The 56,017-nt window shown below is 33.3% G+C and carries 43 protein-coding genes; 30 read left to right on the top strand and 13 right to left on the bottom strand.

What is annotated here, in order from left to right; genetic code table 11:
• Positions 1 to 260: Holliday junction resolvase RuvX (gene ruvX / locus ACTG3Y_RS05820; RefSeq protein WP_439151981.1), on the bottom strand; the 260-nt coding region annotated here is incomplete at its 3' end.
• A 227-nt stretch (positions 261 to 487) separates the two neighbouring features.
• Here ruvX and ACTG3Y_RS05815 point away from each other — a divergent pair.
• On the top strand, positions 488 to 1,303 hold the full coding sequence (locus tag ACTG3Y_RS05815; protein WP_439151980.1) for a 2,3,4,5-tetrahydropyridine-2,6-dicarboxylate N-succinyltransferase: 816 nt from the start codon (positions 488 to 490) through the stop codon (positions 1,301 to 1,303).
• 21 nt (positions 1,304 to 1,324) lie between these two features.
• Positions 1,325 to 2,389 (top strand): glycosyltransferase family 9 protein, encoded by a 1,065-nt coding sequence (locus ACTG3Y_RS05810; RefSeq protein ID WP_439151979.1) that lies wholly within the window; start codon positions 1,325 to 1,327, stop codon positions 2,387 to 2,389.
• A 38-nt stretch (positions 2,390 to 2,427) separates the two neighbouring features.
• Here ACTG3Y_RS05810 and ACTG3Y_RS05805 read toward each other — a convergent pair whose 3' ends face one another.
• Entirely contained in the window at positions 2,428 to 3,249 is an 822-nt protein-coding gene (locus tag ACTG3Y_RS05805; protein ID WP_439151978.1) for a glycosyltransferase family 2 protein, read from the bottom strand.
• Positions 3,250 to 3,258: 9 nt separating this feature from the next.
• Positions 3,259 to 4,077: a glycosyltransferase family 2 protein gene (locus tag ACTG3Y_RS05800; RefSeq protein ID WP_439151977.1), complete on the bottom strand. Its 819-nt coding sequence runs from the start codon at positions 4,075 to 4,077 to the stop codon at positions 3,259 to 3,261.
• 42 nt (positions 4,078 to 4,119) lie between these two features.
• On the opposite strand from ACTG3Y_RS05800, the gene ACTG3Y_RS05795 reads away from it, so the two are divergent.
• Complete coding sequence (locus ACTG3Y_RS05795) at positions 4,120 to 4,878, top strand: glycosyltransferase family 2 protein (protein WP_439151976.1); 759 nt, start codon at positions 4,120 to 4,122, stop codon at positions 4,876 to 4,878.
• Here ACTG3Y_RS05795 and ACTG3Y_RS05790 read toward each other — a convergent pair.
• Together ACTG3Y_RS05790 and ACTG3Y_RS05785 are read right to left on the bottom strand one after the other, a co-directional pair.
• On the bottom strand, positions 4,875 to 5,645 hold the full coding sequence (locus tag ACTG3Y_RS05790) for a lipopolysaccharide kinase InaA family protein (RefSeq protein ID WP_439151975.1): 771 nt from the start codon (positions 5,643 to 5,645) through the stop codon (positions 4,875 to 4,877). The two genes, ACTG3Y_RS05795 and ACTG3Y_RS05790, sit on opposite strands and share 4 nt — an antisense overlap.
• Positions 5,638 to 6,525: a glycosyltransferase family 2 protein gene (locus tag ACTG3Y_RS05785; protein ID WP_439151974.1), complete on the bottom strand. Its 888-nt coding sequence runs from the start codon at positions 6,523 to 6,525 to the stop codon at positions 5,638 to 5,640. Before ACTG3Y_RS05785 ends, ACTG3Y_RS05790 begins: the two co-directional genes overlap by 8 nt.
• Between ACTG3Y_RS05785 and ACTG3Y_RS05780 the strand changes: the two genes are divergently transcribed.
• The 12 genes from ACTG3Y_RS05780 to ACTG3Y_RS05725 all read left to right on the top strand — a co-directional run bounded on the left by ACTG3Y_RS05780 (position 6,500) and on the right by ACTG3Y_RS05725 (position 17,965).
• A complete protein-coding gene (locus ACTG3Y_RS05780; RefSeq protein WP_439151973.1) occupies positions 6,500 to 7,501 on the top strand; it encodes a glycosyltransferase family 52 in 1,002 nt (333 codons plus the stop codon). The genes ACTG3Y_RS05785 and ACTG3Y_RS05780 overlap by 26 nt on opposite strands.
• A gap of 44 nt (positions 7,502 to 7,545) precedes the next feature.
• On the top strand, positions 7,546 to 8,736 hold the full coding sequence (locus ACTG3Y_RS05775; protein WP_439151972.1) for a UDP-N-acetylglucosamine 4,6-dehydratase: 1,191 nt from the start codon (positions 7,546 to 7,548) through the stop codon (positions 8,734 to 8,736).
• Between the two features lie 3 nt (positions 8,737 to 8,739).
• A complete protein-coding gene (locus tag ACTG3Y_RS05770; RefSeq protein WP_439151971.1) occupies positions 8,740 to 9,879 on the top strand; it encodes a LegC family aminotransferase in 1,140 nt (379 codons plus the stop codon).
• Between the two features lie 10 nt (positions 9,880 to 9,889).
• Positions 9,890 to 10,537, top strand: a complete 648-nt coding sequence (locus tag ACTG3Y_RS05765; protein WP_439151970.1) for an acetyltransferase — start codon at positions 9,890 to 9,892, stop codon at positions 10,535 to 10,537.
• The gene (gene neuB / locus ACTG3Y_RS05760) at positions 10,534 to 11,535 is read left to right on the top strand and encodes an N-acetylneuraminate synthase (protein ID WP_439151969.1); all 1,002 of its coding nucleotides are present in this window, start codon (positions 10,534 to 10,536) and stop codon (positions 11,533 to 11,535) included. The genes ACTG3Y_RS05765 and neuB overlap by 4 nt, the downstream gene beginning before the upstream one ends.
• Positions 11,532 to 12,689: a UDP-N-acetylglucosamine 2-epimerase gene (neuC, locus tag ACTG3Y_RS05755; protein WP_439151968.1), complete on the top strand. Its 1,158-nt coding sequence runs from the start codon at positions 11,532 to 11,534 to the stop codon at positions 12,687 to 12,689. The genes neuB and neuC overlap by 4 nt, the downstream gene beginning before the upstream one ends.
• A gap of 5 nt (positions 12,690 to 12,694) precedes the next feature.
• Positions 12,695 to 13,732, top strand: a complete 1,038-nt coding sequence (locus ACTG3Y_RS05750) for a nucleotidyltransferase family protein (RefSeq protein ID WP_439151967.1) — start codon at positions 12,695 to 12,697, stop codon at positions 13,730 to 13,732.
• 1 nt (position 13,733) lies between these two features.
• Positions 13,734 to 14,417 carry an acylneuraminate cytidylyltransferase family protein gene (locus ACTG3Y_RS05745; protein WP_439151966.1) on the top strand — a complete coding sequence of 228 codons (684 nt, stop codon included), beginning with the start codon at positions 13,734 to 13,736 and terminating at the stop codon, positions 14,415 to 14,417.
• A 122-nt stretch (positions 14,418 to 14,539) separates the two neighbouring features.
• Entirely contained in the window at positions 14,540 to 15,955 is a 1,416-nt protein-coding gene (locus tag ACTG3Y_RS05740) for a CCA tRNA nucleotidyltransferase (RefSeq protein WP_439151965.1), read from the top strand.
• On the top strand, positions 15,955 to 16,419 hold the full coding sequence (locus tag ACTG3Y_RS05735) for a GNAT family N-acetyltransferase (protein ID WP_439151964.1): 465 nt from the start codon (positions 15,955 to 15,957) through the stop codon (positions 16,417 to 16,419). Before ACTG3Y_RS05740 ends, ACTG3Y_RS05735 begins: the two co-directional genes overlap by 1 nt.
• The gene (locus ACTG3Y_RS05730) at positions 16,406 to 17,422 is read left to right on the top strand and encodes a COX15/CtaA family protein (protein ID WP_439151963.1); all 1,017 of its coding nucleotides are present in this window, start codon (positions 16,406 to 16,408) and stop codon (positions 17,420 to 17,422) included. Before ACTG3Y_RS05735 ends, ACTG3Y_RS05730 begins: the two co-directional genes overlap by 14 nt.
• 27 nt (positions 17,423 to 17,449) lie before the next feature.
• Positions 17,450 to 17,965: an IS1096 element passenger TnpR family protein gene (locus ACTG3Y_RS05725; protein WP_439151962.1), complete on the top strand. Its 516-nt coding sequence runs from the start codon at positions 17,450 to 17,452 to the stop codon at positions 17,963 to 17,965.
• A 6-nt stretch (positions 17,966 to 17,971) separates the two neighbouring features.
• On the opposite strand, the gene ACTG3Y_RS05720 is transcribed toward ACTG3Y_RS05725, so the two are convergent.
• Positions 17,972 to 19,030, bottom strand: a complete 1,059-nt coding sequence (locus ACTG3Y_RS05720; protein WP_439151961.1) for a hypothetical protein — start codon at positions 19,028 to 19,030, stop codon at positions 17,972 to 17,974.
• Positions 19,031 to 19,143: 113 nt separating this feature from the next.
• On the opposite strand from ACTG3Y_RS05720, the gene ACTG3Y_RS05715 reads away from it, so the two are divergent.
• From ACTG3Y_RS05715 to uvrB, 9 genes are all read left to right on the top strand, one after another.
• Positions 19,144 to 20,061: an ABC transporter ATP-binding protein gene (locus ACTG3Y_RS05715; RefSeq protein WP_439151960.1), complete on the top strand. Its 918-nt coding sequence runs from the start codon at positions 19,144 to 19,146 to the stop codon at positions 20,059 to 20,061.
• Positions 20,062 to 20,094: 33 nt separating this feature from the next.
• Complete coding sequence (locus ACTG3Y_RS05710; RefSeq protein ID WP_439151959.1) at positions 20,095 to 20,919, top strand: ABC transporter permease; 825 nt, start codon at positions 20,095 to 20,097, stop codon at positions 20,917 to 20,919.
• A gap of 106 nt (positions 20,920 to 21,025) precedes the next feature.
• Positions 21,026 to 24,412: a T9SS type B sorting domain-containing protein gene (locus ACTG3Y_RS05705; RefSeq protein ID WP_439151958.1), complete on the top strand. Its 3,387-nt coding sequence runs from the start codon at positions 21,026 to 21,028 to the stop codon at positions 24,410 to 24,412.
• Positions 24,413 to 24,450: 38 nt separating this feature from the next.
• Complete coding sequence (locus tag ACTG3Y_RS05700) at positions 24,451 to 26,232, top strand: gliding motility-associated C-terminal domain-containing protein (RefSeq protein WP_439151957.1); 1,782 nt, start codon at positions 24,451 to 24,453, stop codon at positions 26,230 to 26,232.
• 441 nt (positions 26,233 to 26,673) lie between these two features.
• Positions 26,674 to 31,512 (top strand): choice-of-anchor L domain-containing protein, encoded by a 4,839-nt coding sequence (locus ACTG3Y_RS05695; RefSeq protein WP_439151956.1) that lies wholly within the window; start codon positions 26,674 to 26,676, stop codon positions 31,510 to 31,512.
• Positions 31,513 to 31,600: 88 nt separating this feature from the next.
• Positions 31,601 to 36,454, top strand: a complete 4,854-nt coding sequence (locus ACTG3Y_RS05690) for a choice-of-anchor L domain-containing protein (RefSeq protein ID WP_439151955.1) — start codon at positions 31,601 to 31,603, stop codon at positions 36,452 to 36,454.
• Positions 36,455 to 36,579: 125 nt separating this feature from the next.
• Positions 36,580 to 41,436 (top strand): choice-of-anchor L domain-containing protein, encoded by a 4,857-nt coding sequence (locus ACTG3Y_RS05685; protein ID WP_439151954.1) that lies wholly within the window; start codon positions 36,580 to 36,582, stop codon positions 41,434 to 41,436.
• Positions 41,437 to 41,519: 83 nt separating this feature from the next.
• A complete protein-coding gene (locus tag ACTG3Y_RS05680) occupies positions 41,520 to 43,871 on the top strand; it encodes a choice-of-anchor L domain-containing protein (RefSeq protein WP_439151953.1) in 2,352 nt (783 codons plus the stop codon).
• 35 nt (positions 43,872 to 43,906) lie between these two features.
• Entirely contained in the window at positions 43,907 to 45,913 is a 2,007-nt protein-coding gene (uvrB, locus tag ACTG3Y_RS05675) for an excinuclease ABC subunit UvrB (protein ID WP_439151952.1), read from the top strand.
• Positions 45,914 to 45,986: 73 nt separating this feature from the next.
• On the opposite strand, the gene ACTG3Y_RS05670 is transcribed toward uvrB, so the two are convergent.
• Positions 45,987 to 46,388: a TerB family tellurite resistance protein gene (locus ACTG3Y_RS05670; protein ID WP_439151951.1), complete on the bottom strand. Its 402-nt coding sequence runs from the start codon at positions 46,386 to 46,388 to the stop codon at positions 45,987 to 45,989.
• A 141-nt stretch (positions 46,389 to 46,529) separates the two neighbouring features.
• Between ACTG3Y_RS05670 and ACTG3Y_RS05665 the strand changes: the two genes are divergently transcribed.
• Both ACTG3Y_RS05665 and ACTG3Y_RS05660 read left to right on the top strand, forming a co-directional pair.
• A complete protein-coding gene (locus tag ACTG3Y_RS05665) occupies positions 46,530 to 47,333 on the top strand; it encodes an alpha/beta hydrolase (protein ID WP_439151950.1) in 804 nt (267 codons plus the stop codon).
• An 11-nt stretch (positions 47,334 to 47,344) separates the two neighbouring features.
• Complete coding sequence (locus ACTG3Y_RS05660) at positions 47,345 to 47,605, top strand: DUF1456 family protein (protein ID WP_439151949.1); 261 nt, start codon at positions 47,345 to 47,347, stop codon at positions 47,603 to 47,605.
• A 32-nt stretch (positions 47,606 to 47,637) separates the two neighbouring features.
• On the opposite strand, the gene ACTG3Y_RS05655 is transcribed toward ACTG3Y_RS05660, so the two are convergent.
• The 3 genes from ACTG3Y_RS05655 to ACTG3Y_RS05645 form a co-directional block, all read right to left on the bottom strand.
• The gene (locus ACTG3Y_RS05655; protein WP_439151948.1) at positions 47,638 to 47,979 is read right to left on the bottom strand and encodes a hypothetical protein; all 342 of its coding nucleotides are present in this window, start codon (positions 47,977 to 47,979) and stop codon (positions 47,638 to 47,640) included.
• A gap of 159 nt (positions 47,980 to 48,138) precedes the next feature.
• Positions 48,139 to 49,329 carry an ADP-forming succinate--CoA ligase subunit beta gene (gene sucC, locus ACTG3Y_RS05650; RefSeq protein ID WP_439151947.1) on the bottom strand — a complete coding sequence of 397 codons (1,191 nt, stop codon included), beginning with the start codon at positions 49,327 to 49,329 and terminating at the stop codon, positions 48,139 to 48,141.
• A gap of 99 nt (positions 49,330 to 49,428) precedes the next feature.
• On the bottom strand, positions 49,429 to 50,091 hold the full coding sequence (locus ACTG3Y_RS05645) for a hypothetical protein (RefSeq protein WP_439151946.1): 663 nt from the start codon (positions 50,089 to 50,091) through the stop codon (positions 49,429 to 49,431).
• Between the two features lie 115 nt (positions 50,092 to 50,206).
• Between ACTG3Y_RS05645 and lysA the strand changes: the two genes are divergently transcribed.
• Both lysA and ACTG3Y_RS05635 read left to right on the top strand, forming a co-directional pair.
• Complete coding sequence (lysA, locus tag ACTG3Y_RS05640) at positions 50,207 to 51,412, top strand: diaminopimelate decarboxylase (protein ID WP_439151945.1); 1,206 nt, start codon at positions 50,207 to 50,209, stop codon at positions 51,410 to 51,412.
• Between the two features lie 235 nt (positions 51,413 to 51,647).
• Complete coding sequence (locus tag ACTG3Y_RS05635; protein WP_439151944.1) at positions 51,648 to 52,379, top strand: hypothetical protein; 732 nt, start codon at positions 51,648 to 51,650, stop codon at positions 52,377 to 52,379.
• Between the two features lie 300 nt (positions 52,380 to 52,679).
• Here ACTG3Y_RS05635 and ACTG3Y_RS05630 read toward each other — a convergent pair whose 3' ends face one another.
• Together ACTG3Y_RS05630 and ACTG3Y_RS05625 are read right to left on the bottom strand one after the other, a co-directional pair.
• Positions 52,680 to 54,281, bottom strand: a complete 1,602-nt coding sequence (locus ACTG3Y_RS05630) for a carboxypeptidase-like regulatory domain-containing protein (protein WP_439151943.1) — start codon at positions 54,279 to 54,281, stop codon at positions 52,680 to 52,682.
• A 38-nt stretch (positions 54,282 to 54,319) separates the two neighbouring features.
• Positions 54,320 to 54,694, bottom strand: coding sequence for a glyoxalase superfamily protein (locus tag ACTG3Y_RS05625; protein ID WP_439151942.1), 375 nt, complete (start codon positions 54,692 to 54,694; stop codon positions 54,320 to 54,322).
• 62 nt (positions 54,695 to 54,756) lie between these two features.
• Here ACTG3Y_RS05625 and ACTG3Y_RS05620 point away from each other — a divergent pair, with 62 nt between their 5' ends.
• Positions 54,757 to 55,209 carry a hypothetical protein gene (locus tag ACTG3Y_RS05620; protein WP_439151941.1) on the top strand — a complete coding sequence of 151 codons (453 nt, stop codon included), beginning with the start codon at positions 54,757 to 54,759 and terminating at the stop codon, positions 55,207 to 55,209.
• Entirely contained in the window at positions 55,210 to 55,566 is a 357-nt protein-coding gene (locus ACTG3Y_RS05615; protein ID WP_439151982.1) for a M23 family metallopeptidase, read from the top strand. It begins immediately after the preceding gene.
• Between the two features lies 1 nt (position 55,567).
• Here ACTG3Y_RS05615 and ACTG3Y_RS05610 read toward each other — a convergent pair.
• Positions 55,568 to 56,017, bottom strand: a 450-nt coding sequence (locus tag ACTG3Y_RS05610; protein ID WP_439151940.1) for a hypothetical protein, incomplete at its 5' end; no start/stop codon positions are given.

Genomic DNA, 56,017 nt, shown 5'->3' with positions numbered 1-56,017 from the left:
GCTATTTGAGGAATAGCTTTAGCTAATTGTACTAAAAATTTTTGAATATAAACTTCACTCTCTGAGGCAGTATTGTTCATTTGTTTTGGCAAGCCTACCACAAATTTATCTACATTTTCTTCTAAAACATAGTTCTTTAAAAAATCAATAAGCGTCTTAGTATCTACTGTTGTTAGACCAGAGGCAATAATTTGCATCTCATCTGTTACAGCTAATCCAGTGCGTTTGGTTCCGTAGTCTATTGCTAATATTCTTCCCATTGTTACAAAGATAAGGCAATAAAAAAAATTGCTCCTTAATAAAAAGAAACGTTTTCAAAATTAGTCAATCAATTAAAATTTAATTATAATTTCCATCTAAAAGTAAATCAAAGTTATAACCAATAGTAAGACCCTTTATACTTAGTAACGTCACATTTTTTTTTGAAAAAGGTTTTCTGTGTCAGTAATTATAAAAGTATCTTTGAGCATAACTTATAATTACTACCATGAAACAACTACAATCTATTATAGAAAATGCTTGGGATGACCGTTCTCAATTACAAAATGAAACGACTATAAGTGCAATTCGCAATGTTATAGATCTGTTAGACCAAGGCAAACTAAGAGTTGCAGAACCTATTGAAGGTGGCTGGCAAGTTAATGCGTGGGTAAAAAAAGCTGTTGTACTTTATTTCCCTATTCAGAAAATGGAAACTCTAGAAGCTGGTATTTTTGAGTACCATGATAAAATGCCCTTAAAACGCGACTATGCAGCCAAAGGCATACGTGTGGTTCCTAATGCTGTAGCCCGACATGGAGCTTATATTTCTGCTGGTACTATTTTAATGCCAAGTTATGTAAATATAGGTGCTTACGTAGATGAAGGCACCATGGTAGATACTTGGGCAACTGTTGGTAGTTGTGCTCAGATTGGCAAACATGTGCATCTGTCTGGTGGTGTTGGTATTGGCGGTGTTTTAGAGCCATTACAAGCTGCACCTGTAATTATTGAGGATGGCGCTTTTATTGGTAGTCGTTGCATAGTTGTTGAAGGTGTACGTGTAGAAAAAGGAGCGGTTTTAGGTGCTAATGTTGTATTAACCATGAGTACTAAAATTATTGATGTTACCGGTGACGAGCCTGTTGAAACAAAAGGTATAGTAACAGCAAGATCTGTAGTTATACCTGGTAGTTACACCAAAAAATTTAAGGCTGGTGAGTTTCAAGTACCTTGTGCACTAATTATAGGAAAGCGTAAAGAAAGTACCGATAAAAAAACATCTTTAAATGATGCGCTACGCGAATATAATGTCGCTGTATAATTAACTAAATAACTTAGAAGATTGAAAGTTTTAATCATTCAACAAAAAATGATAGGTGACGTTTTAGCTTCAAGCATTTTGTTTCAAGCTATTAAGCGTAAATATCCAAATTCAGAATTACATTACGTAATTAACACCCATACCTACCCTGTTGTTGAAGGTAATCCGTTTATTGATAAATTTCATTTTTTTACCCCAGCGCACGAAAACAGTAAACAAAAATTATGGCAATTTTTAAATACCATTCGCCAAGAAAATTTTAATGTTGTTATAGATGCTTACTCAAAACTATCGAGTAATTTGATGGCTTTTCGATCTAAAGCAAAACAGAAAATATCTATAGATAAAGGTCATAATGCCTTAATCTATAACCATCGGTTTAAAAACAAGCAAAACGCAGATACCAATGCTGGTTTAGCAATTGAAAACAGATTACAATTATTAAAACCCTTAAACATAGACCCTGCTGTAATTATAAAACCTAAAATTTATCTTACAGATTCTGAAAAAAATGAAGCAGGTCATTTTTTAGAGATGCACAATATACACTTAGACAAGCCTTTATTTATGATTGGTGTTTTAGGAAGTAGTCTAAACAAAACCTATCCTTTTAGTTATATTGCTAAAACAATAGACACCATTGTTTCTAATAAGCCTGGGGCTCAGATTTTGTTTAATTATATACCAAAACAAGAAGCTGAAGCAAAAGCAATTTTAGACTTATGCTTACCAGAAACAAAACAGCATATATTTTTTAAAGTTTTTGGCAAAAGCCTAAGAAGTTTCTTAGCTATGACATCACATTGTAATGCATTAATTGGAAATGAAGGTGGAGCTATAAATATGGCAAAAGCATTAAATATACCTACATTTACCATATTTTCCCCATGGATCAAAAAAGAAGCATGGAATATGTTTGATGATGGTAAATACAATATATCTGTTCACCTTAGAGATTATAAACCAAAGAGCTATTTAAATATTAAGCATCCTAAAGTATTAAAGTCTAAAGCTTCAGAATTATATATAGACTTTAAGCCTTCGTATTTTGAAACTGATTTGATCCGTTTTTTAAATCAATTTTAAACCTTTGTAACTCAAAATAATTCAAATTACAGAAACACCTAAGTCTTCTGTATACCAAAATCTGTCCACGTTAAATTTTCTTTCTTAACCTTGGCTCTAATTGCTAAATTTCTATCTAAGGATTCTTGAGTTTTATAACCTCGTGCATGGTCTAAGTGTAAGCAAATGGCCTTGTAACGAATTTGTTTGGTTTTAATAGTATTATTTATAAGTCGCTCGCCCAATTCTCTATCTGGCCCGCCATACTGCATACGCTCATCATAGCCATTTATAGCAATTAAATCGGCTTTCCATACAGAAGAATTACAATTATTAAAGGTAGCACCAGTTGGTGTTACAACATCTAAAAATTTAGCTAAACCATCTTTAACCGATAATTTTAAAGTATTCTTACTACCCAATTCTCCTTTTGACTTTAACCATTTAACATTAAAACAATTATGAGATTTAATGTCTTGTTCTGAAATAGTTTCACTTAAAACCATATTTAATTTACAATAGCCCCCGGATAAAAAATAGCCTTTTTCTGCAAGTTTTGCATGCGTTTCTACAAAGTCTTTGCGAGGAATACAATCACCATCTGTAAATAAAATATAATCGTTTTGCGCCATTACTATAGACTCGTTTAAAATTTTTTGCCTTCTATACCCTTTATCTTCATGCCAAGCATGCGTTATTTTTACGGGGTAATCTGCCTTAAAATGGTCAATTACTAATTTGGTTTCATTAGTAGAACCATCATCTGCAATTATAATATCAAAGTTAGCATAAGTCTGTACGCTATAGCCGTAAAGCACCTTCTCTAACCAATCAATTTTGTTATACGTTGCAATGATAACTGTGATACTAGGTAATGACATGTATTATTTTTATTTAATACCAAATTTGGTATAAGTTAATTTATTCTGTTTTGTTTCTTTTCTAATATTCTGGTTTAGCTGTTGCGATTCTTCATTTTTATAAGGCCTTTCATGGTGTAAATGTACACAAATGGTACTGTAACGTACTTGCAAAAATGTAATCCCATTATTTACCATACGCTCACCTAACTCCCTATCTTCTCCTCCATATTGCATGCGCTCATCAAAACCATTAACCTTTAAAATATCTGCTTTATAGCAAGACACATTCATACCATCAAAGGTAGCTTTTGTTGGGGTGAGCGTATTTAAAACTTTAGCTTTAATTTTTGATGTTGTTAATTTATTAAGCTTAAAACTTTTAGGTTGCCCTTGTGCCACCAACCATTTTTTATTAAAACACTCTTGTGTGGTTATAATAGATTTTGTTATTTGATCTGAGATTGTTTTAGTTAGCTTAAAATACCCTCCAGATAAGGCATGGTTTGGTGCATTTAATTTTAAATGGGTTGCAACAAAATCTTGCCTTGCAATACAATCACCATCAGTAAATATTAAATACTCGGTACTTGAAGCCCCTATAGCTTTATTTAAAATTTTGGTTTTCTGAAAACCATCATCTTTTTGCCAAACATGTTTTACAACAAGATTTGTTTCTACGGTAAACGCATCAATTACCGCCTTAGTCTGTTCATTAGAGCCATCATCTGCTATAATAATCTCAAAACCACTTTCTGTCTGTATGTTGTAACTATGCAACACCAAACTAAGCCAGTTAGGCTTATTATAAGTGCTAATTATTACAGATGCTTTTGGCTTTACTTCCATAAGTACAAAAATACTATTTTTACAGCTGTCAAAAATAAGACTATGCTAAAACTCTCTGGAGTCATTATAACTTTTAATGAAGAACGTAATATTGAACGCTGTTTACAGTCTTTAAAAACTATTGTTGATGAGATTGTAGTGGTAGATTCGTTCTCTACAGACCAAACGAAAGCCATTTGTAGTCGCTACAATGTAACATTTATTGAGCAAGAATTTTTAGGCTACATAGAACAAAAGAATTTTGCGCTTCAACAAGCCAAGTACAACCATGTGGTATCTTTAGATGGTGATGAAGCCTTATCTAAAACACTTCAAAAATCAATAGTAAATCTAAAAACTAATTGGATATTTGACGGTTACTATGCTAATCGTTTTAATAATTTTTGTGGGCAATGGATAAAACATTCCGATTGGTATCCCAATAAAAAACTTCGTGTCTTTGACCGAAGAAAGGCTGAGTGGCAAGGTATAAATCCACACGACCATGTTGAAATGCGCGATAAAACTATTAAAACTGGACATTTAAAAGGAGATATTTTACATAGAACCTATCAAACCTATTCTGAGTTTAATAAAAAAACAGAATATTTTTCGACTATTGCCGCAAAGGCTTATTTGGATAAAGGTAAAAAAGCTCCGCTTTGGAAGCTTATTTGGAATCCGAGTTGGGCTTTTTTTAAAGCTTATTTTTTAAGACTTGGCTTTTTAGATGGTTATAATGGCTATGTTATTTGCAAAGGCACTGCTAAAATCACCTATTTGAAATATTCAAAATTACGCCAACTTTACAAGAAGGTTTAATTGCCTTTCTTCCAAAATTTAAGTTTGTTTTTTATCCGACGTCTTCTCCAGTAGCGCCTTTGAAAATTCTGTGTATTATTCCACATTAAGTTAAATACTTCGGCATAAGGCTTATCACAGCATTTTGAATACTCATCGCTCATGACCTTTATAATGGATTTGTGCGTTGTGAGTTTTGCAAAATTTTTAATACGCTCCTCTAAATCCATAGCCTTAAACTCCATCCTATTCAAATCTACTAAATAGAACTTGTAATCATCACCTACTCTATTAATTAACGTGTTTCCTGGGGAATGGTCTAAAAACTTGACCCTTTTTTCATGAAGTTGATAGGTAAATCTTGTGAATGCACGTAAGATTTTTTCGTGCTCAGGGTAATCAAAATTTGTGGTGAGTTCTCTATAAGTTAAATCACAGTCTAGTTGCTCAGAAATATAATAACTTTTCTTAAATAAGAGTGGTGTCTTATATTCGTAAAAAGCTATGGGTTGTGGCGTTCCGATATCTAAACCAAAAAGTTTATTTGCATATAGAAAAGAGCGCTCCGCTTTACTTTTTCTAAAAAATCGATAAGCAATCTGATTTATAAAATTCGGGATTCGAAATGACTTAACATTAAGCGTTTTGTCTTCAAGCTTAAAGAGCTTTAATGAATTACGTTCCTGATTCCCAAAGTCTTCACCTTTAGTATCAAAGTTAGTTATGATATCGTCTAAAAACGCTTCGTGTTGCTTAAAACTGTTATGTATTTGCTTGGTTCTATTCACCTAAATATTTATCAATTCCGTTGTCGCACCAAATTAACTTATTAATTTGTGTGTTTGACTGGATGTCGTCATTTATATTTAAACCTGCCCTTGAGGCGGTTTTATGCCAAATGTGAAATACAATGCCTCTAAATTTTAAGCGCTTGCCATGGACTTTATTATGCATCATTCTAAGAACAAGTTCCGTATCATCTCTTCCCCATCCTACCATATCTTCGTTATAGCCATTTACGGCAATAAAGTCTTTTTTCCAATAAGACATATTGCAACCCCTCAATTTTTTAGACATCAAAGGTTCTCGCTTATAGCGCTTTGCTAGTAGAGGTAAATACAAACTACGCGCTCGCTTTTTTAAGCCTTTAGATAAAAACGAAAAGGTAAATGTCTTGGTTTTTAAAATTTCCGGAACGACATTTGGTTTTAAATTGACGCGCGACCCAAACAAATAGGTATCGGTTTCAATTGCAGCGATATGATCTTCAATAAATTTGCGGTGCATAATACAATCACCATCTATTTGAATAATATAATCGCCTTTAGCCAAGGCAATAGCCTTATTTAAAATGACCTCTTTAGTAGAGCCAATATCTTCATGCCATACATGCTTTAAAGGTACCGATAGCTCTTTTTTAAAACGTTCTATAAGTAGCCTTGTATCATCAGTAGAGCCATCATCTGCAATGATGACCTCATCTGGCAACTGCGATTGATTTTTCAAACTGATCAGAACCAATTCTAAAGCTTCTGGCCAATTATAAGTTGGTATGACTAAACTTGTGGCTATATTCATGCCTAATTTGCAACAATTAAAGGCAAAAATAGTCATATTTTTGTATTCTAATCTGTAATCGTAAATGAAATCTAAAGGACTCTTTGCCATAACTTCCGTTTATCATATCCTTTTATCTATACTATTAATTGAAGAACGAAAACTAAAAAACAATATTCTTGTTATTGTAGAAATTACCCCAGATATAGATACCTTAATAGAGGGCTTAAAAAGAACCGAATGGTTTGATGATGTTTTTTTAATGGCGGGCCGAAAACAGCAAAAAAAGTTAGCCGGAAAATTAAATTACACGGTAAACCGAAAAAAAATAGTACCACTTCTTGATGCTACTAATACTAAATTAAAGGCCTTAGAAAATGGCGCATCTGATCATGATATTTACATCTGTTCACCAGATTCTGCTAAAAATTATTTTATATATAAGTATAAAGACCATAATAAATTTATGATTGAAGATGGCCTTAAAACCTATGTAAAATCTGCCCCAAGTACTTTGGAAAAACTCACGGGTCTTTTAGTAAATCGTCCTTTGGTAAATGGCTTTGATAAACGTATAACAAAAGTTTTTGCAACCACACCGAGTGAACTTCCAAAAGAACTTAAAGTGAAAGCAGAACAATTAAACTGGAAAAACACCCTCACTAATCTCAGTGCAGACAAACTCAAAGCTCTATCAACGGTATTTTTAAGTGCAGTAGATTTTGGTGATCAAAACGTGTTTCCTAAAGGCAAAACTAAAAGTATCATTATTACCCAAACCCTAAACGAAGACGGTATTATTGAGCACGAATCCGAAAAAATAGCGATTTGTAAAGATTTTGTAAGCCAAGCTAACACCTATATTATTTATATAAAACCACATCCACGAGAACGCACAGATTATGCTGAAATTTTTAAAAGCGATGAACGCGTTGTGGTGCTGCCAAAATTGTTCCCTGCAGAATTACTAAACACGCATCCTCATCTAAAATTTAAAAAAGCATTTACGGCATTTTCTACGGCTATTGATCATTTAGAACAAGTGGAAGAAAAGATAAAACTTGGTCGCGATTTCTTCAAAAAATAGATTCTAAAAACATTGTCTTAAATTTACCGTAAATAAAATCAATTATGCAGCTACTCAATCTTATTGGTAGAACCAACCAATTATTTGAAAACGATATCAAATCACATCAAGACACATTAAAATCTGTGGTGTCAGCATCAAGATTTTTAGTTATTGGTGGTGCTGGGTCTATTGGGCAAGCCGTCACAAAAGAAATTTTTAAACGCCAGCCGCTTAAGCTTCATGTGGTAGATATTAGCGAAAATAATTTGGTAGAATTGGTAAGAGATATCAGAAGTTCGTTTGGTTATATCAGTGGTGATTTTAAAACCTTTGCGCTAGATATTAGTTCTGTAGAATACGATGCCTTTATTGCTTCTGATGGAAATTACGATTATGTACTTAACCTCTCAGCACTAAAACATGTGCGTAGCGAAAAAGATCCATTTACATTAATGCGCATGATTGATGTTAATATTTTTAATACTGACAAAACCATTCAGCAATCCATAGACTGCGGTGTTAAAAAATACTTTTGCGTATCAACAGACAAAGCCGCTAACCCAGTGAACATGATGGGAGCCTCCAAGCGTATTATGGAGCTGTTTTTAATGCGAAAAAGTAAAGATATCAGCATTTCTACAGCGCGTTTTGCAAATGTCGCTTTTTCAGATGGCTCATTACTTCATGGTTTTGATCAACGCATCAAAAAACAACAACCTATAGTGGCACCAAATGATATTAAGCGCTATTTTGTTATTCCAAAAGAATCCGGAGAACTCTGTTTAATGTCTTGCATTTTTGGCGAAAATAGAGATATATTTTTCCCTAAATTAAGTGAGGATTTGCACCTCATCAGCTTTGCAGATATTGCTATTAAATATGTAAAATCTCTCGGTTATGAACCTCACTTATGTACCGACGAAGATGAAGCGCGCAGCTTGGCTAAAACCTTACCTAAAGAGGGAAAATGGCCGTGTTTATTCACCCAAAGTGATACAACAGGCGAAAAAGATTTTGAAGAGTTTTTTACCGAAAACGAAACCTTAGATATGAATCGTTTTGAAGCCTTAGGTATTATTAAAAACAATCTCGATACTGAAAATGAAGACCTTCTAAATGAATTTACAGAAACCATAGCCAAATTAAAATCCCAAAAAACTTGGACCAAAGAAGACCTAACTGCTCTGTTTTTTAAAATGATTCCCGATTTCGGACATAAAGAAACCGGTATATATTTAGACCATAAAATGTAATTGATGCCTAAAGAAATTATAGCTTTTATTAGAGACCTATATAAAACGGATGATTTTATTCCGTTGCACGAACCACGTTTTAGAGGAAACGAAAAAAAATACGTTAATGAATGTATTGACTCTACCTTTGTTTCTAGTGTTGGTAAATTTGTGGATCAGTTTGAAGCATCTGTGGCAAAATTTACAGGTGCAAAATATGCCATTGCCACGGTTAACGGAACGGCAGCCCTACATATTGGCTTAGTATTGGCAGATGTGAAAGCCAATGACGAAGTTATTACACAGCCACTCACCTTTGTGGCGACAGCTAATGCCATTAGCTACTGCAAAGCACATGCTGTTTTTATAGATGTGGATAGTGATACCATGGGTTTATCTCCAGAAAAACTCAGTACTTTTTTAAACAAAAACACAGAAATCATCAATGGGCAATGCGTTAACAAAATTACTAAACGCATCATAAAAGCAGTAGTACCCATGCATACATTTGGTTTACCTGCAAGAATTGACGACATTGTCGCCATTTGTAACAAACATCATATCCATGTTGTTGAGGATGCTGCTGAATCTTTAGGAAGTTATTATAAGAATCAGCATACGGGAACATTTGGTGTAGTTGGAACCTTAAGTTTTAACGGCAATAAAACCATCACTACAGGTGGTGGTGGCATGTTAATTACCAACGATGAAGCCTTGGCCTTAAAAGCTAAACACATCACCACAACAGCGAAAGTACCACATCCATGGGATTATCACCATGATATGCTCGCCTATAATTATAGATTGCCAAATCTTAATGCCGCTTTAGGGTGTGCTCAAATGGAATCCTTACCAGAATTTCTTAAAAGCAAACAAGACCTAGCTCAAACATATCGTGGTTTTTTCAAAACATATTCGGCAATCAATTTTATAGATCCTATTACCAATAGTTCTGCTAATTTTTGGCTAAACGCCATACAGTTCGACTCATTAAATGATCGAAATGAATTTCTGAAAACAACTAATAAAAATGGCGTAATGACAAGGCCTATTTGGAAACTCATGAATTCGCTACCTATGTATGATGCCGTACAGTGCGGAAATTTGGATAATGCTTCTTCATTAGAAAATAGAATTGTAAATTTACCAAGTAGTGTTATTTAAACCACCTAAAATGATTCCCACCTACATTGTTGGCTCTGCTGGTGCAGCAAAAGAAATTTTCTATTTAATTAAAACGATTAATAAAGTCAAGTCTACTTTTAATTTTAAAGGTTTTATTGGTTTAAATCCGGAATTAAAAAGCTTAAGGCTTGGTTCTGAAACGTTCGATATTTTTGATGAAGCTGAGTTTCTTATGACTCAGAAAGGCCATTGTAATATTGTCTTTGGCATCGCCTTTCCAGAGGTTTTAAAATCAGTTATTCAGAAATACAAACACCATAACCATTTCCATTTTCCAAATATAATTCATCCTCAAATCGAATTAGATGAATCGGTTACATTGGGACAAGGAAATAGTATTGCCGAGGCATCTGTGTTTACTGTCGATATTTCTATCGGCGATTTTAACTTAATTAATAGAGGTGTGCATTTGGGGCACGATGTTACCATCGGTAGCGCTAATGTATTTAATCCATGTGCTGTTATTTCTGGTGGTGTTAACATCAAAAATTATAATTTAATCGGTAGCAGCGCTACGGTTTTGCAATATTTAAGTATAGCCTCTAATTCTAAAATTGGCGCAGGCTCTTTGGTTACCAAAGACATACTAGAAACGATGACAGTAATTGGTGTACCAGCTAAACCCTTAAAAAAATGAATAACACATTAATAATCGCTGAGGCTGGAGTGAATCATAACGGAGACCTGAATATTGCAAAAAAATTGATAGATGCAGCTGCCACTGCAGGCGTGGATTATGTGAAATTTCAAACGTTTAAATCTGATAAATTAGTCAGTAAAAATGCTCAAAAAGCAAACTATCAAAAAGAAAATACAGGAGACGCAAATGAATCACAGCTCAAAATGCTTCAAAAACTAGAATTAAGTGAAGCCAATCATTTAGAACTGATAGCCTATTGTAAAACTAAAAATATTAAGTTTTTATCTACAGCATTTGATTTAGACAGTATTGAGTTTTTGAATAAACTTGACATCGATTTGTTTAAAGTGCCTTCAGGTGAAATCACAAATTATCCTTATTTAGAAAAGATTGGAAGCTTAGGCAAACCTGTTATCATTTCTACCGGAATGGCTACCATAGATGAAATCGGACAAGCCATGTCCATCGTCATAAAAAATGGAACATCAAGGCATAAAATAACGGTTTTACATTGCAATACAGAATACCCAACACCAATGCACGATGTTAACTTAAACGCCATGCAAACCATTGCAGAAACCTACAGTGTAAAAATAGGTTATTCAGATCATACTTTAGGCATCGAAGTTCCTATTGCAGCTGTAGCTTTGGGTGCAAGAGTTATTGAAAAACATTTCACTTTAGACAAAACACTACCAGGCCCAGATCATAAGGCATCTTTAGAGCCTAACGAACTTAAAGCCATGGTAAAAGCGATACGACATATTGAAGATGCCTTAGGAGATTTTGAAAAAGAACCGACACCAAGCGAACTTAAGAATAAAGCTATTGCTAGAAAAAGTATCGTAGCCAGCAAATCCATTTCAAAAGGAGAGCTTCTAACCGAAAATAATATTACCACCAAACGACCAGGACATGGAATTTCTGCGATGGAATGGCCTAATATCATAGGCACAAAAGCTAAAAAAGATTACCTTGAAGATGATTTAATATGAAGAAAACCATTGCCATTGTAACAGGAACACGCGCTGAATACGGACTTTTAAAACCTTTGATAAAAGCGATTCATGAAGCTGATAATTTCAATTTGCAATTATTGGTAACTGGTATGCATCTTTCTGAAAAATATGGTAATACCATTAACGAAATCGAAGCCGATGGTTTTCCCATTACTTCAAAAATTGACAGCCATTTAGATGGTGATTCGGACATCGCCATTTCTAACGCTGTTGCCGATACAATAAAAGGTTTTGCTCAAGTTCTGAATCAATTAAATCCAGATTTAATGATGGTTTTAGGGGATCGTTCCGAAATTTTTGCGGCCGCAACTGCTGCAACCATAAAGGGAGTGCCCATAGCGCACATTCATGGCGGCGAAACTACCGAAGGTGCTTATGATGAGGCTTTTAGACATGGTATTACCAAAATGAGTCACTGGCATTTTACGTCTACTGAAGTTTATAAAAACCGTGTTATTCAATTAGGGGAGCAACCGCAACGTGTTTTTAATGTTGGTGCCATAGGTCTCGATAGTATTGCAAAACTTCAATTACTGAGTAAAACTGAATTTGAAAGCGCAATTAATTTTAAATTGAATAAACGAAATGTGCTGATTACCTTTCACCCAGTAACTTTAGAACACAATACATCTCAGACTCAATTTGCGGCACTACTCTCTGCTTTAGACCAACTAGAGGAGGTTACACTAATTTTCACCAAACCAAATTCCGATAAGGACGGAGCTATCATCAGGTCTCAAATAGATGTCTATGTAGCGGACCACGCACACAAGGCTATTGCCTTCGACTCTTTGGGCCAAAAACGTTATCTTTCTGCTTTGCAGTTTATGGATGTAGTGGTTGGTAAATCATCTAGTGGCATTATTGAAGTGCCTTTATTTAAAATTCCCACCATTAATATTGGCGACCGTCAGAAAGGTCGGTTAATGCCAAAAAGTATTATTAATTGCCTACCGAAAGAAACGGACATTAAAAATGCATTAAACAAAGCCTTTACAACTGAATTTTTAGAATCTATTACAGACTTAAAAAGTGATTACGGTACTGGCACTGCCACAAATCAAATAATGGCTATACTCAATTCAGAACCATGGCCTCAAATTAAAAAATCATTTTTCGACCTAAATTAAAACAGATGTCGCAGCAGTATTTAATTCATCATAAATCTACTATTAAAGAAGCCTTAATTGAACTCGATAAATCCCTTGGAAAATCGCTGTTTCTCATAGATGATAGTAACAAAGTTCTTGCAAGTATATCAGATGGCGATATTAGACGTGCTTTAATTAAAGGACATAATATTTCAGAACCTGCACTTGCTATAGCTCGTAAAAATTTTAAATTTATACAACAAAATACCACTCAAAAGGAAGAGTTAGAACAATTTAGAGCCCATAAAATTACGCTTATTCCGATTCTAAATTCTAAGATGGAATTGGTTAAAATTGTTGATATTTCAAAGATCAAGGCCATGTTACCTTTAGATGCCGTTATTATGGCTGGGGGAAAAGGTGCACGATTAATGCCATTGACTAAGCATACTCCAAAACCGCTTCTAAAGATTGGAGACAAACCTATTATAGAATACAATACAGACCGACTAGCATCTTATGGTATACGTACAATTAATATCACTGTCAATTATCTGAGTGAACAAATAGTAGATTATTTTAAGGTGAATAATAAGCACCAAATAGACTTTAATTATATTGAAGAAGACCGACCTCTTGGGACTATCGGAGCCCTTAAATTGATTAAGAACTTTGACAATGATTATATCCTATTGATGAATTCTGATTTACTTACCAATGCCGATTTTGAAGATGTTTTCAATAATTTTCTACTTAAAGAAGGAGATGCTTTGGTTGCTACAATTCCATACAAAGTAAACATCCCCTATGGCGTGATAGAAACAAAAGCAGGCTATGTGACCAATATAAAGGAGAAACCTTCTTATACCTATTATTCAAATGCAGGTATCTATATTTTCAAAAAGGAGTGTTTAGATTTTGTACCAAAGAATACTTTTTTCAATGCCACGGATTTAATAGAAACATTATTAGAAAAAAATAAGAAAATCATCAATTATCCTATCCTAACCTATTGGTTGGATATAGGCAAACATGAAGATTTTGAAAAAGCACAAGAAGACATAAAACACTTAACATTGTAATATGAATTTTTTAGTTGTAATTACTGCTCGAGGCGGAAGCAAAGGTATTCCTAAAAAAAATATTAAACTCCTAGATGGGAAACCGTTAATTCAATATAGCATTGCTATTGCAAAAGCAATTGCAGACAAAAAGGATATTTGTTTTTCTAGCGATAGCGACGAAATCATTTCAGTAGCATCTGATCTGGGCTTAGACATTACCTTTAAAAGACCTGATGAATTGGCCACGGACTCAGCCAATTCTCAAGATGTTATTTTGCATGCTCTAGAACACTACGAAAAACTCAATAACACGAGTTATGATGCCATTGTACTTCTTCAGCCAACATCTCCATTTAGAACGTTAAAGCAAGTAAGGGAATGCATGGAATTGTATGATAACACAATAGATATGGTTGTTTCGGCCAAGCTCGCTTCAGCCAATCCTTACTATAATTTATATGAAGAGGATAATGGTTTTCTAAAACCATCTAAGGAAGGGAATTTTACAAGACGACAAGATTGCCCAGATGTATGGGAATTCAACGGAGCCATTTATGTCATCAACTCAAAGGCATTGAGAGCTCAAAAAATGAAAGCTTTTAGTAAGGTGAAAAAGTACATCATGTCGGAAGAAACTTCACTCGATATAGACACACCTTTAGATTGGAAAATTGCCGAATTTCACCTACAAGATTCCAAATAGTTAAAAGACTATAAAAAGCGTGCGTTACATTTTAAAAGAATAACCACATATCGTATCTTTGCACAGTTAAAAACACGGCTACTTTTATTTTATAATTTAAGATTCCGTGGTTTAAAAATCTTATGAATTACAAGCAAGCTTTAAAGCATCATATTTTCGATGTCATATCCCAATCTGCTCAACAACTTAATGTAGACTGCTTCGTGATTGGTGGTTTTGTTCGAGATTATTTACTAGAAAGAGGAGATGCAAAAGATATCGATGTGGTTGCTGTGGGAAGTGGTATTCAATTAGCCCAACAAGTCGCAAAAAATTTACCAAACCATCCTAAGGTTCAAATATTCAAAACTTACGGTACAGCAATGCTCAAACATGAAGATATTGAGATTGAATTTGTTGGTGCCCGTAAGGAAAGTTATAACGAAGATAGTAGAAATCCTTTTGTAGAAAATGGTACGCTGGAAGACGACCAAAATAGACGTGATTTTACTATAAATGCCCTTGCACTCAGTTTAAACAGCTCTAACTATGCAGAGTTATTAGATCCTTTTAATGGTATAGAAGATCTAGATAAGGGAATTATTCGTACTCCTTTAGATCCAGATATTACTTACAGTGATGATCCACTGCGTATGCTAAGAGCTATAAGGTTCGCAACGCAACTTAACTTTACAATAGAAAATGCTTCTTTAAAAGCTATTTCAGATAATAAAGAACGTATTGAGATAATTACCAAAGAACGTATTGTTGTTGAATTACATAAAATACTTCAAAGTAAAACCCCATCAATTGGGTTTAAATTATTAGAACAAACAGGGCTATTAGATTATATATTACCAGAACTCACAGCATTAAAAGGCATTGATGAAATTGAAGGGCAAAAACATAAAGACAATTTCTACCATACCCTAGAGGTTGTAGATAATATTGCTAAAACTACAGATAACTTATGGTTACGTTGGGCAGCATTATTACACGATATTGGTAAAGCACCAACTAAGAAATTTCATAAAAAAATTGGTTGGACGTTTCATGGACACGAGTTTGTAGGTTCAAAAATGGTTTACAAATTATTTAAGCGCCTAAAAATGCCTTTGAATGATAAAATGAAATTTGTTCAGAAAATGGTATTTATGAGTTCTAGACCAATAGTCTTAGCCACAGATGTCACGGATTCTGCCGTAAGGCGTTTGGTTTTTGATGCAGGTGAATATGTAGATGATTTAATGACACTTTGTGAAGCGGATATCACCACTAAAAACCCAAAGAAGTTTAAAAAGTATCATCACAATTTTAAAATTGTAAGAGATAAAATTATAGAAGTTGAAGAACGTGATCATGTTCGTAATTTCCAACCACCAGTCAGTGGAGAAGAGATTATGGAAGCATTTAACCTTAAGCCTTCGCGAGAAATCGGAATTATTAAAGAGGCTATTAAAGAAGCTATCTTAGAAGGTGACATACCAAATGAGCATGATGCTGCTATTCAACTCATGTTAGAAAAAGGAAAAGCATTAGGTCTCAAAACTACTGAATAATGATAAAGCTCGTAAGGACAAATTCTGAAAACGACGATTTTATCAATTTAGTAAAACAGCTTGATGCCTATTTAAAAATTACAGATGGAGATGAACACGATTTTTATAATCAGTTCAATTCTATAGATGTTATTCGCCATGTCATTGTAGCCTATCTAAAGGATAAGCCTGTTGGTTGTGGTGCATTTAAAAAACACGATGACAACGCTGTTGAAATAAAGCGTATGTACACCATAGCAGATGCGAGAGGATTAGGCGTGGCAACAGAAATATTAAAAGAACTAGAAAATTGGACTAAAGAACTAGGATTTGCATCTTGTATTTTAGAAACAGGAATAAGACAAATAGAATCTGTTCAGTTTTACAAAAAGAATTCTTATAAAGTTATTGCCAACTATGGCCAATACATAGGTGTTGAAAATAGTGTTTGTTTTAAAAAAATTGTTGAAAATGAAAAAGGATAATAAAGCAGTTATTTATTGGTTGCTTACAGGTTGTACATTAATTTTTATAATGGTAATTGTAGGTGGTATTACAAGGCTTACACATTCTGGCTTGTCAATATCAAATTACAAATTAATATCTGGTGTAGTTCCTCCAACCAATGAAATTGAATGGAATGAAGCTTTTCAACTTTACAAACAATACCCAGAATATCAGAAATTAAATTTTAATATGTCTCTTGAAGAATTCAAGGATATATATTTCTGGGAGTGGATACACAGAGTCATCGGTCGTTTTATAGGCTTGGTGTTTATCATTCCGTTTTTATATTTCTTAATTAGAAAACAATTGACCAAACCTACCATAAAAAAAGCAGTCATATTACTATGCCTGGGCGGTTTCCAGGGCTTTTTAGGTTGGTATATGGTAAAAAGTGGATTAGTAGATAGACCAGATGTTAGCCATTACAGATTGGCAGCTCATCTTACTACAGCATTCTTAACATTTGCTTATACATTTTGGGTAGCTTTAGACTTAATCTTTCCGAATAAAAAAGCTGTCAACACTAAACTTAGAAACTTTATTAAAATTGGTTTAGTGGTCTTGGTTATTCAAATTATTTATGGAGCTTTTGTAGCTGGTTTAGATGCAGGCTGGATTCACAACCACTGGCCTTTTATGAATGAAGGTAAACTTATCCACCAAACTGCTTACAATGAATTGAGCCCAACTTACCTCAACTTTATTGAAGGTAAAAGTGGTGTACAGTTTATTCACAGAACACTTGCTTATGTGGTTGTAGGTTTTATTCTTGCCATTTGGTACAAAGCAAAAAAAACAGAAATTACAATACTACAACGCAATGGAATTAATGGCTTAATAGCTATGGTTGGTGTTCAATTTCTTTTAGGAGTATTAACGCTTATTTACGCTGTACCTGTTTGGCTTGGTGTGGTGCATCAAGTAGGTGCTTTTATATTATTAAGTTTTATGGTATTTACATTACATCGTTTTAGTAAATAATAATCATATTTATCTTAAATTTGCAGCATGATATATAGATTTAGAGTCATATTAGATAACGATACAGAAGATGATGTTTTCCGCGATTTAGAAATTCGTGAAACAGATACAATGGAAGATCTTCACAATATCATTACACAGTCTTTCGGATTCGACGGAATGGAAATGGCATCATTTTATGTCAGTGACGACGAGTGGAATCAGGGTGAAGAAATCGCTATGTTTGATGTGAGTGAAGCTGGTAACAAAGTAAAAATGATGAGTACCACAATAATAAAAGATATGGTACATGAGGCATCTACAAAATTAATCTATGTCTATGACTTTATGAATATGTGGACTTTCTATGTGGAATTGGCTGAAATTGTAGAAGAAGCAGAAGGCACTGACTATCCTAATCTTATGTTTGTTCATGGGCAAATTCCAGACGAAGCTCCAGAAAAAACATTTGAAGCTGAATCAGACGATGCTTTTGATGAGTTTGAAGATGAAGTAGATGTCGATGATTATACCGACTTAGATTTTGATGAAAACTGGAACTAAAACTGTTTACCGTTTGGTAGTTACGTTTTCATAATTACGTTTTACAAAGTCTAATATATTCTTAACGATTTCGCCCATCGATTTACTTTGTCTAAAATTCTTATCGAGCGAGTAATTATAGATTTCCTCTTTTAATTGATCCCTATACTTATTTATAGATATTTCATCGGACTGCATACAATCTAACAAGGCATTTATTCTGGTTTTGTTACTTATCATACGCTTAGCAACAATAGAACGTTCTTCTAGTTTATACTGCTCTATTGACTCCTCCTGTATTTTGCTCTGAACCATCTGTACCATCTTATAATTCTCTTTAAAAAACTGAGGCATATAAATTTTTAAATTTCCTTCATAAGATTGTTGGTCAAAATCAATCGCTCTAATCTTAAAAACAACCTGGTCAAAATCATGTATGGGTACAATAACATAATTATAAGATCGCATATCTCCCAAAAGTCTAATAGTACAACGTTCATTGAACTTTATAAACTCTTTAGCTATTTGAGCTTTTTCAGAATCTGTACGTTCGTCTAAACTATTTTTAATAAACTCATCACCAGGAATACCAGCAATATGCTCTTCAATTAAGGTGTCTTTACAAACCAAAAAATTGAGATTATGAGGAGATAGCATATGCTCTAACTCCAAACCATAAATCCTCGAAGCATCGGCCTTCTTAACATAGAAATACGTGTAGTTGTCGTTTAGTATGTTTCTAACTTTTATTCTGAAGGGTTTTGAATTACCAAACGTGCAATAATCTATAGCATCAACATTTAGATATTTTAAAATCCAATCACCACCATCTGAAACCAAATCAGAATAGACCTTTTTTAAGCTAAAATCTATTTCATCTCTGTCAGAATCACTGTAATACACTCTTATCCAAAGTGTATCTTCATCGTTGTCATCATAAACAACAATAGAGCCTTGAAACCTTAATAAATCTGAATAAACAATAGGTAAATCTATATTTCTATTATAAGATTCTAAATACGCATCTAACTTATCAGATACCGGATAAGTGGGTTTCTTTTTCGATATTTTAATATCATCTGCCATCGTCTAAATTTAATCTTTTATTTTATTAAATTGTAACAAATAAATCCTTCAATCGTCTTACCTACATAACCAATCTTTGCTAAGTAAATATTAGCATATAAAAATCAATCATTTTGGAGCCAATCCTTACAATCAACAATCTTACAAAAAAATTCGGTTATGTTACCGCAGTAAAAGACTTAAGCTTTACCATAAATAAGGGAAATGTTTACGGTATTTTAGGACCTAATGGTAGTGGAAAATCAACGACTCTAGGCGTAGTCTTAAACGTAGTCAACAAAACTAATGGAGATTTTCACTGGTTTGATGGCAACACCACAACACACGACGCCTTAAAACAAGTTGGCGCTATCATTGAGCGGCCAAACTTTTATCCTTACATGTCAGCAGAACAAAATCTAAAATTAGTATGCCGAATTAAAGGTGTTGATCACAGTAAAATTGCAGAAAAGCTGGAAGTCGTTGGATTATTAGATAGAAAAGATCATAAATTCAAAACCTATTCTTTAGGTATGAAACAGCGTTTGGCAATTGCTTCTGCACTGCTGAATGATCCTGAAATTTTAATTTTAGACGAACCTACAAATGGATTAGATCCACAAGGTATTCATCAAATTCGCCAAATCATTAAAGATATTGCAAAAGATGGTACTACTATTTTGTTAGCCTCTCACCTACTCGATGAAGTTGAAAAAGTATGCTCACATGTCGTTGTGCTTCGAAAGGGTGAAAAATTATACTCTGGTCGTGTAGATGAAATGATTAGTAGTCACGGTTTTTTTGAATTAAAAAGTGAAAAACACGATAACCTCATTAAACTACTTAACGAGCATTCTAATTTTGGTAAAGTAAAAGTTGAAGGAGATCTCATAACGGCATTCTTAAACGAACCTATGTCAGCTTCAGAATTTAATAAACTGATGTTTGAAAAGGGCATTTTACTATCGCATTTAGTAAAACGAAAAGAAAGTTTAGAAGAGCAATTCTTGCAATTAACAGATACTATAGAAAACAATCAAAAAACAGCATAAGCCCTAAAAGGTAAATGCAAAACCAATCAACATATGTTACGTCTCATTAAATTAGAATTACAAAAACTATGGCTAAATAAAGTTAGTCGTATCTTAATTCTTGTATCATTTATATTACCATTCACAGTACTAGTCTTATCATCCATAAAAATCAACTTTTTTGGACTTTTTACTCTGGAATTGGGTGAATTAGGCATCTTTAACTTTCCAATAATATGGCATATTACCACCTTTTTTGCATCGTACTTTAAATTCTTCTTTGCCATAGTTGTGGTAAGTATGATTGGTAATGAATACAGTAATAAAACATTAAAACAGAATTTAATAGATGGATTGAGTAAGAAAGAATTTATATTATCAAAATTCTATACCATTGCATTCTTTTCGCTTTGTGCTACGGTATTAATAGGTACTGCATCTTTCTTTATTGGGTTATATTATTCAAGCTATACAGAAGCTTCAATAATTTTTAGAGAGGTAGAATTTTTATTGGCGTATTTCGTAAAACTATTAGGTTTTTTTAGTCTTTGTCTATTCTTTGGTATGTTATTAAAACGTTCAGCTTTTGCTTTAGGGTTTTTAGTCATGACATGGTTCATAGAAGGCATCATTTACTTATTAATGGAATGGCGTATAGGTGGAGATCTTCCTGATAAAATCTACAATTTTTTTCCTATACAATCCATGTATAAACTTATAGATCAACCCATTCAGCGAATAGCCATGACCAAATTCCCTGAAAAAACAGATTTAGCTTATGACTATGCCGTACATTGGTACGAAGTTGCAGTGGTATTAGGTTGGACAGCCCTTTTCATCTTTTTATCGTATCGATTATTAAAAAAGAGAGATTTATAATATCTTTGATAGCTATTGCTATGACCTCTTTAATGCTATGACTGAGACAAATTGCGTTCTACTTGTTATATAGTATTGAAGCGTCTATACAATGCACAAAGATGATATGAAAAAGATAGGTTTTGTAATTCTCTCATTATTAATTAGCACCATTGCTTTTGGGCAAAATGAAGCATCCTATTGGTATTTTGGACAAAATGCCGGACTGCGTTTTGATGCTGAATCTGGTAATGTGACTGCCGTAACAGATGGACAGCTCAATACCTTAGAGGGCTGTACGACAATTTCAGATTTAGAAGGTAATTTATTGTTTTATTCTGACGGAAGTACCGTCTGGAATAGAAATCATCAGGTTATGCTTAATGGAACTGGGCTAAGAGGAGACGACTCTAGTACCTCGTCTGGATTAATTGTTCCAAAACCTCAAGACCCAGACTTCTATTATATTTTTACTGTAGATGAACCTCATCATGATAATACATCAAACTTTCCTAATTCATCAGCAAATGATGGCATTAACGATGGGTTAATGTACTCAAGAGTAAATATTTTAGATGATGGCGGACTTGGTGCTATTGACGCCGTTGAAAAAAATGTGCCATTAGTAACTTATAACACAACTGATGCATTACAATCTGAACTAAAGTGTTCAGAAAAAATTACAGCTGTAAAAGCAGATGACTGTACTTCGTTTTGGATCATAACGCATTTTGTTGACACATTTTATGCTTTTAAAATAGACGAAAATGGAGTGAGCTCTACACCAGTAACGTCTACTGTTGGACCAATAATACCGGCAGAAGGTTACAGACGTAATGCTCTTGGATATTTAAAAGCATCGCCAGATGGAAGTAAATTAATCTCTGCAAATTTTGGTGAATCTACAATACCAGCTGGTGACGCTGGTGGTGGTATTTACTTATTTGACTTTGATAATGATACAGGTATTGTATCGAACAGTATAGAGCTTTATAGTGCTCAAAATAATGATAGTCCATACGGAGTAGAATTCTCTGCAGAAAACAGAAAAGCCTATGCTACAATTGGTATTGGTACTGGAGGTAATGGAGCAAGTCAAGTCGTACAATGGGATTTGGAGAGTACTGATATACCAAATTCAATACAAGTTATTCACACATCCAATAACTTAAGCGCTGGCGCTTTACAATTGGGAATAGATCGTCGTATTTACAGAGCACAAGTGGATTTTAGTAATTTCGCAAATACAGGAAGATATCTTGGCGTTATTAATAATCCTGAGCTGAATGGTACAGCAGCAGATTATGATGAGCAAGGAGTCCTTGTTGATATAGGTGGATTGAATCAAAATTTAAGCCGTATTGGCTTACCTCCATTTATTCAATCGCTCTTCAATTCACAAACTGATATTATAAGAAATGGTATCAGTACCACAGAATTACGATTATGTTCAGGAGATAGTTATACTTTAATAGCAGATGATATTGCTGGTGCCGATTATATCTGGTCATTTGAAGGTACGCCTTTAGCTGAAACAACAAATGAGTTACTAGTAGATACACCAGGTTTCTACGAAGTTTTTATTGAGCCAAATAATGGTGATTGCCCAATTGAAGGTAATGCCGTTGTGGGTATATTCCCGATTCCAGTTGCAAATGAACCAACTGATATAAGCGTATGTGATGATTTTGGTAACGACGGAGTATTTGCTTTCGATTTTACAAATAAAGATCCTGAAGCGCTTTTAGGACAAGATGCTGCACAGAATAATGTACGCTATTTCGCCTCATTAGACGATGCTAATAATCTTGAAAATGAATTAACCTTTCCATATGAAAATGTTAGCAATCCACAAACCATATATGTTCGTGTAGATAATGTTGATAATACAAATTGTTTTGACATAAATTCATTTGAAGTTGAAGTATTTAATACTCCACAAATTGTACAATTAAATACTATTGAATTTTGTGATAACGAAGGTGATGCTATGGATGGCTTTGCCACTATAGAACTTGGAGATTTAATTCCTACAATTCGTGGTGCACAAGATGAGAACGAAACATCAGTTACTTTTCATCCAACTGAATTAGACGCAGAAAATAACACTTCTCAATTAGCACTCTCGTACAGCAATACAAATGCATTTAACGAGGTTATTTTCGTTCGAATAGAAAATACATCAAATACAAATTGTTACAGTATTGATAGTTTTGAAGTCATAATTAATGATGCGCCTGTTGCCAATGACGTTTCAATTCTTCAATGTGATGAAGATGGTATACCTGAAGGTTTTACAATTTTTAATATTTCTCAAATCATTGATGACATCACTGGCGGAGCACCAAATTCGGAAGTTGAGTTTTATCTTTCACAATCTGACGCAGAATTACAAGAAAATGCTATAGATGCTAATGCTTTTGAGAATTTCTTTAATCCGCAAAATATTATTGCAAGAGTGGAGAATACAGTTACTGACTGTGTGAGTTATAGCAATGTGTCATTAGAAGTGAGTACAACTTCATCTAATAATGCGAGCTTGTCTGCTTGTGATGATGATGGTAACGAAGATGGCTTTACGACGTTTAATTTATCAGACACCAATGCCATTGTTCTCGCTGGTGCACCTGCAGGTTTAGTTCTTCAGTATTATGAAACTTATAATGATGCACTTGTAGAAACTAATCCTCTTGGAACAACGTTCACAAATACAGTACCATATAATCAAACCATTTATGCTCGTGTTGAGAATTCTAATGCCTGCTATGGTATAAGTGAAATTGATCTTACTGTTTATGAGCTACCTAATATCGAAACTGAATTTGAAACACTTTACTGCCTGAACTTTTTTCCTGAAGTCATTGTATTAGATGGTGGAGTACTAACGGATTCGCCTAACAACTATTCATATTCCTGGTCTACAGGAGAAGATACAGCAATAATTGAAGTCAATGCACCAGGAACATATACTGTTAGAGTTACTAATACGAATGGGTGTTTTAAAGACAGAGTAATAACTGTTCTTCCTTCTAATATCGCTACGATAACAGATATTGAAGTTATTGATGCTACCCAAAATAATACGATTACTGTTTTTGTAAATGGTGAAGGAGATTACGAATATGCTTTAGATGATATAAATGGTCCATATCAAGATGGTAATACGTTTAGTAACGTTGAACCTGGATTATACACAGTCTATGTGAGAGATAAAAACAATTGTGGTATTTCTGAAGATTTAGTATCAGTCATTGGATTTCCTAAAGTTTTTACACCGAATGATGATAATGCAAATGATTATTGGCAAGTCTATGGCATCACGGACCAATTTCAACCCAATACATCAATTTATATTTTCGATCGTTATGGTAAACTCTTAGTTGAGCTTGATCCTCTTGGTCCTGGTTGGGATGGCATATATAATGGAAACAAAATGCCTACTAGTGATTATTGGTTTAGAGTTAAACTTCAAGATGGCAGAATGTTTACGAGTCATTTCACCTTGAAACGATAGGATAAAATTCTTAACTTAGTTTCATTAAACTATAAAATTTGAAAAGCATACACCACATACTTTCTATTCTACTCTTTGGTGTATCAATACCACTGGTGGCACAAGACATAGAATTGTTTCAACAATTTAATGGACGCTATGATTATACTGCTATTGGTAATACCTTAAATACTTTAGAAAATGGTCCTGGAGTCACCTGTGAGATACTTACAGCATCTTCCGCATCTTTAAATTTAGATTCAGACCAGACCATAGTTGCCGCTTATCTATACTGGGCTGGTTCTGGCACAGGCGATTTTAATATAAGACTCAATAATACTCCACTTATTGCAGAACGTACTTTTAGTGACGCACTAGACTTTACAAGGGTGTTTTTTGCGGCGTTTGCAGATGTTACAGATATTGTTTTAACTGAAGGAAGTACAACGTATACGGTTTCAGATTTTGACTTAACTAATATTATTTCACCCTTCTGTCCTACCGGAACCAACTTCGGTGGCTGGGCTATGACCATAATTTATGAAGACGATAACCTTCCTCTAAATCAATTAAATGTATATGATGGTTTACAGAGTGTACCAGAGTTTTTGTCTATCACTTTAGACAACTTAAATGTATTAGATAATGAAGATGCAAAAATCGGATTTGTGGCTTGGGAAGGAGATAGAGCATTAGCAGTAAATGAGCAACTTACCATTAACGGAAATGTCATCAGTAATCCGCCATTAAATCCTGCAAATAATGCTTTTAATGGCACAAATTCATTTACAGGAGACACCAATCTTTACAATATGGATATTGATGTGTACAATATCCAAGACAATATTAGTATTGGTGATACTTCGGCGACAATTTCACTTACTTCTGGTCAGGATTATGTGATGATAAACAATATCATAACCGTTTTAAACAGTCAGTTACCAGATGCTACAATTTTTATTGATCAGGACTTTGTAAGATGTGGTAGTCAGGATGTAGAATTTACATATATAGTCAGTAATACAAATAGTACAGATACATTACCAGCAAACACACCAATTGCTTTTTATGCAGATGGCATTTTAGTTGGCCAAACGAATACGGCAAATCCTATTCCAATTAATGGAAGTGAAACTGGTTCTATTACAGTAACCATCCCTGAAGATATTGGACTATTTGTGAACATTGTTGCAAGTGTAGATGATGATGGTACAATGACGAGTACAGTTACAGAAATTAATGAAGATAACAATCTTGATAATTTAACCATACAATTACTTCTTATACCAGATATAGTTACGTTACCAGGGTTAATTGGTTGTAATGAGGGCTTTGAAACCTCAACTTATAATTTATTCGAAGCTACTGAAACTTTAAATGCTGTAGAAGAAAACATTTCATTTTATCTTTCAATCGAAGATTTAGAAAATGAACAAAATAACATATTAATCCCTTCTAATTATAATAATTTAGAAAGTCCAGAAACTATTTATGTTAGATTAGAAAGTCCTCCTTGTTATGAGATCTTTGAATTTGAGTTGACCATAGAAAATTGTCCTCCTACAATTCCTGAGGGTTTTTCACCAAATGACGACACAAAAAACGATTGGTTTAATATTCAAGGCTTATATAATATTTTCACTGAACATGAGTTGGAAATTTATAATCGCTATGGTGATATTATTTTTGTTGGAGATAATACTAAACCATGGGATGGTACCATTAATAGAGGATTAAATAACCATGGTAGTTTAGTTACAATCGGTACTTATTATTACATTTTAAATCTCAATGATTCTAACTATAGACAAAAGGTAGGTTGGGTGTACGTAAATTATTAAAAATGTTAAGGTTTTAGTTCGTTCATCTTATTTTTTTGCAGTCTCAAAAGACTTGTTTTAACTTTAAGGCACTCACATATTTTTGTACTTATTTCCCTCTTATATTATTATTATTCTATTTTCACAATAGCCTCGTGTTTTTGATGAATTAGGTTAAAGGTAATTTATATCATAAACGCATTAATATTGAGTTTCAGGTTAAGAAACATTTTATGTTGAGGCTTAAATATTTTGAGAATTCAATTTGGGAGAAGGTCTCGTAATGAGGCCTTTTTAGTTATTATTGTAGTCTAATTCCTAATATTTGTTAACTTTTTAGGTATTTCGTCGACTTTTTTTGTATTTCACCTTGTTTGTGTCTACTTTTCACCTTCATAAAATATAAGTTAGTGTTTGCCTCAAATCTACACTAACCTATGCTTTCAGACTTAACCGTAACTTATGAATTATATAAAACAGTCCCTCTGCCTAATTCTTTGCTTTATTTGTAGCTGTATTTATGCGCAACAAATAACAGTAGATAATAATGTAACACCACAAGATTTAGTTGAAAACACACTTATACAAGGATGTGCAGAAGTTTCAAATATTTCATCTCCATCTAACGGTGGTAATGTTGGCCTTGGAAGTTTTGGTTATTTTGAACGTGGATTATCAAACTTTCCTTTTGAAAATGGAATTGTACTTACAACAGGTGACGCTAATTCAGCGGGTAATGGACAGAATACAGCTATACTAAACGATGGTGATGACAGCTGGACCAAAGATGCAGATCTTGAATCCGCATTAGGAATTTCAGGAACATTAAATGCGACCTCCTTAGAATTCGATTTTATTTCTATATCTAACACTATACAATTCAATTATATTTTAGCTTCTGAAGAATACTTTGGTAATTTCCCTTGTCAATATTCAGATGGCTTTGCGTTTTTAATTAGAGAAGCAGGCACAAATAATCCATATACAAATATTGCTATTGTGCCAGGCACATCAACACCTGTAAACACCAATACTGTTCACGATGAAATCGTTGGATTTTGTCAAGCCTCAAACGAATCATTCTTTGAAGGTTACAACGTTGGTGACACCAATTATAACGGAAGAACGACAGTACTTACGGCAGTAGCTTCAATTCAACCGAATGTACAATATCAAATAAAACTTATCATTGCAGATCAAACCGATGAAAACTATGATTCTGCTGTATTTATTGAAGGTAATAGTTTTAATGCGACAGTAGACTTAGGTGAAGATTTTTCAACTTGTGCCAGTGACGTTTTATTAAATGGAGATATTCAAAATCCACAAGCTACCTATACTTGGTTATTAAATGGTGTTATAATTTCAGGAGAAACTCAACCTACATATACCGCAATACAATCAGGAAACTATAGAGTAGTTGCTGAAATTCCATTAAATGGTGGAATCTGTTTAATTGAAGACGATATTAATATTAACCTTAGTTCCACCCAATCCTCAGACCCAATCTCAGATTTCGAGATTTGCGATGATTTAAGTAATGGTGGCATTGAAACTTTTGATTTATCTATTAAAGATGCTGAAGTATTAGCTTCTGTACCAGCGTCATCATATACTATTTCTTATCACTATACTAGCACAGCTGCACAAAACAGCTTTAACCCCATTACCAGCCCAATACAAAATACAACTAACCCACAAGTTGTCCATGTAAGAATAGAAGATACAACCAATGGTTGTCTTGCATTTTCTACAATAAACTTAGTTGTTAATGCATTACCAAATATAGTTGACCCAAGCCCATTAGACATTTGTGACGATCAAACGGCAGATGGGTTTACTACAATAGATTTAAGCGTTAAAGACGATGAGATTACTAATGGACAAGCCAATACGATAGTGACTTATCATAGTACAGTTACAGATGCAGCAAATGGAGCTAATGCTTTGCCAATGCCTTATGTAAATACAAATTCTAACGAGCAGGTTTTTGTACGTGTACAAAATTCACAAACAGGATGTGTAAGTACAACAACGTTAGATATTAACGTTTTAGATAATCCAGTTATAAATACTAATGACCATTACATTGATGCCTGCGATGCAGATCATGATGGTTTTGCAGATTTTGATTTGACTAGCGTAATACCAGACGTTTTACAAGGCTTTACAAATGTCACTGTAACATTCCATGAGACTAATGAAGATGCTCTTTCTGGTGCAAATCCTATAGTTAACGAAACCAACTACAGCAACATAAATATCAATGAACAAATTGTCTTCATTAGAGTTGAGAGTAGTACAACAGGCTGCGCTTCTGTTACACCTATTGAACTTCACACCAACTTATTACTTAGTGGTACAACCACAAGAGATATTTCAATTTGTGATTTAAACAACGATGGTTCAGAAGAATTCAACTTTGGAATAATTGCAACTGATTTTATACATAATATACCCGACGTCGCTATTGAGTTTTACGAAACACCTGAAGATAGAGATAATCAATTAAATGCCATAGACCAATCGACACCTTATATACCATTGAGTAACCCTCAGACTATTTATATCGGACTATTTAATTCTACATGTTATGATGTAGATGAATTTGAAATATCGATTAATGCTATACAAGAGTTCCCTGCTATAAATGATCAAACAGTTTGTGATGAAGATCAAGATGGATTTACTAATTTGAGATTAGCTGAATTTAACAGTTTAGTTACTGCTGAACAAACTGGTTTCCAAGTTCGATATTTTTTGACAGAAGATGATGCCTCGAATAATACCAATGCATTAAACCCTTATTCGTATCAAAATACATCTAATCCATTTACGGTTTTCACGCGAGTTACATCAAATCAAACAGGTTGTGCTTCAAATATTAATTCTTTTGAAATTCTAGTTTTACCTGCACCAGAAGCTACTGCACCAGCAGATATAATAATTTGTGATGATGACCAAGATGGTTTCTATAATATCAACTTACTAGATGTAATTACAGATATTGTTTCTAATACGAATAATAGAATTATCAGTTTTTATAATTCTCTATCTGATGCCGAAAACAACATAAATGCTATCACAAATGAAAGCAACTATAATGCGCAAACCGAAACTGTATATTTGCGTATTGAGAATTCAAATACGGGTTGCTATTCAATTCAAACTTTAAAAATAATTATAAATACAATACCAATTTTATCAACAATAAGTGACTATAATTATACAATCTGTGAGGATAATAGTGATGGTATAGCTGAATTTTTATTTAATACGAAAGATGCTGAAATTCTAAATGGTCAGTCGGGAAAACAAGTTTTATATTATACGAATCAAAATGATGCTGATAATCGTGTAAATGAAATTAATAAAGATATCGAATACCAAAATATTAGTAATCCACAAACGATATTCGTAAGAGTTGAAAATCTTACCGATGAAAATTGCTACAATACATCAAATTTTGAGATTGAGGTAGGTTCAAATCCTTTATATAATACACCGTCAGATTGGTTTATGTGTGATAGTAGTAATAATGACGGAATTGAAATATTCGACCTAAATACCAAAATTGATGAAATATCTAGTGGTATTGATGATAACCTTACAATTACATTTTATACATCTCAATATAATGCCGAAAATGGTATAAATCCAATCTCATCTGAATTTACGAATACTGTAAATCCACAACAAATTTTTGTCCAAATAGACAATGGTAATATTTGTAAATCTATTACTTCATTTGAAGTCAACGTTATCCAACTACCAGAAGTGAATGCATCTATCCCACTTGTTACATGTGATACCGACTATGACGGTCTGACTGAAGTTAATTTAACTCTTGCTGAATTTGACATTATAGGTGTAAGACAAGATGATATTCAAATTTCTTACTTTGAAAATATAGATGATTTAGAATCAAACATTAACAATATTAGTAATCCTGATAGTTTTAATAATATTACTAATCCTCAAATGGTATATATTAAAATAACTAACACAAATTATAATTGTTATGTTTCCGCTAGATTAGATATTATAGTTAATGCACCGCCTGTGATTAATGATTTCCAGACCTATAACATTTGCGAAAATGAAACTAATAGTTTCGATTTAAATGAAATTAACGAATCTCTCATGGACGAAAGCTTCAATGTATTATTTACCTATTACACTAGTCTAGCAGATGCCGAAAACAGCACAAATGCACTAGACACTAACTACACGTATTCAACTAATAATGACACACTTTTTGCTCGTGTAGAATTTAGTACAACACATTGTTTTACAATTTATGAATTTAACTTAAATGTCAATCCTTTACCAGTTGCGAATCAACCTGAAGATGTAATGATCTGTGATGATGATTTTGACGGTCTGTATGAATTCGATCTTACACAACATAATACATCTATCCTTGGAGGACAGAATCCATCACAATTCACAATTACATACTATAATACAGAGTCAGATGCAAATGAGGGACTATCAAATATTGATACAACATACATGGCGTTTGACGGTGAAGTTATTTATGCAAGAATTGAAAACAATACTACTGGCTGTTATGATATAACACAATTCATGACGCTTATTAACCCCTTGCCAATTATTGATTTAGAGGATCAGGTCATTTGTTTAGATAATTTACCACTACTAGTTTCTGCAAATACCAATAATCCTACAGATAGCTATTTGTGGTCTACTGGTGAAATCACACCAGAAATTGAAATTACAGAAACAGGAACATATTGGGTAACGGTTACAACCGAGTTTGGTTGTGAAAACACTAGAGTATTTGGTGTCTCAGAGTCAGAGTCAGCAATTATTGAAGCTACAGAAATTGTTGACTTCTCAGACCCAAATAATATCACGGTAACAATTAGTGGTAGTGGTGACTATTTATATCAACTGGATGATGGGGAACCACAAGAATCTAACTTTTTTAACGATGTTGCTATGGGCTATCATACCATAACTATTATAGATGTTAATGGTTGTGCAGAAGTTACCAAAGAAGTATTAGTTATAGACATCCCTAAACATATGACACCTAATAACGATGGCCAATTCGATACATGGCATATCATAGGTGTAGAAACCTTACCTGGCACCATAATTCACATATTTGATCGTTATGGAAAACTTGTAAAACAATTAGGATCTAATACACCTGGTTGGGATGGCACCTATAAAGGAACCAAAATGCCTGCTAGTGACTATTGGTTCGTGGCAGAAGTTAAACAAGGAGGTATCGCATTTGAAGTAAAAGGTCACTTTACCATACGTCGCTAAAAACAACTTACACTTCGAAAATAATATAAGAAGTAAGAGAATTAACATCTTTTTTTATAAGTTTTTCTACCTTTATAAAAAAAGCTAGATGAATAAGAAAGGGATTTATTTATCTCCATTCTTTTTTGCACTTACATATTTTATGTTTGCGCAACAAATAATTACAGACAATTCACAACAACCAACAGAACTCATAGAGAGTTTAGTTGGCGAAAACTGTGTGAGTGTATCTAACATTTCATCTAATAGTAATGGCAACGCTAATAATATTATTAGCTATGGGTCTTTTGATAAAGACACGTCAAATTTCCCTTTGCAAAGCGGCATTATTCTCTCTACAGGTAGCGTCACTTCTGCTGGAAATTCTTTAGTTGTTGAAGATTTAAGTGATGGTACAATAGAATGGGAAACAGACTCAGATATTCTGGATGTTTTAGGTTTAGATCAAACCTTAAATGCTACTTCTATTGAGTTTGATTTTGTTTCTGCATATAACTTTGTGGCATTTAAATATCTATTTGCCTCAGATGAATACCAACAAGAATACCCTTGTAATTTCAAAGATATATTTGCCATTCTTATAAAAAGGGCTGGTACTAATGACCCTTATACTAATATCGCACTTGTTCCAAATACTTCTGCAGAAATTAGCACAAATACAATACATCTAGATATAAGCGGATTCTGTCCTGCAGAAAACGAAAACTATTTTCAGGGTTATAATATAGGAAGTACAAATTTTAATGGTCATAGTACAATATTAACAGCTAACTCTGAGGTAATTCCTGGTGAAACCTATCATATAAAGTTTGTCATAGCAGATCATATAGACGAGCGTTTTGATTCTGCCGTATTTATTGAAGCCGATAGCTTCGGTAGAGCAATAGATCTTGGACCAGACCAAGCCATTTGTGGAAATGATTTAACATTAAACGCCGATATAGACAATCCATTAGCCAGTTATGCTTGGTTTTTAAATGGAACACAAATTCCTGGGGAGAATAATACCACTTTACAAGTAAATCAATCAGGTACTTATACCGTAGAAGTTACCATACCTATACCTGGCGGAACCTGTGTATTAACTGATACTGTAGATATTGAGATTATTCCCTTTCAATCAGCTAGTGCTATTGAAAACATTTCTATTTGCGACCCTCAACCAAGTGATGGATTTTATAATTTTGATTTTCCATTATTAAAAAATGATGAAATCTTTGAAAGCCTTCCTTCAACTAACTACAATATTAGCTATCATTTAAGTGAAGATGAAGCTTTAAATAACAATAATCCTATTGTAGGTCTGTACCAAAATACTGAACCTACAGAAACTATCTATGTTAGAGTTGAAAGTCTTAGTGGTGACTGTTTACAAATAGGGAGTTTTGAAATTTCAATTTACGATTCGCCCAATACTCTAGAAGTAACAATTGACGTTTGTGATGGCGTATTAAATGACGGAGGAATAACTGTCGAAAATTTTAGCGATTTTGATTTTGAAGTTGCTAATTATGAATTTAATAGAACTGTAACATACCATTTAACTGAAGTTGATGCTATTAATTCGGAAAACGCCATAACACAAAATTCAGAGATTGATGTTGAGCCTCCATTTATTTTTGCTAGAGTTGTTGATGATTTTGAAGGCTGCTTTTCTATTGTCAAGTTGTTTTTTGAATACCAAAGTTCTCCTGAATTAGATATTGATAGATTTGTTGTTAATACCTGTTTAGATCCAGATCTTTTTATATTTTCTCAAGAAGACTCAACCACATACAACTATGAAACACTCGTAGAAACTTATCTTATTAGTGATTACATGGCTGCTGTAGAAGAAATGTATCCAGGATTAACTATAAGATTAGTTACGTTAATTGCCTCTGTACCACCATCAATTACAACTAGTAACCCTATAGCCTCTGTTACTGTTGGAGTTTCATCAGGAGACTATTGTGAAATCTTTATGCCATTAGAAATACACAAAAATGTATTATATAATATTTTAGGTGAAGAAAAAACAGTGTTTAGATGCGATAACTCTAGCAATGACGGTATCGTTGATGTTGATTTAAACGAACTTTCTGAAGAATTATCTGAAGACTATGCATATTTCGATTTAACATTTTACGAAACTGAAACTGATAGAAATAACAATATAAACCCTCTAGATCCAAACACATTATATACAATAGATACACCTACTAAAGATTTATTTATAGCATCAAACTATAAAAATGAATGTTTTCATAATTCTAAAGTAACGATAGAACTTGTTGGTGCTCCCATATTACCACCACAAACTGCTGAAGCTTGTGGTAACTATAATGCTGAAACAAATACCACAACCATTCAATTAACTCCATTTAAATATCAAATAATTCAAGGGTTAAATGGCTCATTTAATATAGATTTCTTTGCTACACAAGAAGATGCTGAGAACAATGAAAACACTATTGAAAGCTACAACGCTACAGGCAATAACGCTCAGGTTTTTGTTGGAGTTATTAATAATAATACAGGTTGTTATAGTGTAACAACTTTAGATTTAGAGATTATTGACAACTTGGATATTGCAACTCCAAACCCAATTATAGCATGTTCAGAAAATGAAGAAGGTTTTGCTACTGTTAATTTAGAAAGTGTCCCAACACAAATACCATTAGATTTAAGTAATTACGATATTACTTTTTATGAAACTTTAAATAACGCATTAGGAGATCGTTTTCCTATTGTAAACCCAAATAGCTATTTTACAGAAACTCAAGAAGTTTTTATAAGAATACAACGCATTGGCTTAGAGTGTTTTTCTGTAATAAGTTTTGAAGTATTAGTTTTCGATAGTCCACAGTTAGGCGAAATACCAGATTTTATTAACTGCGTTTCTAATTTTAATAGTTCTGCAGACTTTTTCTTTATTAATAAAGACCCTGAAATTTTAAACGGACAAGAAGGCATGGAAGTTTTTTATTTTGAAAACGAAACCGATGCTATTAACAACGACAATCCTATCGATAAAACATTAGCTTATCAAAACACTTCCAATCCTCAAACAATATTTGTTAGGTTAGAAAATGAAGAAGAAAATAGTTGCTTTACAGTAGCACCTATACAGATTGAAGTTAGACAAGCACCTATTTTTAATGATCCAACAGATGTTTTTGAATGCGATATAAATAATAATGGTTTAGCTAGTACAGATTTGAGTGAAAAAATTACAGAAATTGGCTTAGGAAGTACTACAAATTTAGAGATTACCTTTCATTTAACTCCTCTAAATGCACAATTAGGTACCAACCAAATACCGTTAAACTTTACAGCCACCAGTAATCCACAATTAATTTATACACGCATTTTAAATCCAAATTCTGGGTGCTTCAGTATTAGAACATTTAATGTCAATACACTTTCACTTCCTGAAGTAAATTATGGACAATCACTTATAACATGTGGTAATAATTATGATTCATCTTTGGAATGGGATTTAACAGACATAGAACTAATAATTTTAGAGGGAAGACAGTACAGCATAGAATTTACATATTTTGAATCTGAGGAAGATCTATTAGGAGATACTAACGCTATTTCTAATCCTGAAACTTATACTAATATATCAAGTCCACAAACCTTGTACGTAAGAGTTAGAAACAATACTACAGAATGTTTCGTGTCAGTACCATTTGAGCTTATCATAAATAATCCACCACTAATCAACGAGTTTGAAGTATTTAATATCTGTGATAATGAAAATAATACTGTAAATCTGTTAGATGTTAATACCCTATTATTAGACAACACCTTTAACATACTAGTAAGCTATTATGCAACAGAAGCCGATGCCGAAGCTGATGAAAATCAACTAAATACAGATTACATTTATTCAAATATTTCAGAAATTTTATTCGCAAGAGTTGAATATAGCACAACACGTTGCTATGCTGTTTATCCTTTTTTACTAAATATCAATCATTTACCCATCGCAAATCAGCCAGAAGACATTATTCTCTGCGATGATGATTATGACGGTAATCTAATAATAGACCTCAGTCAACAAAATGCTGAAGTATTAAACAATCAAAACCCTAATGATTACACTGTGACTTATTATCACTCTGAAGTGAATGCTACAGAATCCACAAATCCATTGAGCACAGACTACAATGCATTTAATGGTGAAACCATATTTGTAAGAGTTGAGCATAATAACACCAATTGTTATGCAATTACTCAATTTATAGTTGTCATTAATCCTATTCCTTTTATAGATATTGAGGACCAAGTGATTTGTTCTGGTAATTTACCTCTTGTTGTTTCTGCCGAAACTAATAGCCCTACAGATACTTACCTGTGGTCTACTAATTCAACAGCTTCAGAAATTGAAATTACTTCGACTGGTATGTACTCCGTTACTGTTATTAATGAATTCGGCTGCCAAAGCATAAGTACTTTTAATGTTGCTGAATCAGAATCTGCGGTTATTGATGTCGTTGAAACCGTTGATTTTTCAGACCCAAATAATATTACCATAACTGTTAATGGTATTGGTGATTATTTATACCAGCTTAATGACTTACCATTTCAAGCCTCTAATGTGTTCGTTAATGTACCAATTGGTTATAATACCATTACAATCATAGACCAAAATGGTTGTGACCAAATAACAAGAGAAGTCTTAGTCATAGATACACCAAAGCATTTGACACCTAATAATGATGGTGATTTTGATACCTGGCATATCACAGGTGTAGAAACAATACCAGACACTATGATTCACATTTTTGACCGATATGGAAAGCTATTGAAACAAATTGGTTCAGATTCTCCTGGATGGGACGGCACATTCAATGGTAATAAAATGCCTGCTGGTGACTATTGGTATGTCGCAAAAGTGATACATAACGGTGAAACCTTCCAGATAAAAGGACATTTTGCTTTAAAACGTTAATTTTTAATTGTCTTAAGGTGTTACACATTTCAAAATCAGACTAATTTAAGTAGCTTTTTGTATCTTTATCTCAAAAAAGGGAGGTTAAGCACTTACCTTAATGCTATTATTTTTTTTACAACTATATGAAAAAGAAAAGTATATATATATTTCTCTTCTTTCTTGTGCATATAATTTATTTAGATGCACAACAAATAGTTACGGATAATTCTTTACAACCTCAACAACTTATCGAGAATTTAATAGGCGATAATTGTGTTGAAGCGTCAAATATTACATCGAGCATTAATGGAGAGGTCAACAATATAGTCAGTTATGGTTTGTTTAATAGAGGTACATCCAATTTTCCATTAGCCAACGGATTAGTTCTATCTACAGGTAATGTAACTTCTGCAGGTAATGGTTTAATACCACAATCTTTAAGTGATGGGGAGTTAGATTGGACAACTGATCAAGACATTCTAAATGTTCTGGGTATTGATCAAACCTTAAATGCAACATCTGTAGAATTCGATTTTATTTCCGCAAATAATTTTGTAGCCTTTAAATACCTTTTTGCATCAGACGAATATCAGCAGGAATACCCATGTGATTTTAGAGATGTTTTTGCGATACTAATTAAACCGACTGGAAGTACGGATCCGTATGTAAATATAGCATTGATTCCAGATACAGCTACTGTGGTGAGTACAAACACTATTCGCCCAGATATCAATGGATTCTGTGCTGCTCAAAACGAAAACTTCTTTCAAGGTTATGGATCTGGAGATACTAATTTTAATGGTAGAACAACGGTTATGACGGCCAATGCAGCTGTAGTTCCTGGTAATTCATATCATGTAAAATTCGTTATTGCAGACCACATTGACGAACGCTTTGATTCAGCCGTATTTATAGAAGCAGACAGTTTTGGTGGTGCTATTGATTTAGGCCCAGATCAATCCGTTTGTGGTAATGCTTTAGATTTAGATCCTAACATTAGCAACACTGCAGCAACCTATACTTGGTCTCTTAATGGTAATGTACTTGCAGGTGAAAACAACCCAACATTACAAGTTTCTGAAAGTGGAACTTACGATGTAGAAGTTACTATACCTATTTCAGGTGGTACATGTACCCTTTCTGATACTATCGAAGTTGAAGTTCAGGGATTTCAACCAGCAGCACTTATTGATGATATTATAGAATGTGATCCTGCACCAAGCGATGGTATTACAGATTTTGATTTTACGCAAAAAAATGATGAAATCTATAATAATCTACCTTCAACAGATTATATGATAAGCTACCACTTATCTCTTGAAGATGCCGAGAATAATGATAATCCAATTGTTGGTATCTATCAAAACACAGAACTCCTAGAAACTATTTATGTAAGAATTGAGAGTCAGGACGACAGTTGTCTTCAAGTCGGGTGGTTTGATATTATTATTAAAGCAGCACCAAATACTTTAGAAATTGATCCTGTGATTATTTGTGATCAGATTTATATCCCATACATTTCTGCAACAGTCGATTTTGATTTTTATGATTTTAGAGTTGCCAATTTTGAATTCAACAGAACAGTAACGTTTCATTTCACAGAAGAAGAAGCTGAAAATGGAGAAAATGCTATACCATCTCCTTATCCAAGCCCTTCTGAGACACAAGTATTATATGCCCGTGTTGTAGACGATTTTAATGGATGCCATTCCACTGTGCCATTTACGTTAGAATTTAACCAAAGTCCTTTTATTGGTAATGACAATTACATTCTCAACAAATGTATACCTGTAGAGTCAGATTATGACTCGTCAGTAGTAGCTTTTAATCTTAACGAAGCCATAGATCTGGTTAGGGATTTTATTCCAGATCCTAGAGTTAATTTTTATCCAACTGCAGAAGATGCCTTAGCAGTTCAAAATGGTTTTCTATTTGCAGACGAACCTATTTTTGCTGTCTCAGCTCCTTTAACTACCATATATATGTCAGTAGCAGAAATAGGAGGTTATTGTACTTCAGTAGTACCATTAGAATTGCATAAAAATATTGCTTACAATATTTTAGGAGAGCAAACTGATGTGAATCGCTGTGACGATATGTCTGCCGATGGTATAATCGATTTTGATCTTAATGAAGTTACAGAAGAACTTATTGGCGGCTATGCAGATTTATCCATAGTATATTACCTAACTGAAGATGACCAATTAAATGGTGTTAATCCTATAAATACAAATATTCCACTTACTGTTGATACACCATCAAGAGATCTTTATGTAAGGACACAATACAAAAACGAATGTGAAAACGTTACAAAGGTTACACTCAATGTCAACCCACCGACCATTGTACAACCGAGAACTGCTGATGCCTGTGGTAATTTCAATGCTATTGATGGCACAACAACCATAGACTTAAGTTACTATGTCGATATTATGGAACAAGGAGTACCTTTTGCTCAGGTTAGGTTTTATGAGACTTTTGAAGATGCTGAAAATAGTGAAAACGAAATAACGAGCACCTATAATATTCCCGGTAACACTCAAACGTTTTACACAAGAGTTGCAAATGGTGTTACAGATTGTTATGATATAACAACACTGGATATAACAGTTGTAGAAAGTTTGAATTTCATCACACCAGAGGACTTAATCATATGTGATAACGATCAAGATGGATTCTCCATTGTCAATCTGGAAAGTATACTACCACAATTATCCAGCGACTTAAGTGAATTTACAATCACCTATTACGAAAGTTATGAGTTCGCGGTACAAGAACGCGACCCAATTGAAAATCCGACAAATTACAACACAGATTCTGGCGAAGTATTTATTAGATTAGAGCGTGAAAATTTAAATTGTTTAGCCATTATTGGTTTTGAAATTTTGATTTATGATAATCCTGTTTTAAATGAAATCTCTGATTTTTTAAATTGCCAATTAAATATTGGAAATTCCGCTAATTTCATCCTTGAAGATAAAGACGACGAGATTTTAAACGGCCAAACAGGTATGGAAGTATTTTATTTTGAAACTGAAGCAGATGCATTAAACGGTTCTAACCCAATTGACAAAACTGTGGCCTATCAAAACACCTCTAATCCACAAACCATTTATGTAAGATTGGAAAACGAAGAGCAATTAGGATGCTTTGGTGTCGCACCAATGCAGATTGAAGTAAGACAAGCTCCTATTTTTAATGAACCTACAGATATACCTGTCTGTGGTACTAATGGCAACGGTCCTTATATCGTAGATTTAAATGAAAAAATAAGCGAGATATCTAGTGGTAGCCCTCAAGATCTAGGCATAACGTTTCATAATACACCATTGAATGCAGATCTTGGCGCAAACCCAGTAGCACTCACCTATACAAGCACAAGTAATCCAGAGTTACTTTATGCCAGAATTGTTAATAATGCATCTGGTTGTTATAATGTAACAACCTTCTCTATAAATATTCTCGACTTACCAGATGTTAATTTTGGACAATCATTAACAGTTTGTGGAAATAATTTTGAAACTGATTTAGAATGGGATTTAACTGAAATAGAATTGGATATTCTAGATGGAAGACAATTCAATGTTGAATTTTTATACTACAGAAGTGAAATTGATGCTGAGAATGAATCCAATCCAATTTTAAATCCGGAAGCTTATTTCAACATCAATTATCCAGAAACCATTTATGCTAAAGTAAGCAATGTCGCTACTGGCTGCTACATTATAGTTCCATTCGATTTAAATATAAATCTTCCACCAGAAATAAATGATTTTGAAGTTTATAATGTCTGCGATAATGCAAGCAGTACTATTAATTTCGAAGGCATTAACTTAACCTTATTAGACAATACGTTTAACAAAATAGTGACATATCATGCAACTGAAGCTGACGCTGAATCTAATGAGAATGCCCTTGAATTAAACTATACCTATACAAATACTGTAGAAACATTATTTGCTAGAGTTTCATTTAGTACTACACAATGTTATGTGGTTTATCCTTTTGTTTTAAATGTTAATCCTTTACCAATTGCAAATCAGCCTGCTGATATTATTAATTGTGATGATGATTATGATGGAATTTTAGGAGTTGATCTTAATCAGCAAGATGCAGAAATCCTCAACGGACAAAATCCAGATGATTTTACTGTCACATATTATAATTCTGAAAATGAAGCAATTGAAAATACTAATGCGTTAGAATCTAATTATTTCGCAATAGATGGAGAAATCATCTTCGTTCGTGTAGAAAATAATACGACAGGTTGTTTTGATATCACTCAATTTTCAATAATTATAAATGATAATCCATATATCGACATTGAAGATCAAGTGATTTGTTTAAATGACACACCATTAATTGTATCTGCCGAAACTAATAATCCATCAGACTCTTATTTGTGGTCAACAAATGCAATAACTCCCGAAATTGAAATCACTAGTGTAGGTACGTATTCAGTCACTATTACCAATGAATTTGGTTGTGAAACAACAAGTACATTTAATGTTACAGAATCTGAATCTGCAGACATAGATGTGGTTGAAACTATAGATTTTTCTGACCCTAATAATATTACGGTAACAGTTTCAGGAATTGGCAACTATCTATATCAGTTAAATGATTTACCATTTCAAGATTCGAATATATTTTTCAATGTTCCTATTGGCTATAATACATTAACCATTAAAGATCAAAATGGATGTGGACGTATCACTAAAGAAGTTTTAGTTATAGACACTCCAAAACATATGTCACCCAATAACGATGGTGATTTTGACACATGGCATATAACAGGAGTGGAAACTTTACCTGGTACAATCATTCATATTTTTGACCGCTATGGTAAGCTTCTGAAAACTCTTAAACACAATACAGCTGGTTGGGATGGCACCTATAATGGTAACCTTATGCCTACCGGTGATTATTGGTTTGTTGCTGATGTGTTTAAAGACGGAGAAAACTTTCAAGTTAAAGGGCATTTTGCCTTAAAACGTTAATAAGAGATTAACACATTCTTTAACACCTTAATTAATCCTTGACTTGGCGCAATGCGTATCTTTGCATTCCTTTAAAAAAGAAAATGAAAAAGTCACTCTCATTTTTTATTATGCTTTTATCCTTCCTGAGTTATTCTCAGAATATTATAGTGGATAATCAAACCTATTCTGCCCAAGAATTAATTGAGAATATCTTAATAGATAGCAATTGTATTGAAAATGTGGTTGTAACAAATGTTGTTGGTGGAAATTTTAATGGGACAGATCAGAGTTATGGCTATTTTGATGCAACTGGAACCACTTTCCCATTTCAAAGTGGTATTGTCATGAGCACTGGCAGACTAAATAATGTTCCAGGACCCAATAATAGTTTAAGTGATGATGACGCATCAAATTGGTTAGGAGATGATGATTTAGAATTCGCCCTTGAGGAAACAGGCACTTTAAATGCGACTATACTTGAATTCGATTTTACCTCAGCAGCCTCACAAGTAAGTTTTAGATACATTTTTGCTTCAGAGGAATATCAAGAAAACAATCCAAATAGCTGTCAATATTCAGATTTATTTGGTTTTTTAATTAAACCTGCAGTTGGCCAAAATCAATATGAAAACATTGCACTGGTACCAGACACTAGTACACCAGTAAAAGCAACTACTGTTACGCCTGGTGTTCCCGGAACTTGCCCACCACAACACGAAACCTATTTTGGTAATTATAACGACGTCAATTCACCCATTAATTTCAATGGGCAAACTGCTGTATTAACAGCAACTGCTAATATTGTTCCTAATGAAACCTATCATGTAAAATTAGTCATAGCCGACGAGCAAAACTATAGATATGATTCTGCTGTGTTCCTAGAAGCAGGAAGTTTTCAATTATCTACAGATTTAGGACCAAATAGGCTTATCGCTACAGGTAATGCCCTTTGCGAAGGTGAAACTTTAGAATTAAACACGCAGCAACTTGGACCTTGGGTTGGATACAACTGGTATAGAAATGGTGATTTAGTACAATCAACACCAGAAAATTGCTTCAACTGTGGTTTTTATTTTGTTACTGATCCAGGAACGTATACGGTTAAAGCAACACTTGCAGGCGATTGTATCTCTTATGGAGAAGTGGTCATTGAATATGCGCCAATTCCCACAGTCCAAAATTCAGTTTTGGTTGAGTGCGATGTCAATCAGGATGGATTAACAACGTACAATCTTTTTGATGCAGAAGTAGATATAACCAACAATAATAACTCTTCAATAGTTGCTAACTTTTTTATTACTGAAGCAGATGCTATTGCAAATACAAATCCAATAACAACGGCAACAAGTTTTGAAAATTCAACTCCATTCCAAGTCGTTTATGCACGAGTCATAAACCCTTCTAATTGCGCGAGTATAGCTAAACTAGAATTACAAACGTCTAATAATATTCTTACAATTCCAGATTTAGAAGCCTGTGATGGAGATATACTAGATGGATTTGCAAGTTTTACGCTTAGTGATATAGAAGCTTCAATTATTAATCAAATTCCAACAGGTGATGAAGTGAGTTATTATGAAACTGAAGCTGATGCCTTCAGTGAATTAAATGCATTACCTAATAATTTTGTAAATACGAGTATAGATTCACAAACTATATATGTAAAGATTCGAAGCAATAATCAGTGTTTTAGTATTAGTACAGCAAATCTTAATGTTTTATATACACCAGTTTTAGAAGCTGATAAAACGGTAATTTATTGTCTTAATTCATTTCCTGAAACCATCACTATTTATGGAGAGGTACTTAATGATGCAAACAACAATTATTACTACGAATGGTATTATAATGGTGTCTTAACCAATGTAAATACGTTATTTAATGAGATTAACGAAATTGGTACGTACACCGTTATAGTTACCGACCCAAATGGATGTTCATCTAGCAGAACCATTACCGTAAATCCATCTGAAACTGCTGTGATTGAAAGTGTAGCTGTTGAAGGTATATCACCAAATAATACAGTGGGCATAAATGTTTCTGGGAATGGTGTTTATGAATTCGCAATAGATGAGAGTGATGGATTATATCAAGAAAGTAATATTTTCACCAACGTTTCCGAAGGATTTCACACTATTTATGTAAGAGATAGAAATGGTTGTGGTCTTATTGAAGAAACAATTTCTGTTCTTGGATTTCCAAAATACTTTACACCCAATGGTGATACTGTTAATGACACCTGGAAAGTTTTAGGTTTCAGCTCACAATTAAACCAATTAGCATATATACGTATATTTGATCGTTACGGAAAACTAATAACACAATTAAGCAATCAAGCAACTGCTTGGGACGGAAATCTTAATGGTAGAAAATTACCGAGTAATGATTATTGGTTTGTCGCAAAATTTATAGACGGAAAAATATATACAGGGCATTTTGCCTTAAAGCGTTAATTGAAAACTGATATACTTTATCGTAACTTTGCATCATGCGTTTTAAAATAAAATCAGAGTTTAAACCTACAGGAGATCAACCAGAAGCCATAAAGCAACTTGCTAATGGCATTAATCAAGATGAAAGATATCAAACGCTTCTGGGCGTTACAGGTTCAGGTAAAACTTTTACTGTTGCTAACGTTATACAAGAAGTACAACGTCCTACTCTAGTACTTGCCCATAACAAAACATTAGCAGCTCAATTATACTCTGAGTTTAAACAGTTCTTTCCTGATAATGCGGTTGAGTATTTTGTATCCTATTATGATTATTACCAACCTGAAGCTTATATACCAGTTTCTGGTGTTTACATAGAAAAAGATTTATCTATAAATGAAGAGATTGAAAAGATGCGATTAAGTACAACCTCTTCCCTACTTTCTGGTAGACGTGATGTGCTCGTTGTTGCTTCTGTATCTTGTCTATATGGTATTGGAAATCCAGTCGAGTTTCAAAAAAATGTAATCACTATTGAGCGCGATCAGGTTATTTCTCGGACAAAATTATTACATCAATTAGTACAAAGTTTATATTCCAGAACTGAAGCCGATTTTAAAAATGGAAACTTCAGAATTAAAGGTGATACTGTTGATGTCTTCCCTGGATACTCAGATAATGCTTTTCGTATTCATTTTTTCGGAGATGAAATTGAAGAAATTGAAGCTTTTGATGCACATACTAATGAAATAATAGAACGCTATGATCGATTAAACATCTATCCTGCAAATATGTTTGTAACCTCACCTGATGTACTTAATGGTGCGATAAAAGACATCCAGGATGATTTGGTAAAGCAACACGATTATTTCAAAGATATCGGAAAACATCTTGAAGCCAAACGGTTAAAAGAACGTACTGAATTTGATCTAGAAATGATCAGAGAACTTGGCTATTGTTCTGGTATTGAGAACTATTCGAGATACTTAGATGGACGAGCACCAGGCACAAGGCCTTTCTGTTTGTTAGATTATTTTCCGGATGATTATTTAATGGTTGTAGATGAAAGCCATGTTACCATTTCTCAAGTTCACGCCATGTATGGTGGTGACAGAAGTAGAAAAGAGAATCTGGTAGAATATGGCTTTAGATTACCTGCTGCTATGGATAACAGACCTTTGAAGTTTGAAGAATTTGAAGCACTACAAAATCAGGTCATATACGTAAGTGCAACTCCTGCTGATTACGAAATGCAAAAAACAGATGGTGTTTATGTGGAGCAAGTGATTAGACCAACAGGTTTACTAGACCCAATAATAGAGGTTCGTCCGAGTTTAAATCAAATTGATGACTTAATTGAAGAAATTCAAGATCGCGTTGAAAAGGATGAACGCACGTTGGTGACGACATTAACCAAACGAATGGCAGAAGAACTGGTAAAATACCTAACCAGAATTTCAACTCGATGTAGATATATTCATAGCGATGTAGATACTTTAGAACGTGTAGAAATTATGCAAGATCTACGTAAAGGTATATTTGACGTGCTGGTTGGAGTCAATCTTTTGAGAGAAGGATTAGACTTACCTGAAGTTTCGTTGGTAGCGATACTAGATGCCGATAAAGAAGGGTTTTTGAGATCTAATCGGTCCTTAACGCAAACGGTTGGTAGAGCTGCAAGAAATTTAAATGGAAAGGCTATTATGTATGCCGATAAAATTACCAATAGTATGCAAAAAACTATTGATGAAACTAATTACCGTCGCGAAAAGCAAATTGCATACAATACAGAGAATAACATAATACCTAAGGCATTAAATAAGAGTTTAGATAGTGCACTTGCCAAAAACTCAGTAAGTACTTACCGTACAGAGTTAGAAGCTAAACTAGCTGCAGAGCCAGAAAGCGAATATTTAACAAAAAGTCAACTAGAGAAAAAGATACGAGATAAGCGTAAGCAAATGGAACAAGCAGCAAAAGCTTTGGACTTTATGGAGGCTGCAAGATTCAGAGATGAAATTACAGCGTACCAAAGTAAACTTGAAAAATTAAAAGTAAAGTAATAGAAATTGCTGCGTCCTTCGATCTAGTAATGACAGGTTCTTATAACTGCAATACTTCAACGGCACCTGAATATTAGTTATACTGAACTTTAAAAATATCTATCAAAAAGTCTGGTGGCACAACTTTATTAGGAAAACTATCCATTAAATCTAGAACTCTGTTAATAGACTCATGGCTTAAGCCCATACGTAAACCAAAATTATGGATTTTAACCAATTGTTTTGGTGAAACCTTATGATCTAAATTCATTAAAAGAACTAATCTATGAAACTGAACAATACGTTCACTATGTGTCTTTAGATGCACATATGTTACAGGATGTCTAAAAAGATATTCAAAATCTTCTTTAGAAATATCTAATTGTTTCGCAATACTAAATAAAAAGCTATATTCAATGGCTTTAATACTTTCATCTGTTTGAGCAAATGCAATCATCTCGGATAATAGGCTCAATTTTTCAGCACGGTTAATCATGTCTATAAGGGAATTATTTATAATGTAAAGTTAATAAGGTGTATTATTTTATTGTCGTTGATATAATGTATCTTGTCGAAAAATTAAATGTCCTTAGTCGAGTTTTTTAAACGTTTGTCATTCTAAGACACCAATAATAGCATGAGATTCAAGCATATTCTTCTAATTTTTACGCTCTTTTTCTTAGTTAGTTTACAGTCTCAAAGCACTGCTTCTAAACAGGTTACCACTTTTTCGATTGAAGCTCCACAATTAGATTCTGTAAAAAAAATATGGGTTTATCTACCGAAAAGTTATCAACATTCTGAAAAACGCTATCCAGTCGTATACATGCATGATGCACAAAATTTGTTTGATGATAGCACCTCATATGCTGGAGAATGGAAAATTGATGAGTACATGGATACTTTAGAAAGTACTGAAAGTATAATAATAGGTATTGAACATGGTAATAAAAAACGAATAGATGAATTAACACCTTACAGTCATAAAACCTATGGCGATGGTGATGGTGAATTTTACTTAAGGTTTATAAAAAATACGCTTAAACCTCATATAGATGTTACTTATAGAACCCTAAGCGATGCTGATAGCACAACTATCTTTGGTTCTTCTCTTGGTGGACTAATTTCATTCTATGCGGTTATAAAATATCCTAAAACCTTTGGAAAAGCAGGTGTTTTTTCACCTGCGTTTTGGATTAATCCAGAAATTTTTGAGCTGGTCAAGACCAATCCTATTAGTGAAAACGTAAAATTTTATTTTTTAGCTGGAACCGATGAAGGGGAAACTATGATTCCAAAACTTAATAACATGATATCCTTGTTAAAATCTAAAGGATTAAACGATAACCAAATAGACGCACAAATTATTGAAGGAGGACAGCACAACGAGCAATTTTGGGCAGAACATTTTGGTAAAGCCTACCAGTGGCTATTTAATTAAAAAATACTAGTATGACAAATAACGATATATTTAAAAAACTAAGAGTAGCGCATAAATTGCGTGATGAGGACATTGTAAAAATATTAGCCTTGGTAGACTTTAGGATTTCAAAAAGTGAACTAAACGCCTTTTTTCGAAAGGAGGACCATCCAAAATACATGGAATGTGGAGATCAAATTTTAAGGAATTTCCTTAATGGATTAATTATTCATTTAAGAGGTCCAATGCCAAAAAAAGAAAACACAGATAAACAAAAAAAGAGCAACAATTAATGTTGCTCTTTTTATTTTACATAAGATAGATTCTAATTAGTTTCAACCATCTTGATTGGAACCTTAAATGATCTATTTAAACCAATCGCATCCTTAGATAACTTCTTGTAGTTTAATCGGTTTTTAATATACCTCTCAACTGCTTTGTTATCGGTTGATACAGAAATCACAACCATTTCATCATTTTCATTAATGATTAGATCAACAACAGCATTAACATCTTTAGTCAATTGAAAATCTGGGTTTTTCAATAAATCACCAACGGCTTCAGTTAAAGTGCTTGGTTGAGCTTCTTCGATCGGGTTTGTACTTGCTGCAAGTACACTACTAAACGCAATTGCTACGACTAGTACTAACATTTTTAATGTCTTCATAATTATTTGTTTTTATAAGATTGATACTTAATAGACTTTTAAAATTATGAATGGTTACACTTGTTAACATTGTTTAACGTTGATTAGCAGATAATTAACATAAAAAAAAAGCGCCTTTATAAAAAGGCGCATTAAATTTATTTTAAATAAGTTCTATTTCTAAGAAAGTACATTCTGAACTTTATCAGCTGCTTCTTGGAATTCTGTAGCACTTAGTACATCTAAACCAGAGTTGTCAATAAGTTCTTTTGCAATATCAGCATTAGTACCTTGTAAACGTACAATAATAGGAACATTAATGTTACCCATATTCGTATAAGCATCAATTACACCCTGTGCTACTCTATCACAACGTACAATACCACCAAAAATGTTTATTAAGATAGCTTTTACAGCAGGGTCTTTTAAGATGATCTTAAAAGCGGCTTCTACTCTTGCAGCATCCGCTGTACCACCAACATCTAAAAAGTTAGCTGGCTCACCACCTGCTTGTTTAATTAAATCCATAGTAGCCATTGCTAAACCAGCACCATTAACCATACAACCAACATTTCCATCTAAGTCAACATAGTTTAGACCTAATTCACCAGCTTCAACTTCAATAGGATTTTCTTCACGCTTATCTCTTAATGCTGCTAAATCTTTATGTCTGAATAAGGCATTACCATCTAAAGTTACTTTAGAATCTACTGCCATTATTTTATCATCACTTGTTTTTAAAACAGGATTGATTTCAAATAATGAGGCATCTGACTTTACATACGCCGTATATAGCGCAGACACGAATTTTGTCATTTCTTTAAATGCTGTACCAGATAAGCCTAAGTTAAACGCTACACGACGTGCTTGAAAACCTAAAAGTCCTAATGCAGGGTCTATTTCTTCAGTAAATATTAAGTGAGGAGTTTCTTCGGCAACAGTTTCAATATCCATACCACCTTCAGTAGAATACATAATCATATTTTTACCTGTACCTCTATTTAAAAGAACAGACATGTAATATTCTTCTGGCTTATTATCACCTGGATAATAAACATCCTCAGCAACTAATACCTGGTGCACCTTTTTACCTTCTGCTGAAGTTTGAGGTGTTACTAAGTTCATACCAATGATTTGTCCAGCGATGTCTTTAACTTCATCTAAGTTCTTAGCAAGCTTAACTCCACCACCTTTACCACGTCCACCAGCGTGAACCTGAGCTTTAATGACATGCCATCCTGTACCAGTGTCTTCCGTTAGTTTTTTTGCTGCTGCAACAGCTTCATCAGCAGTTTGAGCAACAATACCACGTTGAATACGTACTCCAAAACTGCTTAATAATTCTTTTCCTTGATATTCGTGTAAATTCATTTAGTCTGAAATTTATTTCGACTGCAAAAATACGGATACGCTTACTTTAAACCAATATTTTTTCTTGTGATTTTTTCCAATTACCATTGGTTCTTATAATTAATTCTTATTTAGATTTTTAATTATTGAAAAGGCATTGTCTACAATGTCGTCTTCAACCACAATAGTAAACTCGTTTGTGGTTGATATCACCTCATACAGCGACACATTTTGTAACGCCAATCTTTTAAGTATTTGATAATAAAGCCCAGCGACTTTAGTATTATTCTTTGGCAGAAGTAAGCTAATTGCGGATAAATTCTCTTTTATTTCAAGACATTTTTCAGATTTAAAACTATCTAAAACATCCGCTTTTTCACTACTTGAAATTATGATATTACTTTCTAAGATGCCTCTTGTGAATGTATAAAAAATATGATTTTTATCCTTTATCTTATTTAAAATATCTGCTTGACTGTGAATTAATGTATCAGAATTCCTGAAGGTAAAATCACTTAAATTAGACCTTAAGGTAATATCTCCCAACTGCCCTAACAAGACTTCAATCTTATAATAAGGCCTACTTACAGTTAATTTGTCTTTATAGCGACGTAATGCCATCATAATAGATCCTGTCTTTACTGTTTTGCCCAATTGCTGTGACACTTGTTGCTGTAAATGCTCAGCTAAAGCTGAATAATTGATTATTTCTTTAGAAAGCGCATCTTCTAAAAATGGTTGTTGTAGTACTATGGATTCAACACATGCTGCAACAGTTTTCATTTTGTTAATTATTTAACTTATTGTGTAAATTTAGTAAAAAAACATATAAATAATTATTTAAAAATAAGCTAAAGTATAAGTTTGACGACTTAAAATAAATGAATTGCTGCATGCTATGAATACTAAAACCCTATTACAAATTGCCCAAGATTTCGGAAGTCCTGTTTATGCATACGATGGAGATACTATTATTTCACAATATAAAAGACTCACAAAAGCATTCAGTAATGTAAAGCATCTTAAAATCAATTATGCGGTAAAGGCACTTTCTAATCTTTCAATTCTTAAGCTATTTAATTCATTAGATTCAGGATTAGATACGGTTTCTATTCAAGAAGTACAATTGGGCTTAAAGGCAGGTTTTAAACCAGAGGATATTATTTATACCCCTAATGGTGTATCATTACAAGAGATAGAGACTGTAGCTAAACTTGGTGTGCAAATAAACATAGATAACCTTTCAATATTAGAACAATTTGGTTCTAAACATCCTAATATACCTGTTTGCATTAGAATAAATCCGCATGTTATGGCAGGTGGTAATACAAATATATCCGTAGGCCATATTGATAGTAAGTTTGGTATATCTATTCACCAAATACCATTATTACTGAGAATCGTAGAAAACACCAATATGACAATCAATGGCATACACATGCATACTGGTAGTGATATATTAGATATTGATGTTTTTCTATATGCAAGCGAAATCTTGTTTGAAACCGCCACAAATTTTAAAAATTTAGAGTTCATTGATTTTGGTTCTGGATTTAAGGTGCCTTATAAATCAGGCGACATAGAAACGAATATTGAAGAACTGGGTAAAAAATTGTCTAAACGATTCAATCAGTTCTGTAAAGACTATGGTAAAGACTTAACACTTGCCTTTGAACCTGGTAAATTTTTAGTGAGCGAAGCTGGAGTGTTTTTAGCTAAAGTTAATGTCGTAAAACAAACCACTTCTACTGTTTTTGCGCAAATTGATTCTGGCTTTAATCACCTCATAAGACCTATGCTCTATGGCTCTCAACATGAAATTATAAATATTGTAAACCCAAAAGGGAGAGAACGCTTTTATTCCGTTGTTGGTTATATCTGTGAAACAGACACGTTTGCTAATAACAGACGTATCAATGAAATTAATGAAGGTGATATTCTATGCTTTAAAAATGCAGGTGCGTATTGTTTTACCATGGCAAGTAACTATAATTCACGCTACAGACCTGCAGAAGTATTGATTTATAAAGGCAAAACACATCTTATTAGAAAGCGCGAAACAATGGATGATATATTCCGTAATCAGGTATCAATTTCATTCTAATTTATTTTCAATAGGCTTTCATCACTATTGAATTTTTTAGTATCTAATATATTTTCTAAAGAAAATTCACTATTTTTTAGTACTATATATGCTTAATTTTCAGCGTTTTAATAAGAATTAAATTGCGTTTACCACCCTAACTCAACGTGTTCTAATCTTCACTAAATTTATAATTTCAATTGTAAATTTTTATGTTTTGGTTGCTATTAATTAATCAACTAAATCAATTTACATTATGAGAAAATTATGTTTTCTATTACTTATTGTGCCATTCTTTTTAATGGGACAAGATGATGATTCTAGTAACATCGTTAATGTTACTCACATTACAGTTAAAATGGGCCATGAGGCTCAATTCGCAGAAGGTATTGACAAATACAAAAAATGCTATGAAGAAAATAATGGTGAAGGTACATGGAACTTTTGGAGACGCGTACAAGGCTCTAACTCTGTTTATGCGGTAACCGACTCTATGGAAAATTGGGCAGAAATGGATGATGACAGTGATGAGGCGAGTAATAACTGCAGAAGCTTATTTCCTGAGCACATATTACCTCATATGGAAAGTATGGATTATATGATCACAGAAACGATGCCTGACATTAGTAACGATTCCAATGAATCAAAAGACAAAGTCTGGGTTACCTATTTTAGAGTTAATAGTTCGGCAGATTTTATGGAAGTTATAAAAGCGGTGTCTGGAGAAATAAAAAAAGCTGAAGGTGACGAACGTGCCTATTGGTATACTGTTGTTGGAGGTTCTGAAGATTCTGCCGAGTTTATGGTAGCTTGGCCATTTGACAACTACGCTGATCTTGATAAAGATATGGATGGAGTCTGGAAAGTTTACGAAAATGCTCATGGAGCTGAAAAAACTGCAGAAATGCGTAAAAAGTTTAATGAAGCTATTGATGGTTCTTGGGCATTTATGTATGACAAAAGTGACACCATGTCTAAAACCGATTAACATAGTTATTTAATTCTTATTAAATTAGTAATGATAAAAAATAAAGCGTTGCGATGTGCAGCGCTTTTTTTATACCTTTATTTAATGCTAAACTATAACTATAACATGGGCTCACAGACCAATAGTTATAACTCAAATAGAATATATGTCGGGATTTGATATTGTTATGGTAATTGCCGTTATACTTTTTGCACGTTTAGGTGTGCGACTAGTGACACGGTATATTCAGATGAAACGTGAAGAAAAACATGAAGACAAATAACTTATAAAAAAAATTGATAAGAATTTTGAAACAGATGATTAACCTTTAGTTTGTTTCAATGGTGTATTAATCCAGTATGTGTCTACATCTAATTTTGTATTATTTATTCTGGAAGAAAACAAAGGCTCAGTCTTATACAGAAAAATAAGATCATCTTCAGGTTGTTTAGTTTTAAAAACCTCTTGAGTAAATAATTCCCTAAACTGATAACCAATGAGTTTAGATTCTTTGTTTATTACCGCTCCAGAAATATCTTTCACGCGTTTGAGCTTATAACTAAAGTCTTCAGATCTTATGTTTTCGGTATCCACGCCACTTCCTGCAGACCAACCAATAACATCTATTTTTAGAATTTTCTCATCCTCTAATTCAATGGAATTTATGATAAGCTTCGTATTATCATACCGCAATCTAAAATTACTTTTTCGTTTAATCGTCTTTTCATCTATAGGCTTATTAAAAGTGATGTAAAACTTTTTATTTCTGGTATTAAAGTAGAAATCTTCGACTTTAAACGGATTAGGTTCTTTAATTATAAACCTATTATTAAAGGTCATATAGTTTAAATACATCTTTTCACCAATAGCTTTATATTCAATATTTACTTCGAACAACGTTGTTTTTCGGTTCGTTGTAATACGACTTGCACTATTACCAAATGGGTTACCACGATTAGAATTTCTGCCCTTATCTAGCATTCTATATTCTAATTTATGTATGGCATAATTGGTTTTAGAAATATATATAGTGCCTTGCCCAATATATTTGGCACCTTCATCTCCTTTAGATACAAATCTTATTTCATATAAGGGAATGTCATCCGCATAGACGACTTTCATTAATTTAAAATCATGGTTCTCTATAAAATTATCTTTAAACACATAAATAAAAGAGAAACTCGATTTATCAAAATTTCTAATTGGATTATGGATATTTAATATCTCTAATTCATTTTGAATATTAGTTCCTAGTTTGGCAGAATTGTATCTATCTAACAATTTAGATTTCCCATAGATTGAATTTAATAATTGTTTGTCTTGATAGAATTCAGTATTTAAATCATAGGAATACAATGCTGATTTATTACTCTCATTTTCATATTTATCCGTATTAAAACCAGCATCAAAATTTTCAATTATAGCCTCATTTAAATTATAATAGTTATTGTTTACAACCTGATAATCTCTGTAGTAAGTGATGTATGAATGCGGAGTATAAGGATAATTTGTAGGTATTCTGCCTATTGCATTTCTGATAATTGTTTCGGCAGATTCTGATCTTGTACGTCCTGAATTACTTTTTGCCGTAATTAATACTTCACCCAACTCCTCTACTCTAGGTTTTAAATAAATAATATTTATTTCATTTTCCTTAAGCGTATTTGCTTCTAATCGCAAGGTCTTATAACCTATTGAAGATATAATTACAGCCTTATTTTGCGTTTTATAATCTAATGGTAATCTAAATCCTCCGTCTTCGCCTGCAATGACTCCATTCTGAACATTTTCAAATCTAACGGTCGCGTAGGCTACAGGATAATTCGCTTCAGCATCTAACACCTTACACAACAAGTCATTAGAATTTTGAGCAGATAATACTCCACAAATAAAAAATACTATTATTAAAAGACTAGTTCTCATAAATGATTTGCTATAATAAATATTGTAAAATTAAATGTCTAGATTTCTCTATAAAATGTTAAACCATTGCCATACAAATCATAAAATGCAAACTCTTCAGTTCCCCAAGGTGTCTTTTTTAAGAATGTGTTATCATGAAACACCTTATTAGAGTTGTATTCGTCAAACAATTCACTGATGTTTTCAACATATATTCTTAACATTGGTCTGTCTAAGCCAGCAACCCATTCTTTCTCATCGTGCCATTGCAAATGAATCTCTACATGGTCTCTTCTAACACCAGCATAGCCGTGAGCATCAATCGTATCTGTAAAACCCAATTTGAAGCCTAAGTTGTTTACATAATACGCAACCGCTTTAGATACATCTATTACAGGTAAAACAGGATGAATTTGTTTTAATATGCCTGGCATAGTTTTTAGATTTTTTATCTTTACTAATGTAACAATTTAATTAAAACTGACTCTTTATCTATATGAAAAGAATACTTCTATTTTTAGTTCTTATTTGCATCTCTCAGCAATTTTATGGACAAAAATTAAAGCGCGCTAAGACAGTAGAAAATGATTCTGTTTATGTAGATTTCATCAATCCTTTTTATGCACCTGTAGAATTAAAAATTACCGCATTAGACTCTACAAAATCATTTATAAGAGTTAACTCTTTTGGCGTATTAAAACAAGGTGACACCCTAAAAAATGTCTTAGTTTTACCGTTATACAAAGTAAAAGACACCGCAAAGATTGACTCCAAAAACTACATTGCTTTAAAGGGTACGTTTGGTGACCCAAAAAGTAATATAGATTTAGACTACAGATACACATTACCATATCCAAGAGGAAAAAAATATAAGATAATACAATCCTTTGGTGGGAAATTTTCACATAATAAACCTCATTCGCGTTATGCCTTGGATATAGGAACGTAAATAGGAGACACTATTACTGCTGCAAGACCTGGGATTGTCATGTTCATTAAAGAAGATTCTGATGAACATTGTAGAACTTATAAATGCGCAGATAAAGGCAATAAGATAATCATTTTGCATGATGATGGCAGTATGGCACATTATGTTCATTTAGATTTTGAAGGAGCTGTTGTAGATGTTGGAGACAAAGTGGTTTTAAATCAACCCATAGGAATTTCAGGAATGACAGGTTTTACAACCATTCCTCACCTACACTTCGTTATATTTAAAGCAGGTGGTATTTCTATACCTTTTAAGTTTAAAGGTCAGAGAACAAAAAAATTAAAACAAGGACGTTATTATTTAAGACGACATTGAGTTATTCACTTACCGTACCAGAGAAATGATTGACCTTAGGATTAATTGGATTTCCTGTAGTACGTCTATTTATCACAATCTGCCCACTATGCCATATAGCATCAGCTATTGGACCATTAACCTGATTCCAAAATGGTATCTCACGTTCACCAAAAATAATTTTGAATTGTGATATATCTTCACTTTTGCGCAAAATATCTGCCGCAGTTTTTAAGTTCGTTAAAGTTTTTACTCGAAGTTCCTCATAGGACCAATTTTCTTCAACTTTTGCGTTTGGCTGCTTAAGCGTAGAATTTACAATAATTTTAGACAAATCATAAATATGTTTAATGGTTTCTTTTGTAGATCTTCCTTCTTCATTAGCCCGATACATTAAGTCTTTTTTTGAAAGACTATCAGTTGCCCAATAGAAACGAAAGCCTAAAGCATCGATCATACGAGCAGCCATTGT

The organism is Winogradskyella sp. (assembly GCF_965656915.1).
GTDB lineage: Bacteria > Bacteroidota > Bacteroidia > Flavobacteriales > Flavobacteriaceae > Winogradskyella.
Note: the sequence above shows the minus strand (reverse complement) of the source record. Positions and strands in the feature narration are given on the sequence as shown.

Excerpts from the sequence above, each read along its gene's own strand:
- ACTG3Y_RS05780 (WP_439151973.1), top strand. The coding sequence starts at position 6,500 with ATGAAATCTAAAGGACTCTTTGCCATAACTTCCGTTTATCATATCCTT.
- ACTG3Y_RS05665 (WP_439151950.1), top strand. The coding sequence starts at position 46,530 with ATGAGATTCAAGCATATTCTTCTAATTTTTACGCTCTTTTTCTTAGTT.
- ACTG3Y_RS05795 (WP_439151976.1), top strand. The coding sequence starts at position 4,120 with ATGCTAAAACTCTCTGGAGTCATTATAACTTTTAATGAAGAACGTAAT.
- ACTG3Y_RS05720 (WP_439151961.1), bottom strand. The coding sequence starts at position 19,030 with ATGGCAGATGATATTAAAATATCGAAAAAGAAACCCACTTATCCGGTA.
- ACTG3Y_RS05660 (WP_439151949.1), top strand. The coding sequence starts at position 47,345 with ATGACAAATAACGATATATTTAAAAAACTAAGAGTAGCGCATAAATTG.
- ACTG3Y_RS05630 (WP_439151943.1), bottom strand. The coding sequence starts at position 54,281 with ATGAGAACTAGTCTTTTAATAATAGTATTTTTTATTTGTGGAGTATTA.
- ACTG3Y_RS05710 (WP_439151959.1), top strand. The coding sequence starts at position 20,095 with ATGTTACGTCTCATTAAATTAGAATTACAAAAACTATGGCTAAATAAA.
- ACTG3Y_RS05745 (WP_439151966.1), top strand. The coding sequence starts at position 13,734 with ATGAATTTTTTAGTTGTAATTACTGCTCGAGGCGGAAGCAAAGGTATT.
- ACTG3Y_RS05625 (WP_439151942.1), bottom strand. The coding sequence starts at position 54,694 with ATGCCAGGCATATTAAAACAAATTCATCCTGTTTTACCTGTAATAGAT.
- ACTG3Y_RS05785 (WP_439151974.1), bottom strand. The coding sequence starts at position 6,525 with ATGGCAAAGAGTCCTTTAGATTTCATTTACGATTACAGATTAGAATAC.
- ACTG3Y_RS05815 (WP_439151980.1), top strand. The coding sequence starts at position 488 with ATGAAACAACTACAATCTATTATAGAAAATGCTTGGGATGACCGTTCT.
- ACTG3Y_RS05690 (WP_439151955.1), top strand. The coding sequence starts at position 31,601 with ATGAATAAGAAAGGGATTTATTTATCTCCATTCTTTTTTGCACTTACA.
- ACTG3Y_RS05670 (WP_439151951.1), bottom strand. The coding sequence starts at position 46,388 with ATGATTAACCGTGCTGAAAAATTGAGCCTATTATCCGAGATGATTGCA.
- ACTG3Y_RS05775 (WP_439151972.1), top strand. The coding sequence starts at position 7,546 with ATGCAGCTACTCAATCTTATTGGTAGAACCAACCAATTATTTGAAAAC.
- ACTG3Y_RS05740 (WP_439151965.1), top strand. The coding sequence starts at position 14,540 with ATGAATTACAAGCAAGCTTTAAAGCATCATATTTTCGATGTCATATCC.
- ACTG3Y_RS05800 (WP_439151977.1), bottom strand. The coding sequence starts at position 4,077 with ATGGAAGTAAAGCCAAAAGCATCTGTAATAATTAGCACTTATAATAAG.
- lysA (WP_439151945.1), top strand. The coding sequence starts at position 50,207 with ATGAATACTAAAACCCTATTACAAATTGCCCAAGATTTCGGAAGTCCT.
- ACTG3Y_RS05750 (WP_439151967.1), top strand. The coding sequence starts at position 12,695 with ATGTCGCAGCAGTATTTAATTCATCATAAATCTACTATTAAAGAAGCC.
- ACTG3Y_RS05680 (WP_439151953.1), top strand. The coding sequence starts at position 41,520 with ATGAAAAAGTCACTCTCATTTTTTATTATGCTTTTATCCTTCCTGAGT.
- ACTG3Y_RS05765 (WP_439151970.1), top strand. The coding sequence starts at position 9,890 with ATGATTCCCACCTACATTGTTGGCTCTGCTGGTGCAGCAAAAGAAATT.
- uvrB (WP_439151952.1), top strand. The coding sequence starts at position 43,907 with ATGCGTTTTAAAATAAAATCAGAGTTTAAACCTACAGGAGATCAACCA.
- neuC (WP_439151968.1), top strand. The coding sequence starts at position 11,532 with ATGAAGAAAACCATTGCCATTGTAACAGGAACACGCGCTGAATACGGA.
- ACTG3Y_RS05735 (WP_439151964.1), top strand. The coding sequence starts at position 15,955 with ATGATAAAGCTCGTAAGGACAAATTCTGAAAACGACGATTTTATCAAT.
- ACTG3Y_RS05730 (WP_439151963.1), top strand. The coding sequence starts at position 16,406 with ATGAAAAAGGATAATAAAGCAGTTATTTATTGGTTGCTTACAGGTTGT.
- ACTG3Y_RS05725 (WP_439151962.1), top strand. The coding sequence starts at position 17,450 with ATGATATATAGATTTAGAGTCATATTAGATAACGATACAGAAGATGAT.
- ACTG3Y_RS05635 (WP_439151944.1), top strand. The coding sequence starts at position 51,648 with ATGAGAAAATTATGTTTTCTATTACTTATTGTGCCATTCTTTTTAATG.
- ACTG3Y_RS05620 (WP_439151941.1), top strand. The coding sequence starts at position 54,757 with ATGAAAAGAATACTTCTATTTTTAGTTCTTATTTGCATCTCTCAGCAA.
- neuB (WP_439151969.1), top strand. The coding sequence starts at position 10,534 with ATGAATAACACATTAATAATCGCTGAGGCTGGAGTGAATCATAACGGA.
- ACTG3Y_RS05695 (WP_439151956.1), top strand. The coding sequence starts at position 26,674 with ATGAATTATATAAAACAGTCCCTCTGCCTAATTCTTTGCTTTATTTGT.
- ACTG3Y_RS05705 (WP_439151958.1), top strand. The coding sequence starts at position 21,026 with ATGAAAAAGATAGGTTTTGTAATTCTCTCATTATTAATTAGCACCATT.
- ACTG3Y_RS05655 (WP_439151948.1), bottom strand. The coding sequence starts at position 47,979 with ATGAAGACATTAAAAATGTTAGTACTAGTCGTAGCAATTGCGTTTAGT.
- ACTG3Y_RS05805 (WP_439151978.1), bottom strand. The coding sequence starts at position 3,249 with ATGTCATTACCTAGTATCACAGTTATCATTGCAACGTATAACAAAATT.
- ACTG3Y_RS05685 (WP_439151954.1), top strand. The coding sequence starts at position 36,580 with ATGAAAAAGAAAAGTATATATATATTTCTCTTCTTTCTTGTGCATATA.
- sucC (WP_439151947.1), bottom strand. The coding sequence starts at position 49,329 with ATGAATTTACACGAATATCAAGGAAAAGAATTATTAAGCAGTTTTGGA.
- ACTG3Y_RS05645 (WP_439151946.1), bottom strand. The coding sequence starts at position 50,091 with ATGAAAACTGTTGCAGCATGTGTTGAATCCATAGTACTACAACAACCA.
- ACTG3Y_RS05770 (WP_439151971.1), top strand. The coding sequence starts at position 8,740 with ATGCCTAAAGAAATTATAGCTTTTATTAGAGACCTATATAAAACGGAT.